This window comes from Pseudomonas sp. GW821-FHT09H03 (genome assembly GCF_059415945.1).
Genome location: NZ_JBWKOF010000006.1, coordinates 57,672 through 115,342 on the forward strand (window position 1 = coordinate 57,672; position 57,671 = coordinate 115,342).

Here is a 57,671-nt window from a genome sequence, read left to right on the forward strand (position 1 = left end):
TTGCTCACGGCCACCGCCGTAGCGGCGTCGAGGTTGGTGCCGCCCGCCGCGTTCAGCGAGGCCGCGCCCAGCGCAGCGTCCGACGCCAAAGTCAGTCCACCGGCATTCAACGCCACGTCTCCGAGGAAGGTATTGTTGCCGCCGAGGGTCAGGTTCGCCGCGCCGTTTTTGATCAAACCACCAGTGCCGCCAATTCCGCCATTGAGGGTCAGTGCATTGCTGCCGAGCACGGTGAGGTAACCGTTGAGCGTCGCGGCATTGCCAAGGGTCACCGCGCTGTTGCTGTCCAGTTGCGTACCGGCATTGGCCGTCAGCACACCGCTGCCCAGCGCCGTGTTGCTGCCGACGACAATCTTGCCGCCATCCAGTTGCGTACCGCCGGTGTAGGTGTTGGCACCGTTGAGCACCAGGGTACCGCTGTCGAGTTTGTGGAGAATGCCGCTGCCATCGATATTCACGCCGACCGTGCCGGTCACGCCAGGGTCGACCCGTACTGCCGTGGTGCCGCCAGTGCCGTTGATAGCCGTCAGTTGCCCCGCCGTGCCATTGACCAGGTTGTAGCCGTCGGTGATGAATTGCAGGCCGGTGAACACTTGCGTGCCGTTCACCGCTACCGTGCCAGCGCTGCCCTGGAACACCGCGAAGTCGCTGGCCCAGGTCTGGTTGAGTAGACCGTTGGCATTGGTCCAATTGGTGCCGCCCGCGCTCCAGGTACCGCTGCCGCCATCCACGGTACCGTTGGGAATGGTCTGGCTGCCGTCCCAGTAGCGGATGGTGACGTTCGGTGCCGAGACTTGCAGGTTGACCTGGTTGGCAATCGAGGTCTGCACCACCAGATCGCCGAGCCCGTAACCAACCGGCACGCTGGCGACATCGAGGCCCAGATTGGTCAGGGCACCGGTGTAGTTGAACATACGGTACACACCGACGCCAAAGCCGCCGGCATCGGTGACGTTGAGGTTACCGTTGAGAGTGAGGTTGCCACCGACGTTCATCAACGAAGTGGTGGAAGGTGAAGCGAGCGACATATCAACGTTGCTGCCAGCCCCCAGTACCAACTCGCCAGCGGACATAGTATTGCCCGATGACAGCGCCAGGTGCCCGCCGTTGTTGATATTCAATGTGCCGAGCGCCGCGCCGGTACCGGTGAAGGATGCGCCGGTATTGACGTTGATCTGCGCACTGCCCAACGACCCGCTGAGATCGAGGGTGCCACCGTTGATCGTGGTGTTCCCAGTGACGCCGTTGATCCCGGTCAGATACAGGGTGCCGGTGCCGACCTTGGTCACGCCACCGCTGCCGCCGAGATCGCCATCGAAGGTGCTGGTGCTGCTCACGCCGCCCACCGTCAGGGTGTTGCTGCCGGTAAGCTGCACACTGCCGCTGCCGGCCAACGCGGCCGCACTGGCATCGCTGCCAAGGTTGAGCCCGGCACCGGCACTGATGTTTACCCCGGCGGTGTTGCCCAATGCCTGGGTATTAAGCGTGGTGACGCTGCCGGAGACGATGTTCAGTGCGCCGGTGAAGCTATTGTTGCCGGCCAGGGTCAGGTCCGCCAGACCGTTCTTGGTCAGGCTGCCGGCACCATCGATCACGCCATTGAGGCTCAGGTCGTTGTTGCCCGCGACGGATAATCCGGCGTTGAGGGTGATCGCGTTGCCGTTACCGAACGCGGCGCCGTTGTCCAGCGTCGCGGCGCCCCCGACGATCAACGCACCACTGCCCATGCTGTTGGCATTGCCCAGGGTCAGGGTGCCAGCGTTGAGGGTGGTGCCGCCGCTGAAGGTGTTGTTGCCGTTGAGCGTCAGCTTGGCTGCGCCGTTCTTGATCAACGGCCCGGTGCCGCTGGTGGCCCCGGTGAGAGTCAGGTTCTGGGTGCCGCCGACAGTGAGCGCAGCGTTGAGGGCGATGGCGTTGTTCAGCGCGACCGACGGCGATTCGCTGTCCACGGTCGCGGCGCCGCCGACGGTCAATGCACCACTGCCCAATGCCAAACTGTTGACTACGGTCAGCGTACCCGCGTTCAGTGTGGTGCCGTCGAGGTAATTGTTGGCCCCGTTGAGAATCAGATTGGCGGCGCCGTTTTTCACCAGGCTGCCGGCACCGCTGACCAGGCCGGTCAAGATAAGGTCGGCAGTTCCGCCGACGTTCAACGCGCCGTTCAGGGCCACCGCGTTATTCAGGCTTACAGCCTTGTTGGCATCCAGCGTGGTGTTGTCCGCTGCGTTCAGCGTGCCGGAACCCAGCGCAGTGTTGCTGCCGACCGTTAATTTTCCGGTATTGAGCGTGGTGTTGCCCAGGTAAACGTTGGCACCATCGAGGGTCAGGTCGGCGGCGCCGTTCTTTATCAAGCCGCCGATGCCCGCAACCATGCCGTCGAGGGTCAGCGCGTTAGTGCCGCCCAGGGTCAGGTTGCCACCGAGGTTGACGTTGTTGGCCAGGTCAGCCGCCGTGTTGGCATCCAGCGTTGTGCCGTTCGACGCGTTCAACGAGCCGGTACCCAGCGCGGAATCGGAACCGACGATCAGCGTGCCGGCATTGAGCGCCGTGGTGCCTGTGAAGGTATTGGCGCCATTGAGGGTCAGGCTCGAAGCGCCGGTCTTGATCAAACCGTTGCCGCCGCTGAGCACACCGCCCAGGGTCAGTGCATTGGCGCCACCGGTGGTGAGGTTGGCGTTGAGGTTGATGGCGTTGTTCAAGGTGATGATGCCCGGCGCCGACAGAGTCGTCGCGCCGACAACGTAGAGGGTACCGGTGCTCAGCGCCTGGTTGTTGCCCAGCTGCACGGTGCCGCCGCTAAAGGTGGTATTGCCCAGATAGGTGTTGGCGGCGCTGAGGTTCAACTGGCCGGCGCCGATCTTGGTCAGGCCACCGCTGCCGGATATCACGCCGCTCAAGGTCGTAGCGTTGCTACCTTGCACGGTCACGCCACCGGCGCCGAGCGCAATCAGGTTGCTGACGTTCAACCCGGCGTTGCTCGCCTGAAGGATCCCGCCGTTGGAGGTCAGTACACCGGAACCGAAGGTGGCGTTGTTGTTGAATTGGGCGACACCGCCATTGAGCGTGGTCGCGCCGCTGACCAAGGGCCCCTGCAAGGTCCAGGTGCCGCTGTTGATGGTCAGGTTGCTGAAGTTGACGTAGGTGGCGCTCGATGCCGTGCCGGTACCTGTGGTGCCGCCGCCGACGCCGATAGGGTTTTGCAGGATCAGACTGTTGACGCCGCCAGCACCACCGTCGACAGTCCCGGTCGGGGCGAAGGTCAGGTTGAGGCCGATCAGGCCACCGAGGCCGACGCTGACCTGGACACCATCGCCGACGTTGACTGTGGAACCGGTCATGGCGGTGAAGGTGTTGGTGCTGCCCGCCCCCAATGACACGCCGCCGGTAATGGCCCCGGCGTTGGTAAAGGTGTTGCCTGCCGCTGACGTCTCGAAAGCAATCCGGCCATTGATGACGCCGGTGCTGCTGTTAGTCATGTTGACCTGCGAGCCGCCGTAGACGCCGACCACCGGAGTGTCGGCCAGGGTGATGCCACCTATCGACAGCCCGGTCGAGGTGATGGTGCCATTGTTGGTCAGGCTGGTGGTACCGGCAGCGGCGTTGTTCACCGCAATGCCCAGGCCATCGATGCTGGTCAGATTAAGCCCGAGCAGCATGCCGGTGCCGCGGATAATCCCGCTGGCATTGTTGAGCACGCTAACCGTACTGGTCGCCCCGGTGCCAATGAACGCGCCGCCACTCAACACCGACACCAGGCCAAGCAGCGCCGGGTCGATCGTGCCGGAGTTATTGAGGGAGATGTTGACCCCGGTCAGGTCCAGCACGTGGCCGCCGAGCGTCGCATTCATCTGCGCCCCGCTGTTGATGTTGACCGTCAGGCCGGTGGTGGCGCTGGAAAAGTTGTTGAGAAACAACGGCAACGACGGCACCCCGGTACAGGTCACGGTCGAGCCGGCGGTACTGCAGGTAGCCTGGGCGGTAGAGCTGAACAGCAAAGGTAACAACAGGGATGAAAGCGCCAGTTTGCGAACTCGGCGGGTGTTTTTACGACGGCGTTTACTGTGTTCATGGGTAACGTTCCAGCAACCCATTGCTGCATTCCACACCAACGTAAAAACGTGATTCATACAGTCCATCCCTTGGTGAATGAAGAAATTTTATTATTAGAGAGCCGGCTCAATGGGCTTCGGAGCAGTTTTGATACCTAGTCCTGACTGAGGCCCGCGCCTCAAATGATATCAAAACGATTCCATTCTTCCATTATCGGCCGCATTCAGGCACTTCTTTAAAGCGAGCGAGATTTACTCCACCGGGTCCCGTGTTACCCGCGCGGTTTGATTGCGCGTTTAAAACTGGCAAAAAAAAATTGTTTGCTACTATTAGTGAACGGCATCGAAGCCCAGGGCTGCTTTAACTTCCCTGGCACTGATCCACTCATTTCAAACGTGCCTGACCACATGGAGCTGCAATGCGCATTCCATTTAATTACGTGTTGTCAGCTGTCCTTTTTTTGAGCGGATCCAACTGCCTGGCACAGCCAGTGGTTGCGGCCGCAACCCCACCCGCAGTCACTCCCGGTACCACACCGGCCCCGGCCCCCCTACCCGCGTCGGCATCGGCACCTGTCCCGGCAAAAGATCCCGTATTTACCCAGGAACAGCTGGATCAGATGCTGGCTCCCATTGCACTTTACCCGGACCCGCTGCTGGCCCAGGTGCTGATGGCCAGCACTTATCCCGGGGAAGTCGCCGAGGCGGTGTTCTGGTCCAGGGGAAATCCCGACGCCAAGGGTGATGATGCCGTCAGGCAGGTAGCGACCAAACCCTGGGACCCCAGTGTGCAGGCGCTGGTCGCCTTCCCGCAGGTTCTGGCTACCCTGGGGCAGGATCCCGTCTGGGTACAACGGGTAGGTGATGCCTTCCTGGCCCAGCCCGACGATGTCATGGGCGCTGTGCAACGCTTGCGTCATCAGGCGCAGGCAGCAGGCAACCTGCAGAGCAACCAGTATCAGAACGTGACTATCCAGAACATCGCACCCCCGACACCGGAGCCAGCACCGGCGCAGGAATCCGCTCCCGCGGCGCCAGCACCGGCCAGCAGTTCCACCATCATCATTGAGCCCGCTGATCCGCAAGTCGTATACGTCCCTACTTATAATCCAACCACCACCTACGGCACCTGGCCTTATCCGGCGTCGCCGCCTGCGTACTATCCACCGCCGCCTGCGTACTACCCCGGTCAGGCATTGATGGCCGGACTGGCGTTTGGTACCGGCGTGGCAATCGTCGGTGCGTTGTGGGGTGAGTGTGACTGGGGCGACAACGACGTAGAAATCGACGTCGACCGCTACAACAACATCAACGGCAACAACCGCATCACCAACAATTCGAACAAGTGGCAGCACAACTCCACCCACCGCAACGGCGTACCCTATCGCGACAATCGCAGCCGCGAGCAGTACGGCCGGCAACTGGACGGGGCCAATCAGCGCCAGGCCTATAGAGGCGACAACGCTCAACGAGCCCAGGCGCGCGAGAGTGCTCAGCGCAACCAGGCCAGGGAAAATGCCCGCACCTCGATGGACAGGGCCGGCATCGAACGCCCTGCCACTAGCAACCAACAAGCCCGTGATCGGGCGCGCGAAGCCCAGACCAGAACGGCGGCAAACAATCGCCAGCAAGCAGGCACCAACAGACCGAACGCGACCGACAGAAGCCAGGGCACAGCCAGAAACACCCGGGAAGCTCAGCAACCCCGCCGGCAGACCGCTCAGACCAATCAACGCGCACAGGGCAAGGCACAGGCGCGCCAGACTACGCAAAAACGCCCAACTGCGACGGCCGCCAACAAGAGCGGTACGCGCAACAACGCATTCGCCGGGGCACGCAAACCTTCTCAAGTCAACGCACAAGCCAGTCGTGGCCGGGCCAGCCAGGCATCCGCTCAGCGCCCCAGCGCTTCGCGATCAGCTGGCCATCAGGTCAGTCGGCCATCCAATCCGCCAGCGCGTTCAGGTTCAAGAGGGGGCCGTCGTTGAATAACAATCCTCGAGTAAAGGCACGCATGGGCTTGCGCCTCAGTGCCCTGGCGATAACTGCCGGTCTGGCCTGGTCGTGCATCGCCATGGCGCAGCAGGAATTTCCAACACCAGAAAAGGCCGCTGAAGCCTTCGTCGAAGCACTGGGCACCGACCACGCCGATCACGAACGCCTGACTCAGTTGCTGGGCAAGGAATGGCGCAGTTTCATCCCTCGCGACGGCACCGAGCGCAAAGATGTGGAGGCGTTTCTCAAGCAATACCAGGAGCGACACCAAATTGAAAAAACCAGCGACGGCAAGGCCATGCTGGCGGTCGGCAACGACAATTGGACACTGCCCATACCCATGGTAAAAACCGCCACCGGTTGGCGCTTCGACATGAAGTCCGGCAGTGCCGAAGTCCGTGCTCGTCGAATCGGCCGCAACGAAATCGACGCCGTGCAATCGGCGCTGAGTTATCACGACGCGCAAATGGAATATGCATCCATGGATCGTGACGGTGACGGCGCACTGGAGTATGCGCAAAACATCTACAGCGCCCCCGGCAAGCACGACGGGCTGTATTGGCCGGACGACGATAGCGGTCAGATCAGCCCCCTGGGTCCCTTGTTCGGCGAAACCATCGCCGGCGAAGCCTGGCATGGCTACTACTTCCGCATCCTTGAAAGCCAGGGGCCTTCGGCACCTGGTGGCGCCTACAGCTACCTCGTTGGCGACAAGATGATCCGGGGCTTTGCCTTGATTGCCTGGCCAGCAAAGTACGACGATACGGGAGTGATGAGCTTCATGATCAGTCATGAAGGGCAGGTATTCGAGAAGGACCTGGGGCCCGAGAGTGAGAAGTTGGCGCTGTCGATGAAGAGCTTTGATCCCGATGACAGTTGGAAAGAGGTGACCGTGGATCAGGATGAGATCAAGTAATTCAGGCACAAGCCCCGCACAAGCGGGGCTCGATAAAAACCGCGGATAGCGACAGAGCACCTCGACAGGCAACCTGGCCTTGGCTATCAACTCGCGTTCGCGATAGGTGTGTCATAGGTGTAGCTATTAGACAGGTTGTCAATTCTACGGAGCAGATGCGCTTCACAGCGCAAGCCATACCCCACCCCGAATAATAGAACGCCCCGATAACCCCGAGGCCAACCCCAAATCCCAGCCACCACCCCCCTCCCCCTGTGGGAGCCAGCCTGCTGGCGATAGCGCCAGCCCAACCACCACAAATACTGAAACAGCCCCCCAAAACCCACTCCAATGCCTAAAGCGTGGAAACGTCCTACATTCAAATGCCGAAACAGAGTCAGAAGCATCTGATTCTGGTTTTTGGCGATAGCTGAATGAGCCATCGCTGATCCCGAACGGCGTAGATTTTCTGCTCCCGTAGAAAAACCAACTACTGACAAGGAGCGGTCTTATGCAACCCGTCGATTTTTAATCGTGCCCTCCCCTATTGTTGATGCCCACACCCACAATTGAGCGGGCGATCACAGCGTCAAACGCTCCAATGCATAAAGTCAGGTTTCCAGTTTCCCGTTCAATGGATGACATTATGCAATCGACACTCGGAGTACGAATCTGTGAGGCGATGGAACAACGAAACCTGTCAAAACTGTACGCCGTCGCCGTTGCACTGGACGTCACAGAAAGTGCCGTATGCCGTTGGAGAAAGAACGGCAGGATAACGGTGGAAAACATAATCGCGCTCTGCGAACTCCTGGACGTCTCCACCGATTGGCTGCTGCTGGGTCGCGGCACAATGGACATGCACCGCAATGTACAGCCCCCACTGCGTCAAAACGTGCGAAAACATCTGTCCACTCTCCCTGATGCGGCGCTCATACACCTGGAAAACTTCCTGGCCGCCATCGACTCTCCTGACACTTGAACGCTGCGCAAGCAGATTCCGGAAATTTTGCCTGCCGCGCAATTTGAATGCGTTGAGTCACGCGCCGTCGAGGCTCATGTTCTGGTTGTCGCCTTTTTCAATGCGCCAAGGAAACGGAAATAGTGATTGCGCACAAGAAAGGTCGATACCACCTAACACTTGGAGCCAGACATGGGACAGTCAAACACGATTGAAGAACAGCAAAAACAGAACGCCAAATTCCAGGCCTATGTTGATCAGATGCGTACGGATCTCGACAAGAGCCTGACCACGCAAACGGCTGCTTTGAACGACAAGATCAAGGCGCATTACAGTAAATACAACGACGACGCCTCAATGATTTCGAGCAGCTACCAGCACCTGACCACGGTGAGCGAATGGTCGCTGGCCTCGGTTAACGTGATGATCGACTCGTGCCGCAAGGCCATCTTCGGAGGGAAGTTGCCCGATGGCGCGAAAAAGGACACTCCGACGGCAGAAGTCACCGCTGCCATTCAGGCGATGACGAACCTGGACCTGCTGATCGCCAATGCAGCGTTTGACGCCATACAAGGACTGTTGACCAGTGTCGGCTCGAAAACCGAAACCAGCATTACGGTCAAGACCGATGAAAAACTGCTGGCGCCCGGCATGACCTTGTTCATTACCGTGATGGAGAACTCCTACCACCGCAAAGACTTCCTCAGCGACGAGTCGATTGTCCAGACGCTGTTCCTCTTCGACGTGCGCTTCTCCATCAAGGAAGGCAAAGCCGTGACCAAGTTGAACGATCTGCAGGCGTACGAGAACCAGAAGCAATCCATGCGCAACCAGCTACTGAAAGTCGACAAGGAGGTCGACAAGCTGGACCCCTCCACCGACAACTATCTGACCATGCTGGCCAAGTTCACGGGCATCAGCGACACGCTGAACACTCGTCTTGAAGCCATCGACAAAAAGCTCCAGGTCATCAGCCTGCTGGCAGGGCCAGCGGTGAATGAGGCCCAGCCGGCGCTTGCAGCGCTGCCGGAGACGCTCGACGGCGGTGCGATCGTGGCGCGTATCAAGGCACGCTTCGATACGGCACTGGCGGCCAGACTCTGAGCAGCCACGTGCAGTGACGGTTTTGCCAAATTCAAGTTTCGCTTGATGAGGAATGGATCATGACCATTGTCTTTGAAATGAGTACCGATGCAGACATCGTAAACACCACGCTCAACCCCGCCTGGCCTGCGGTAACCGCACGCCATGACTGGGCAGCAGTCAGGAACATGAACCTGAACATCCCGGGGGGTGCAGTCATCGTCGTACTGGCGCACGGTAACAACAACGTTATCGGGGATGCCGGCCCGGCGATTTCCCTCAACGCGGAAACCTTCCTGGCCTCCGTGCAAGGCAACATACAGGCCGGACAGGCACCAGGCGCCGTCTATATCTCCACCTGCGGCAAGGACATTGCCGGTTTCGCCGCCGGAGTACGTATCTGCGCCGAGAACAACAAAGTGTGGGCCAACACGGCGATCTTCGGCCACCATTCTCCGGTCGCAGGACCGGTCCCGCCGCCAACGCCCACTAATTTGAGCTGGGTGCAAATCTATCAAGGTCGTTGAAAACACGCTTGCGATGGAACTCCGGTTGCGTGCAGCCCTTGCTTCACGCGACTGGCCTTTCTCTGCGGTGCAGTAACACGCCGGGGCTCCATAGAGCCCCGGCAGCGCTTTATCAGGCAATAATGTCCGCGCTAACCAGTGTCGGCACACCGATCAGGGAAATCTCGAACTCCGCAGCCGTGTCGGCATCGGTGCTGCCAAACAGGATGCCGCCAGCGAAACGCACCTGCCCGGTCGCATTACTGCTGAAGGCGTTCGCCCCGATGAAGCTGAAAGCATCATTGACGGCAGTGGCGACATTGGCGTCCAGGGTCGACAGGTCGATCTTGTCACCCTCGCTGGTTTTGAAATCCCCCACCACATCGCGCAATGTGCCCAGGCCCATTTCGCTCAAGAAATCGAAGTCGAAGCGATCGGCTCCGACACCGCCGTTGAGCCGGTCAACACCCACCCCGCCGATCAGCAGGTCGTTACCGGCGCCACCGGAAAGCACATCGTTGCCGATGCCCCCTCTGAGGGTGTTGGCGGCCGCATTGCCGGTCAGGGTGTCGTTGAAGTTGCTACCGGTCAGGTTTTCGAAGGCCAGCAGCGTATCGCTGCCTGAGCCGCCGGTGGCCTGGATGGTGGTCAGCGCCAGGTTGGCCGTCACCGTACTGGTGGCAAAGGCATAGGACGCGGTATCGATGCCGTCGCCGCCATTGAGAATGTTGTTGCCGGCGCCGGCAAAGAGCGTGTTGCTCAATGCATTGCCAGTACCGTTGGCGGCAGTGGTTGCCATCAGGCGCAGGTTTTCCACGTTGGCGCCCAGGGTATAGCTGGCCAGGGTGGTATTGACCGTATCGGTGCCGCCGGTGATGGCGAGCGCATTGGTTTCACTGACCACATCAGCGACGTTTTCGACAACGTAAGTGTCCGAACCGTCGCCACCCACCAACCTGTCTGCACCGGCGCCACCATCGAGAATGTCATTGCCGGCACCGCCATTGAGGACATCAATGCCCACGCCCCCACTGAGGGTGTTGGCGGCGGCATTGCCGGTCAGGGTGTCGTTGAAGTTGCTGCCGGTCAGGTTTTCGAAAGCCAACAAAGTATCGCTGCCTGAGCCACCGGTGGCCTGGGCGGTGGTGACCGCCAGACTGGCCACCACCGCGCTGGCGGCAAAGGCGTAGGACGCGGTATCGATGCCATCGCCGCCGTTGAGGATGTTGTTACCGGCACCGGCATAGAGCGTGTTGTTCAATGCATTGCCGGTACCGTTGGCGGCAGTGGTTGCCAGCAGGCGCAGGTTTTCCACGTTGGCGCCCAGGGTATAGGCCGCCAGAGAACTACTGACCGTATCGGTTCCACCGCTGGTGACCACCGCATTGGTTTCGCTGACCACATCGCCGACGTTATCGATAACGTAACTGTCCGAGCCGTCGCCCCCCACCAACAAGTCTGCGCCAGCAGCACCATTGAGGACATCATTACCTGCGCCCCCGCTGAGGACGTTGGCGGCGGCATTGCCAGTCAGGGTGTCGTTGAAGTTACTGCCGGTCAGGTTTTCGAAGGCCAGCAGCGTATCGCTGCCCGAGCCGCCGGTAGCCTGGGCGGCGGTCAGGGCCAGGTTGGCCGTCACCGCACCCGAGGCAAAGGCATAGGACGCCGTATCGATGCCCGCGCCACCGTTGAGAACGTTGTTGCCGGCACCGGCAAAGATCGTGTTGTTCAACGCATTGCCGGTACCGTTGGCGGCAGTGGTGGCCAGCAGACGCAGGTTTTCCACATTGGCCCCGAGGACGTGGATCGTCAGGGTACTGTTGACCGTATCGATGCCACCAGTCGCGGCAACGGCATTGGTTTCAATCACGACATCGCGCAGGTTATCGACGAAGTAGGTATCAGAGCCGTCGCCGCCGGTCATCCTGTCGGCGCCTGCACCACCATTGAGTACGTCGTTGCCGGCATCGCCGTTGAGATGATCGTTTGCACTGCCGCCCGTGAGCGTGTCGTTACCAGCACCGGCATCGATGACTACGCTGCCAACACCCGCCCAGGTCAGCACGTTGGCCGCGGCATCGCCCGTCAGGCCGGTGAGTTTTTTGCCGCTGGCATCGTAGCGCTGGAAGTAGGTTCCGGCGGAACCGGCCGCGTCCTGGCCGATGGACTCCCACACCACCACATAACCGCCGTCAGCCAAGGTGGTCACCCGCGTGATGACCTGATCGCCTGCTGTGGTCGTGTTGACCAGGGTTTCCCCGCCGACCAGAGCACCACTGGCATTAAGACGCTGGGTGTAGACACCGTAGACATCACCTGGTCCGTTACCCACCCATGTGACCAGGTAGCCGCCATCGAACATGGCCGAGACGTGAGGCTCGCCCTGATCACCGGTGATCGTGGTGTTGAGCCGGGTCTGCGCACCGATCTCGGCGCCGGCGGAGTTATACAGCTGGGCAATTACGTCTTTAGTGCCCTGAACGCCACCACTAAAAGGGTAAGACTCCCAGATGACCAGGTAATTGCCATTGGCCTGGACAGCGACCATATGCTCGCTCTGGATATCCACTGACCCTGTGTTGATCAGCGTTTGCACACCGACTTTGGCGCCAGCGGAGTTAAAGCGCTGGGCGAAGATGCCATAGTCATCTCCCGGGCCCTCACCCTCCCATGTGACCAGGTAGCCACCATCGGGGAAGCCAAAAATCTGCGGAAAATCCTGAGGCCCTGCGATGGAGGTATTGATGAAGACTTCTCCACCCACCTTGGCCCCGCTGGCATTGAAGCGCTGCAGGTAGGAGTCGAAGCTGCCATCAGCCCCCTGGGCTTCCCATGCCACCACATAACCACCGTCAGCCAGCCCGGTAATTTCCGGGGAATCGCGCAGGCCGGCCGTGGTTGTATTGACAACAATTTCGCCGCCCACCTTGGCGCCGCTGGCGTTGTACTGCTGGGTAAAGATGCACTCCGCCCCCCCGGCATTGAGGCCGTTCCAGGTCACCACATAACCACCGCCAAGCAACCCAACCACCGAGGGTTGGCTCTGGTCACCCGCAACCGTGGTGTTGACCAGCGTCTCGCCCCCCACCTTGGCGCCGCTGGCGTCATAGCGCTGGGTGAAGACTCCGAACGTATCCCCAATACCATTGCCCCTCCAGGCGATGACATAACCGCCGTCGATCAAGCCGAAGACATTGGGATCTTCCTGATCGCCTGCAGTGGTGGTGTTGATTCGGGTTTCACCGAGATTTGGCATGGGGTACTCCAGCGGGCAGGATGACGGGCGGGTCGGGGAAAAATGATAGCGAGAGGATAGCCGGGTGCCATCATTATCGCGAGCTCGTCCGTCGGACAACTGGCCGCTTTATAGGCGTCAACTCAAGGTTGTGTGGTTCGCCATACGGCCCGTGACGACCTACTTCGGACCACCGATGAGGGGATTGGGCAGCATGCTTGGATTTGCCTTCTCCCACCTCCATTGCAAAAACCCGCATCCGGAAAGGTGGCATACAATCACTCCAGAATGAATCCACCAAATCTGGCCGGGGTGCTATGCACCTCATCTGGTACTTACTTCGAGCTACACCCAACATGCCCACCCAATATGGATGTCATTGCGCCCACTGCCCCTACCGTAACGCAGATCATCTTCCTACGCTTTTTCAGAAAATGCGCACGGCCCCCCTGTCCATGGAAGAAAACCATGCGCAAGTCCTGCTCATCTTCCAAGCGCCTGGTGTTGAAGAATGGGAGAAAGGGAAACCAGTGGTCAGCACTAAGATTGGTTCCGTCGGTGTGCGCCTAGAGGCTGCATTTCACAGAGCGAACCGAACAAGGCAAAACTACAACATCACGAACACTGTCCAGTGCTTCCCGGGAAAGAAGATCCAAGATGGCGTAAGTAAACCGCGAGATTTAGCCCCTCCTGCTGCGGTACGCGGCTATTGCGCTGAATGGTTGCGACTAGATATCGAGGCACGTAAATACAATCGCATCGTTGTGTTCGGTGCACACGCGCGCAAAGCTGTCCAGATGTTGGGTTTTGCGACTGACTCCAGATTTCATTTTCTCCGACACCCTGCAGGGGGACTGAAAAATATAGACCTAGACAGAGCTTTGGGCTCACTGACTACGCCTTTTTGATAATTTCATTGCTTCCTTCTGAAAATAAAAAAAAACAAAAAAAAGGAAAAAAAGGGGGACCGGAAAAAGGGGGACAGATCTATTAATTTCAACGTGGAAACGTGCACCCAAGCTGACCAGGCGCTACAGATCATTTTGCATCCCGCCGCCGCCAATCGACAGTCGCATTCTATCTACGCCATTACGAACACCGTGTCGCCATGCAACCCCGTAGAATGCGGCGTTTGAAAAACCCCAACCGCACCATCCCCCATTGCAATGGAGTGTGAATGATTATGGAAAAAGAGCAGTTGCTGCTGGGCCAGGCTGGCGGCATCGTCCGGGAGGCCAAAGCGAAACTCGCAGCGAGCGGCGAGCTTTTCAATCTCTTTGCCATCACCAGAATCGAGCGGGTCGAAGTCAACACCCACTCGGCGATGATCGCTGAACTACTGAACCCTGAAGGCCGACACGGTAAAGGTGGGCATTTCCTCAAACTCTTCTTGTCGACGATGGGTTTCGAGCACGAATGCTCTCTTTCCGAAGCTCGGGTACACAAAGAGCAGACGTTCTCTGGGTATGGCCGTGTTGATATCGTGATTCACCTGCGGGATCACCTCATCTTGATTGAAAACAAGATTGATGCCCTGGACGGGGACCAGCAGCTGAAGCGCTATGACGATATCGGCAAGGCCTCAGGCAAGAAATGGCAACTGTGGTACCTGACAAAGAAAGGTACGGAGGCTCACGCAAGTAGTCATTGCGACGTCAGTTACCATCGATTGTCGTACCAGGAGCACATCCTCGACTGGCTTGAGCAGTGCATCACCACTTCAAAAGAGTCGCCAGCACTTCAGCACGCGGTTATTCAGTACAAGAATTTGGTCCAGAAAATCACGGGGCGGGCTATGACACAAACCACACGAAATGCGGTGATTGATCTTCTTACCACTTCGGACAATCTGGCGGTGGCCGAAGCCATTGCCCAAGCACTACCACATGCCAAGGGGGTTATCTTGTTCGGCTTCTTTCAGGCCGTGCAACGTGCATTGTCCGAGTTTTATGCCCCCGTATCTTCGCCTAGTGGTTTTAGTGGGCATGACAGTAGCGAGGCGAATTGCAGACATTGGTTTATGCCCACGCAGCTGAGGTTGAAGAACGTCGGACAGTTTTTTGACATTGGTGTCGAGGGCATGCTGCTACGAATAGAGGTTGCAACGGATGCGCTCCATTACGGCGTGGTGCCGGTCGTTGACGGGAAGATGGCAAGCGCTGATAAGCTGAGCACGCCAACTCCACAACTACCACCGCACCTACTGCGCCGGGATTGGAAAGCATTCAACTGGTACTCCTACCTTTACCGGGACAACGTTTCAAGCAAAATGGATTGCTTGTCTGACCCGGTCGCTCTGGTCACGGAGGTGTTGCGCACCATTAAGCTGATCAAATCAGGGAACGCTGGCCAGAGCTCAGCTGAAGTGGACGGAGCGTGCGAGATCGCCGACACCGTTGGCTAAGTGGCGGAGTCGGTCACCAGGTGTCGATTTGAGCTTAATGGACACCGTTAAAAGCCAGATAACAAATAATCTTCACGGATTACCGGGAAAGACGCTCTTGATCTTCTTGAAAAAGAATTCGCTGTCCCGGTAACCGCACGCCATTCACTTGATGACCTATGTTCGATTGCTTATTCCTTGCCGACTGACCGGCGTGCATCGGCCTGCTCGCCTGGAGCTCTCACCCCAAACAACCGGTCAGCAAGCTGCCGACCTCGCTCCAGACCTTCCTCCGTCAACCAAATCGATTTGTTCTTGTTCACTGGATTAGTAATGAATCCATGCTCATGCAATCGGCTCATGGTCTCGAAGTCGAACCCTTTCCAGGCATGACCGCTGTCGAAACTGAAGGTTGCCAATAGGGCAAGCACGGTGTCTTCAATCAATTTTTCGTCGTATTCCATGATCATTGCTCCGATCATATTCAACAGGACAAAAGGGGGGCAGAACTCTTGGCTACTGGATTGCGCTGGTACCTGAGTGGGATCCAGAACCGTCCACCGCTCAGTTTGCTCCCCTTACCCTTTCATATACCAGCAGGCGGATCAACACTATCCAACGCCCGATTCACCAACAACTCCCCCACCACCGCCATCTGCTGAATCGCCAACGCCAGACTACGCGGCGACCCTTCCAGCTTACAGGCCAGATCGGTAGTCAGGACGTTCAACGACGCGAGCGTTTCGCAGGCGTGACAGAGCAGGGTTTCAATGTCGACATTGGGGACGATGGTAAAGACATGGCAGACAGGATCAGCATGATTAGGGTTGCGAAGTCGTTTGCTGACAGCACGCTGACTGGTTTCGGAAAGCTGTTCGAGATTTAGCGATTCACAATCGCTAGAGGCTATCGGAGGATCGGGAGTGATTTTTTTCATTGTGTTGGTTCCTGGAATTGACCAAGGAACTGCCAGCATCACTTCCACATGATGGGGTGGCAGCTGTGCGCAGGTGTGGAAGACCGGGGATCCAGGAACCCGGCGCACCCGAAAGTGCCCCGCGCACAGCCGCCATAATTTAACAGCAGACATGAAAAAAGCGCCTGCCTAAATTCAGGTGGCGCCTGCGCGCCTAGATCTTGTGAAGGGCTTCCACACCCTTGTCGCTGAATTTGCAGCGACGGCAAGAGGCTATCGGGATGACGGATGGGGAACAATATGGGCGATGGGGACGTGAGTTGAGTGAAAGCTCCTACACTTTCCCGCTGATTTAAACAGCCCCCGCTACCGATCAATCGTATCGGGGCTCGCGCCCCCACCCTCTCAATCCTGATAAACTCCCCCACCTCCCAGCCTCACCGATTCCAGATCCCCCATGTCCGTAACCACCGCTACACCTGCCCCGCTTTCCCGTCGCTTCTCCGTCGCCCCGATGATGGATTGGACCGACCGCCACTGCCGCTTCTTCCTGCGCCTGCTGTCGAAGAACGCCCTGCTCTACACCGAAATGGTCACCACCGGTGCCTTGCTCAACGGCGATCACGATCGTTTCCTGCGTCACAACGAGGCTGAGCATCCGCTGGCGTTGCAGCTCGGTGGCAGTGTTCCGCTGGACCTGGCCGCGTGCGCGCGCATGGCCCAGGAGCACGGTTACGACGAGGTGAACCTGAATGTCGGCTGCCCGAGTGATCGGGTGCAGAACAATATGATCGGCGCGTGCCTGATGGGGCATCCGCAGTTGGTGGCCGATTGTGTGAAGGCCATGCGTGATGCGGTATCGATTCCGGTGACGGTCAAGCACCGTATCGGTATCAACGGCCGGGACAGTTACGAGGAACTGTGCGATTTCGTCGGCACGGTGCGTGATGCCGGCTGCACCAGTTTTACCGTGCATGCGCGGATTGCGATTCTGGAAGGGTTGTCGCCGAAGGAAAACCGTGACATTCCACCCCTGCGCTATGACGTGGCGGCGCGGTTGAAGGCGGATTTTCCGGAGCTGGAGATCATTCTCAACGGCGGAATCAAGACGCTGGAGGCTTGCCACGAACATCTGCAGACCTTCGACGGTGTGATGCTCGGTCGCGAGGCGTATCACAACCCGTATGTGATGGCCGAGGTCGATCAGCAACTGTTTGGCAGCACGGCGCCGGTGATCAGCCGCGCCGAGGCGCTGGCGCAACTGCGACCCTATATCGCCGCGCATATCGATGCGGGCGGTTCGATGCACCATATCACTCGCCATGTACTGGGGCTGGGCACCGGGTTTCCGGGGGCGCGCAAGTTTCGCCAGTTATTGTCGGTGGATATTCACAAGGCCAAAGAGCCTTTGGTTTTGCTGGATCAGGCGGCGCAGTTGCTCGAGGGGCGGTAAATATTGACTGAACACCAGGCCGTCGCCGTGCAGCCTGGCGCTGGTTTTTCCCTGCCAGGCCGCGTCATCCCGCTCTACCCGATCAATCTAAAGAACAACCCACCGCTATTGGCCGATCCCGAACGCAATGCGCCCGGGATCATCGCCTGACATTGCGCGAATTCTGCAGTTTTATTGAAATCAGCCACGCAAACGAGAAATTAAAACTCATTGAACCGCGCATTAAAACAGCCTGTTATCAAATGTCGCCCACTATGCCTTAACGCTTGCGAGTTATATATCAGTTAATAACGGAAGAACATTCAGGCGCAGGGGCCAGTTTCTAGCAGTAACATTCAGAATTACATGACGCCGGATCAGAAATTTATCGAAGCCGGCACCTTAGTCTCATACACGGCGAATTGCTCCGGAAAATCGGGACATGGCGACAAGAGATAGCACAACGCCATGGCCGATTTGCGCGCGATATTGAACTGGATTACTCAGCACATCTGCCGCAGGAGAGCAAACGATCACATCCGACGTATCGGTAATGTTAAAAAACTTGCCCGGGACTTAAAATCTCAACGAAATGTTACCAATTGTCAGTCACAAACGAGAATTGGTGCTTTAAAATCCAAACGTCAGCACCCAGCCGAGTCAAAGCATGATGCTTACAGGGAATTACACTTCACGCCACCACCACGCACAGGAGCAGACAGGGATTCTCACCATTGGGCCGACCCATTTGTCAGCCGAGAATTTCAGGGAGTTAGTTACCAGCCACCTGGGCAATGACTTGCCCATAGATACCACCTGCTACAGCAATTCGATCAATGAAGACAAGCCTCACGGATTGTACCGTGCGGTGTTTATTGTCATTGACAGACCCCAGGCGCTTGATCAAAGCATTGCCTTGATTGAGGGTATTCGCAGCGACGATCTGGCGCTGGAAATATTTGCCGTCTTCACCGGCCCAGGCACCTACAACAAGATGAAGTACTATCTCGCGGGGGCCGATCACTGCATCAAACTCAACGCTACCCCTGGCGAAAATGCCGAGGTGTTGGCCGAGCTTTTCAACAGCCCGGAATGGCTAAAAGAAAACAATCTGCTGCTAGACCCCACTCGCATGTGCCTTGTCGGGGGCTATAAAAAACTGGATATATCGTTTGCAGAAATGAGCATTCTCGAGGCTTTTGCTCTAACAAAAAACCATATACTGAGCCATGACGAAATCGCCAGAGTCATGGGTCTCAATGTAAATTTTTATGACCCAAGAGCCTTGGAAAAGTCAATCAGCCGTCTTCGCGGCAAAATAAAAGGCACGTATGGCACCAACGCCATTCAGAGCATTCGTGGACATGGATATCGCTTAATCAGGGGCCTGATCTTTACCGCCTGATGATTTACGTGCAAGGGAGTTATTGCATTTTGAACGCAACCGGGCGCGCGCCCCAATACGAGCGCGCGAATTATTATCTGTCTCGGCAGCTGATTCTCACACGCGACGACCGCCCTTTTGGCAGCGAAATCAGGATTAAATTCGACGACAATCAGGTCCTCTCGGCGCTTGCATCTTTCGCCCCGCAAACACCTCAGCTGCGCGGCATCTACAGCCAGGCACTGATGCAGACCCGGCGGGTGGCCCTCTCGCTGAAAAACAGCCGCACCATCAGTGAAAACCAGTATCCGAGCCGTCGGTTTGTTTGTCTGGAACAGTCAGCCCTGATCGACTGCGCACTGTCAAAAGAGTTGATCCAGTGCAACGAAACCTTGCAGGCCTTCGGGCAGACTCTGGTTATCGCACTAAACGAACTGCCATTGCCGGCAGTCAGTTTCACGGATAAAAAGAAAATCCTGTGCAATCTGTATCAATTGAAGGATCACGGCATCGAAATCGCTTTCGACGGCTTCAATATCTACGATGAAAGTAGCGAGATCCTGACCACTCTGAATCTCTTCGACTACATAAAGATCTCCATTTCAACGCTGGATTTGAGCCTTAAACTCACCGACAACCCCGAACTTTTCAATCGACTCTACGAACGCATGACCCAGCAGGCTCACACCACCAAAGTATCGTTTATCGCGGATCGCGTCGAAAAGGCTGCCAGCCATGTACTGGCGCGAGCGCTGCCCTTTGATTACTTCCAGGGGAGCCACTACTCCCCAATCGATAACCTTTAAACCCACAACCCAGGTGCACAATTCAGGAGAGAGACATGGATAGCAGCACGAACCTCCCCAGAAAATATTTTGTCGTAGTAACTCATTGCCCCGCACTACAACTGGAGCTGGAGACATTACTGTCCAGCAAACGCTACAACTCGCTGGGCACTTCACAGGCGAAAATGTTTGTCGAGAACTCCGCCCCTCCCGCCCCACCCCAGAAACTAATGGAGTTTATTTTCCCCCATGGGGACAGAGTTGCCCCACCCGCTGTCAAGCATGACACACAGCGCATAGTGTCGACGTTCAAGACCGAGTGGCAATCCGCACAGTTTAACGCCAGGCCTAATAACACTGCCGCTATCACAGATAAAGCCAAGGAGAGCATCAGGGATGACGTCTCCTATTCGGCCGCACCGCCTGCGCCATTGACCGAAACCTGGCGGCTGAGCAAAAGCAGCGGCGCGCTGATCAAGCATGACATCAAGGTCGAGTTGACCGGCCTGGAGTCGACACTGCTGCAGACCATGCTGCATCACGATGATCGCGTGGTCAGCAAAGATGATCTGATCCGCAGCATCGGCCGGGAACCTGAACATTATCGGGGTCTCGAGATGTGCCTGAGCCGACTACAGGAGAAGTTCAAGAGCGCCAGCAATGGCGAACGCTTGTTCCGCGCCGTCAGGAATCGCGGCTACTGCCTGATACAGAAGATCACACGCGGAAAAAGCTTGAACTGAGCAAGTAATTAGCCTCACTGGTAGTGCACTACAACAATAATTATAACGCACCCCGGCCTATAGCCCCCGCCCCTCCTCTTATACAACCACACCAACAAAGTTACATTTACCGACCATTTCTAACACCCACCACCTTATATATCACCAAACCAAACTCCTCCTCGTTATAAGTCGTCAGACAGCCCGCACATCAATAACTTAATCTATTGACTGACAATAGCGCCGTCCCTTGGCGTTTCGATCGTCAATGCATTGCCATCCTACAAAAACAATAACGTTGAATATCAACCTGGCTCTAGCGTGGGCGGCACGTGAATGGACGTACTTTGGGGATAACGCATGGATAACAATCTTCGTATCAATCGAAATACCTCGTTCAAAGGATTGACCTTCTGGGGCCAGTGGGTACTGGGTCAAGGCGTTGCTGTCGCCTTGTTACTTCTATTGGTTTACAACCAGACGGGCACTGTAGAGTTCTATTACCGAGTGTGTGCAACACTGACTGTACTTGCATCGGTGCCCGCCTATACCTGGTGTGGCGTCTATGCAAAGAAAGACAATTATCTGGAAGGTTTGCTCAGGCTACTGATGGGCTGGTCAATGACCCTGGCAGCGCTGGCCATCGTTGCCTTCCTCTGCAAGGCCAATGAACTGTTTTCTCGCCAGATCATTCTGGTATGGGCAATCTGCGGCTACATCGGCCAGGCGCTGTTGTATGTCCCGTTGCATGGTTTTTCCAGGTACTACCAACGTTCACTGCAAAGTGAGCGCAGAACCCTGATTGTGGGGACTGGCGAGTTGGCGTTGGGATTGGCCGGCAAGCTGCGTACCCTCGAGCACTTTCCATTGGTAGGCCTGGTGAGTTCCGACGCCACACCTTTGCTGGAAGCGAGCGCGCCACCTGTCGTCGGCTCGCAGGATGAGCTCCTGGAGCTGATCAAGACCCATGAAATCCGCCGCCTGTACATCACGCTTCCGCTCAATGAAGCGAGCAGGATCGAAGCGATGTACGTCGATCTGCTGGATGCCAATGTGGACGTGGTCTGGGTTCCTGACCTGAACAGCCTGACGCTGCTCAATCATTCGGTCCGGGACGTGAATGGCCTGCCGGCGATCTATCTGAACGAAAGCCCGTTGACCAGCCAACCCACCGCCGCATTGAGCAAAAGCCTGCTCGATAAAAGCGTGGCGCTCATGGCCATTGTCGTACTGAGCCCGCTGCTGTTGCTGATTGGCCTGGCCGTCAAGCTGACTTCCCATGGGCCGGTATTCTTTAAGCAGGACCGACATGGCTGGAACGGCAAGGTCATTCAGGTCTGGAAGTTCCGCTCGATGCGTGTGCACGACGACCTCGAGGTGAAGCAGGCCAGCCGCAACGATTCGCGAATCACGCCGGTCGGGCGTTTTATCCGCCGCACCTCGATCGATGAGTTGCCGCAGTTGTTCAACGTATTGCAAGGCCACATGGCACTGGTGGGACCACGTCCCCATGCCGTTGCCCACAATGACTACTACTCCGGGAAGATTCTTGCCTATATGGCTCGCCATCGAATCAAACCGGGCATTACCGGCCTGGCTCAAATCAATGGTTGCCGTGGCGAGACCGACACCATTGACAAGATGCAGAAGCGTGTCGAGATCGACCTTAAGTACATCAACAACTGGTCACTGTGGCTGGATCTGAAGATCCTCGTGAAAACCCCGTTTACCTTGCTGTCAAAAGACATCTATTAACGGTTTTCCACGCAACACCGGCAACACGACAAGGGGACGCAAGTCCCCTTTTTCGTGGGTGATCATTAATTTCCGAGAGCCACCAACGCCCCACCATCCGTCATGTCAGCAGAGGGATGGCACGTTTTTTTTGGTGGGGGCGCGCGATGCTGTAGGAGCCAGCCTGCTGGCGATGGTCGTTAACGATAACGCGTGCAAGCTGGTTAAACGCGGCGCGCTTGAGTCCATCGCCAGCAAGCCGGCTCCCACAGAGACCGGCTCCATCACACGACACCGAATTTGTAGGAGCTGGCTTGCCAGCGATGACGTCCGAACGTCCAACGCAAACCTCAAGAACGCATCGCCTGCAAGCCGGCGCCAAGGATTTACTCAGTAATCTTGTCGAAGTTACGGTAGAACAGATCACTGTCGCGGCTATCGGTCATGGCGTGCAGCGAGTAACTGCGACCAAGTCGTGCACCACCGTCGCGGGTCAATGGCGACCAGACGATGTTGGCGCGACGCATGGTCGACACACTCATCATCTCGTCGAACGGAATGGACACGTAGATACCCTTGTCGAAACTGCCCTCGCCGTATTCCTCGCTGGTGGCGCTGGTCATCGTGGCCCAGGCACCGAAGCGCACGCCGTTGGCGAATTCCCGAGACAGGTCGACCGTGGCGCCCCAGTCCTTCGCCAGGTAGCGTCCGACGCTGACGGCGGCCTGGGCGTCGAAAGGCAAGTCGGTGTAACCGGTGATGTGACCGGTGACAGTCGAGTAATCGCGCAGGCCAAAGCCCTGGTCGAAGTCACGCTGGCGAACGTAGTTCAGGTCCGCGCCGACGGACCAGCGCTGCCCCTGCGGACGGAATAGCGCTTCACCGCCGACACCGGCGAACATCGACTCCAGGTAACCACCGTAGACCATGCCATACCAGTCTTGGTCCAGTTGCCTGGCGTGGTTGAACTGGAACGTCGGCATGGTGACGTCAGAGGTGGTCATATACTGGCGCAGATCCGTTCGAACCCGCGGCAACCCACTCGGTGCGTCGTAGGTAAAATTATCGTAGTTGTTCAGCAGATTGACGCTGAGCAAACCGCTCCACCAGGTGTTGCGCGTGAAGCGATACTCGGCATCCGCATCGGCGCTTATCTGATAGAGCAGACCATCCGGGCCGCCGACGTTCTGTTTGTAGCCCAGGCCGACACCATATTTGAGTGGATCCCTTGTCTGGGTATAGAGCGTTGTTTCCCTGTGCGGCATCGCCGCGTTGACCTCGGTGGTGCGATGCAGACTTTTCAGCGGTTCCTCATTGTTGACCACTTCGCGGAAGGTCTCACGAGGCACGCTGATTTCTTCCAGGGGCATGTCGTAACGCTTGTTGACCAGGGTAAACCAGTCGATGTCGTCATTGACGCTGTTATCCAGGATTCGGCTGGCGCGACCGACCGCTTTTGCCGAATGGAAGTAATTGGTCTGCTCGCCGTACACCAGTAGCTCGGAACCGCGTTGGGCCACACGCTCGACGTCGTAGCCCGCATTTTTCTGCAAGCGTCGGGATACGTCGGCCCAATTGACCTGGTCCGGTGCGGTGACCGGCGCGTACGCGGGCAGGCGCTCCGCCGGCGGGTCGAAGGTTTTGGCCGGTGCCTTGCGGCTGACGAAGTTGGTGTGCAAGGTAATGCCGAACATGGCGGTGTTGCCGCGTTCCCAGGCAGCGCTGAGATCCACCGAGTCGGTCAGCTTGAACACCGCACCGAGATTGATCGGCGAGTCTTGCTTGATGTGGTTGTCCTTGGGCTCGTCCTTGTAATCGTTGCCTTCGTATTCGAGTTTCAGGCTGAGGGGCTCCCAAGGTGTCTGGTAGCTCACACCACCAAACAACGAGGGGCGTCCACGAAAATACGCATTGGTATTGACGTCACCGGTGCCATCGCCCTCAGGCCGGGTATCGAAGCGGTCATCGATCCCGCCTAACGGGTTATCGAAATCGCCGCGGTTGCCCAGGTAGCCCCAGGCAACGCCGGCGCTGAAATCGAAGTCGTTGTATCGCTTGTTGGCAACCAGGTATTCACTGGAGAACAGACCGGTACCACCAACGTCGCGAAAGCCCAGGGCCAGCTCGGGTGCCCAGTGGCTTTCCTGCCACAGCCGCAACTTGACGTCCACGGCCTTGTCTTTATAACTCTGATCGCCACTCAACGACTCGGGGCCATATCTGCGGTTGGTGATCGCGGTGTAGCGGAATGAACCTTCAAGCCACTCAAAGGGCTGTAACGAAACGCTGTAGCGGCTATATGGACTGGTGCGGTTGGCATTCACACTCAACTCGCCGGCGGGTGCCATGCGGGCCGTCGGAGTCTGCAACAGGCCTACACCGCCGAAATCATTTTGGGTTATGCGTGGCTCTGCATACGCCAGGCCACAGGGTATTAACAACACAGCTGCAAAACGTAAACTCAAGGAACCACCTCAGCCAGTTGCGTGGCAAAAAATTCAGCCAGCTGCTGATTCAGTTCAGGTAGGGGCGGATTCAGATCATCGGTTCTGACCGGCACCAGAATTTTGCTGCCGGCGGCAGGCACCTGCCCGCCCTCGCGATTCCACGGCGCAATGCCGACCCGGCGAGTGACACCGTCGGGTTGAATGAGCCAGAGGTAATCGGTTTCGGCATCGGCAAGCGGTGCACACCCTTGCAGGTAGTCACTGGCCTGCTGCATGGCGCGGTGCTCGAGCCGGCACGGCACGGCCACAGCGCCCAGCACTTCAACCACCGTGGGGCGTTGCGGATAGACCAGGCTGTCGCGGTCATCGAGACGGAAGTTGCGGGCGAACCCGACCTCGACCGCGACCGGGTCGAGGACGGCAACCTGCCGGCCAGTGACCGGCAAACGGCTGACTTGCTCGTACAGGCGCGACGCCAATGCCGCCCGCCCGGTCTGCTCGAAGAGCAAGGCGGTACGTTGCAGCACCTTCAAATCGAACAAGACCCCGGCTTTCAGCCGGGTCTGCTCCTCGAGCAGCGACTGGCGCAACCAGGCGGCCGCCAGCCAGTAACCTTCAGGGTTGGGTTGCGCGGAACGAATCACGTCCAGTACGCGGGCGCCGGGTTGCAAGTCGACCTGCCCCGGGTGGCGAACATCGCCAGTGACGGACACCGCCGCCACACTCACGCTGCCCGCCGTCAGCAGTACGCACGTCGATAAAATCCTGGCGAGCTTCAACGAACAACCCCACGCTCAGACGTCAACTGAACGATCTTCACCCGCAGTTGCTTCGTCAGCTGCTGCTCACTCTGCAGAATCCAACCGTTATCCGGATCGACCCAATAATGATTGGTCGCATGCAGCCCAATAGCCGGTGCATCAATATGCTCGTCGACACGCAGCACGGCGTATTCCTTGTCCAGAATCCTGATGGTTTCCATGGGCTGGCGATTGAAGCGACTGCTCAACTCGACACCCACTTCGTAGCCTTGATAAAGATCGATCCAGCGTCGACTGCTGTACCCGTCGGGCAGCCGATGCAGTCCTTGGCGGAACGGCGAGACGGCGTCAAAGCGCGTCCCGTCGAGGTCGCCATCGACACCGAGTCCGACACTGCGTACCGCAAGCCCGTCGCGCAGCAACAGCACCTGCTTGCCGGACGCGACCCAGTACTGCAGGTCGCCGCGCTGGCGCACCATCGCCAGCACCCCCTCGCCGGAGGGCGTGCTGAGCTTGAGTTGGGGAAACTGCACCGCCGCCACCTGGGCCGGCGTCACCTGCAGCTCATCGGGCCCGCTGAACGCCGCTTTCAGGTTGGTCAACGAGGCGGTCATCAGGGGATTACAGCCACACAACAGCGACGCCGCCATCAAGCAGACGCTAACTTTCAACGTTCTCACAGTCGGCACGGGCCTTATCGGTTGTTGGCTTCACTGAGGTTGTTTTGCGCGGCAGCGCCTATGCCCAGAATCGAAGCCGATGGCACCAATTGGCTGATGAAGCGGTTCCAGCGAGTGACGTTGGCAGGGCCGACGTAAACGATGTCCTTGGGGTGCACATCGAAGTGCGTGGCCAGGGCCATGGCGGAAGGCGATTCGGCTTGCAGCTGATAGATCCTGGCCGGTTCGACATCGAGGTTTTCAACGCCCCTGATGACGTACACCGCGTTACCGTTGGAAGTGTTCTGGTTTAACCCGCCGACCGAACCGATGACGTCGGACAGGTTCATGGTGCGGGTCTTGAACGTCAACGCACGTGGCTGATTGACCTCCCCCATCACATAAATCTTTTTGTTGTCGTTGTAGGGCAGGTACAGCTGATCACCGCCGCGCAGGTAGACCTTCTGCAACGCCGAATCCTGTTGATTGAGCGCATCGAGGTTCAGCGGATAAACCCGCCCGTTTCGCGTCAACAGCAGCCCGGACAGATCGGCATTGAGCGGATCGATGCCGGCCGACCCCAGGGCCTCGACGACGCTGAGCGGGTTGGTGGATATCGGCTGCGGACCAGCCTTCAACACGGCACCCGAGACCACGATTTTCTGGCTGGCAAAACGCAGGACCGCGACATCCACTTGCGGGTCCGAAATGAACGTCGACAACTTCTCGGCGATATCGGAGCGCAGTTGCTGGATGGTCTTTCCGGCGGCCTGGATTTCTTTGATGTAGGGGTAGTAAAGCGTGCCATCGGAGCGAACCAGGCGGCCGTTGGCATCGATTTGTTGCTGCGCCCCCGACGGGGCCGTGAGTTCGGGGTGGTCCCATACCGTGATGTACAAGACATCGTTATTCCCGATCAGGTATTCGGCGGGCTCCACCAATAGCTCCGGTGGCAGAGAATCACGTACGGGGGTGGCTCTTTCCATGGCGATGAGCTTGGGGGTAATCGGGATAAGCTCGACCCGACTGCTTTCGCTGGTACCTTCGCGAGTGATATCACTGCTGCTCAGATGTTGACCTGGAGAAAACATGCAACCTTGCAAAGCAATACTTGCCAGCATTAAAAAAGGAAAACTACGATTCATAACAGCACGCTAGTCAGGGGCAAAGCAAAACAAGATCACCCGGCATTAACCGGGCAATCTTGTATTACAGCTGCAGGTTTTCTCAGTTACTTGTACCGGTGGTCCCGGTAGTGCCAGTGGTTCCGGTAGTGCCAGTGGTTCCGCCGTTGGAACTGCCACCACTGTTGGACGCTGCAACCGCCGTCGCAACCAATGCAGTAGTCGCCATTGCGGCTTGTGCAGCGGTCACGTCACCCAGGACTTTCGTATCCAGGGTCAGCGGTGCTTCTACGGCGATTGCCCAACTGCTTGTCATGGACAAAAGGGCTATTACCAGCATTCTTTTCATATCAAATTCCTCCCTGGTGCTCGACGTTTCGGATTGATACCAGGCGTTCAGTTAATTGCAGAACATGATCAAGCCGCAAGGTGTTCGAATTCGTCGCCAACACCGCATGACTGCCACATGTCGAACCGCAATGTTCATATCTACGGGGTTGCCGGACACATGAACAGTCAATTTTCCCGACGTTCTTTAACATCGTCGCCAGAGATAACAGTTGAGTGGTAATCGATGATCCCCGGCTCGCCAGGAAACCTTACTCGAGGTAGCCCTTGGGATGACTGGATTGCCAGCGCCAGGTGTCGGCCATCATCTCCTGCAGATTTCGAGTGGCCGTCCAGCCCAGTTCCTGCGCAGCCTTGGAGGGATCGGCCCAACACTCGGCAATGTCGCCCGCGCGTCGCGGCTCCACTCGATAAGGCACCGGGCGACCGGATGCCTGCTCGAACGCGTGCACGACTTGCCGAACGCTGTAGCCGTCACCCGTACCCAGGTTCCAGACATTGATTCCGCTGCCGCCAGAGATCGTCTGCAGTGCTTTGAGATGCCCGTCCGCCAGGTCCACGACGTGAATGTAATCGCGCACGCCGGTGCCATCGACCGTGGGGTAATCGTCACCAAAAATCGACAGCTCATTCAGGCTGCCTACGGCTACCTGACTGATGTAGGGCACCAGGTTATTCGGAATGCCCCGGGGATCCTCACCCATGAGCCCACTGGCGTGAGCGCCGACCGGATTGAAATAACGCAACAGCGCAACGCTCCAGCGCGGCTGAGCAGCGCACAAATCATGCAATACGTTTTCGATGATCAGCTTGGATTGCCCATAAGGGTTGGTGGGAGTGCCCGTAGGAAAATCCTCGCGGATCGGCATGTGTTCCGGCGCGCCGTAAACCGTGGCCGAGGAACTGAATACCAGACGGAACACACCGGCCGCGGCCATCGCCTGACACAGGGTGATGCTGCCGCAAACGTTGGCCTGGTAGTATTCAAGGGGCTTGCGCACGCTCTCGCCCACCGCCTTGAGCCCGGCAAAATGCAGGACCGCATCAATGGCATGTTCCTGGAATATCCGGTCGAGCAATGCCCGGTCGCACACATCTCCACGAATCAATAATGCGGACTTTGCGCAGATGGCTTCCACTGCATGCAACGCGGCTTCAGAGCTGTTGCACAGGTTGTCCAGCACAACCACTTCATAGCCCGCCTCAAGCAGTGCAAGTGTTGTGTGCGAACCGATATAACCGGTTCCACCTGTTACCAGAATTTTCATAGAGCGGTCCATAGTCGGGTATTGGAAGTGCCAAATATCGCGTGACTGCAGATAAAACACGCGCAAACGCAGGCCGCAGATGCAATTGCGTCCAGCCGTTTAATCACATCCCATGCAGCCCGATATTCTTTTCCGGGCACGAGTCAGCGCTACTTACTTAGTAACACTTTAAAAACCCCAACTCCACGACAACACCCCGACTAAAACTAACTAAATACCATCCCACCAGACAACTAATAACATTGAGCCTGTTTTACACAGCCTTATAATTGCTATTAACAACACACCTCATGTATTAAGACATATTGTTCAGCAACACATCGAAACTCACAGCCAACGTTGATAGCGTCTGCGGCTGACTGTGGAAAACGACTTACCAGGATATAACCATGATTCGTAAATGCTTGTTCCCCGCCGCTGGCTACGGCACGCGTTTCCTGCCTGCTACCAAAGCAATGCCCAAGGAAATGCTGCCGATCGTCAACAAGCCATTGATTCAATACGCCGTTGAAGAGGCTCGGGACGCAGGTCTGCAGCACATGGCGATTGTCACCGGTCGGGGCAAACGTGCATTGGAAGACCACTTCGATATCAGTTATGAACTCGAACACCAGATTCGCGGTACCGAGAAAGAAAAGTTTCTGGCCAGCACCCGGGAGCTGATAGAAACCTGCACATTCGCCTACACCCGTCAGGTCGAAATGAAAGGCCTGGGCCACGCCATCCTCAGCGGTCGCCCCTTGATCGGTGACGAACCCTTTGCCGTGGTACTGGCCGATGACTTGTGCCTGAACCTGCAAGGCGACGGCGTGCTGGCGCAAATGATCGAGCTCTACAAAAAATTCCGCTGCTCGATCGTGGCCATCCAGGAAGTGCCCCGCGACCAGACTCACAAATACGGGGTGATCGCCGGCGAACAGATTTCCGACGGCATCTACCGGGTCAACAGCATGGTTGAAAAACCTGCCCCCGAAGACGCGCCATCCAATATGGCGATCATTGGCCGGTACATTCTGACCCCCGACATCTTTGATCTGATCGCCGATACCCAGCCTGGCAAGGGCGGCGAAATCCAGATCACCGACGCGCTCATGAAGCAGGCGCAAAATGGCTGCGTACTGGCCTACAAATTCGATGGCCTGCGCTTTGATTGCGGCAGCGCAGAAGGCTACATCGACGCGACCAACTTCTGTTATGAGCAGCTGTATCTCAAGGGCCACTAACCAAAGGGCCTGGCGCACTCAACGCTCCCGCTCCGGAGCCGTCGTCAACTTCCATCATTCCGGCAAAACACTATGAACACAGTACAAAGCTCGGTTGAGATCGAACTGAATGCGGGCAACTCCGGAGTGGTGGCGTGGCAGTCGAAAAACCCGTCGTTGCCCTCCTCTACCCTTCCCGGCGCGGGCACATCCCTGCTGGTAGAGCGCATTGGCGTGTTCCCTTCTTCGGGCGACATCCATCGCCACATCGAAGACCCGCGTCCGCTTCTGGCCCACTTGAAAAGCCTCTACGCCCACAAGGCGCTGGATGTCGACGAGCGCGACGGCCTCAAAGTGATCTTCAACGATTGGCGTTTCCGGGTGCGCTCCCTGCGTGGCGTCCCGGCTATCGTCCTCAACATTGAATCGCGCCGGGATCCCGAGCTGATGCCGCTGAAAACCGCAGAACTACTGAACCATCTGCAACACTTCGAGAACGCCCGCCTTGAGCGGTGAATGACTACTTCAGCGCGGCACCGCATTCACCCCGGGGCCCGGGAGCCCCATCAACGATCAAGCGATAGAAAAAATCCGCGATCAGCCGACCGCCGGAAGCCGGTATCGGGTGAATGTTATCGGGGCCGATCATCGGAGTCGGCCCGTTGCTGGCGTAGCGCTTGAAGTCCGGGCCGAACGTGCATTGCAGGCTCGCATAGGCAATGTTCTGCGAGCGCGCCCACGGCTCCAGGACCTGCGCATAATCCGACATCGGATAGGCACTCGAACGCGTGGTGTCCTGCCGCATGATCACATTGATGCTCGCCATCGGATGAACCTCGCGAATCATCCGCGCCAAGCCTTTCATGCGCTCCAGATAGTCCTTGGGCTTTACCCCGAACCCCTGATCATTGCCGCCCAGCATAATCAGGTAAGCGTCTGCCGGTATCTTCGCAACGACTGCTTTCCACTGGGCCTGCCACTGACCGTCGCTTTTATAAAAATCGGCGGACGCAGCACCGGAGGCGGCGAGCTTGGAGACCCTGATCCCGCCACGGTCATTGCTCATCCACAGCCCGAACAGCGTTGGCGCCCCCTCGACCACTTCCAGCCTGAGCGCCCAGGCAGCACCGGCCGGCACGTCGGCCAGCTGCACTGCCTGAACACCCTGGCCGGCAAGCGTCAACGAGTGCCACGGATCCGAAGAGCCCCAGCGATAACGCAGTTCATTGGCTTTGCCGTTTCCAAGGTAGAGCAACCGGGCCTGGGAAATGGAAGTATCGATGGCCGCTGTTTCGTTGGAATCGACCTCGAGATAGGCACCCGCGTGCCCGGTGATGGTGCGACTGTCCGGACTCGCCTGGCCAAGCGAGGAAACATCCCAGTCACCGCCGAAGTATTTTTCACTGCTGCGGGTGTACTTGATGTTGGTACCGCCGAGGGCGGCGCCGTGATTGAACCCGACATAACCAGGCCCGGCGAAACCGAATTCTCTGGCCAATCGTTGAGTGAGCTGATTGAGATAAAAATCCTGCCCGGCGCTGTAGCTGTCGCCGATCACCGAGATCGCCAGGACCTTGTCCTTGTGCCCACCCCATTGCGCCAGCCGCTGGTGCGCGGCTTGCACTTCGAGCGCCGGCACCGCTACCTCACGCATCTCATCGATATAGGCCATGTTTCAGCCAGCCTCAGGCATGTGTTTCAGGCCTGGTTCCCGGGGCTTTTTGCTGACCGCGCGCTCGCCCAGGAAGAGGACAGAGGTCACGCTGAATCGACTGAACACATTCGCCAACAGCACCGGCCCCAACAGGCCGCTGAACAACCCGGCAAAGACCAGAGCGCTTTGATCCGTGACACCCAATCGACCCAGGGCGAACCGTGACGTGGCAGCAAACAACACGTGAAACAGGAATATCGCGTAGGAGTACCCCCCAAGCCAGATCAGAAATCTTGAGCGCATGTCACTCGACAGCAAGGCAACACAGGAAATACACCCCACCAGCAGGCCGACAAGGCTTCGGCGATCGACGATCAGCTCGCGGTCCACAGTGGCAATGTAGAGCAAGGCTATCGAAATCAGGACGAATACAACCGGGCCAATACCTTTGAGCGAACGCTTCAAGGCACTGACGTTTTCCTGGCAAATCATCCCGGTCACAAAAAACGGCAGCAGATAGATGGCACCGTTGATGCCGAACGCATCGACCGCAAAAGGAGGCAACAAAAACACGACCGCCGAAAATGCAAACAACAGGTAAAGGTGCAAAGGCGTGCGCAGTAAACCGCGCCACTGCAGGAACCCGACAAACATGAAAATGATGAATACAGCCTGCAAGAACCAGAAATGGTTGACCGGCACGTAGAACGACAACAAGGCGTCGACCACACTGAGATCCTTGTTGACCCCCGGCCCGACCGCCTGCAGCAGCGAAAACGGAATCCCGACAAAAAACAGCGGCAGGATCAGCCGTCTCACTTTGCCAGTGAAGTAGGCGGAAAAATCATTACCCCTGATTTTGTAGATGGAATAGATGTAGCCCGAGATAAACGTGAACAACGGCATCCGCACGTAGACCATAGAGTCGGCGATAACCCGATAAGGCGATCCCAGGTCGATTTTCAGCCCGCCGCCAAATGGCCCGATGACGTGATAAAGCACCAGCAGAAGACACGCCAGGCCTCGTAACGTTTCTATTTCCAGCGACTTCTTCTTGCTTTGCATGGAACACAAACCTCAGTTCAAAATTCTGTTTTCAACCAACTCAGGTTTTCTTGAGCGCAGCTGCAATCCCAGCCCCACAAACAGAACGGGTACCACCATGGAAAAATGACGGGCAAAGGAGCCGAAGTCGGGTTCGAACAGGCCCTGCACCAACAAAAACGAAAGGGGTATTGCGATCAGCTCTTTGACTTTCGGTTCTATGACTGAGCCGTTGTAGTGACTCGATGTGATCATTTTGAACATCAGCACCGAGGTCATCATCATCAGCACGACAAAGATTATCTGCCCCAGGCCGGACAGAAGGATCAGCTCTACAGGGAACGACAGCCGGAAAAAGATGCTCATTGAGTCAATCGCTTGTGAAACGAAGTCGCCGCCGTTTATCCACGACACAATCAATGACTTCGACCCCTCCTCGCCCAAGGTGCGTTGTTCATTGTTGCTGGCTCGGATGGACGAAACCGAATAACCGACGAGCAACTGAATCGCTGTGGCAATGGCCAGGTAAAACATGAACAGCATCAGGAAAAAGCTCCAGCGCGAAACATGCTTCTTCATGATGGTCACGCCCACCCAGACCAGCGAGAACAAGATCCAGTAAGGTCGAATCAGCACGCCATAGAACAGCGCGGAGAGAAAAAATCCGGCCCTGTAGCGCTTCGAAAATGAAAAAAACAGAATGGCGATCACTGCCACCGAGACAATGATTTCCTTGGTCAGGTTATCGAGAAAAAAAGACCTGACCACACCCCAGAGACACAGGGTAAGAAAAATCGTTATCGGTATTCTTCTGAAAATGAAGATCGGGATAGCGGTCAGGAACAGGTTGCACAGCATCCCGTAGGCCCATGCATTGGTCAGGTTAATGCCCGTGGGACGCAGCAGGTAGGCGGAGCACTCATAAGAAGAGCGGTCTGGCGAAAACGGATTCCAGAAATTGCAATTGTCGGCACGGGCGTAGGATGACCACAGTGTCATTGCATCCGGACCCGGGTCGCGATGCATCAGCAGCGGCATTGCAATGGACAGGAAAAGGCCACAGAACAAAATCAGGAATGACAGCGACGAGTCCAGCTTGCTTGCGCGAAACTCAATGGAAGGTAAAGATAAAGCCATTACACGCGCCCCTTCGCCCGGATAAATCTGCTCAACAACGCAATAACGGCCAACTGCACGGCAATCGAGAAGACATTGCCCCAGGCTGCGCCGTAAATTGAATAGTGTTTAATCAGCACGTAACTGACCGGCAGTGAAACCGCCAGGCAAACCGCCGCACTGATTAACGACACCCGACTGTTCTTCGAGGCAATCAGCCCGCCCCAGACGATGTCGCCGATGGCGCGCAGGGCGAAGGAGAAAATCAGAACGCTCAAGATCTTGTTATCCGGGCGCGGAACGTCCACCGCCACGTAGTCGAGCAAGATATTGAAGAAGGCGTAAATCAACACGGCAACGACGCAGGAAACCACCAGAGAGCGCAGCACCCACTGATTGAGGAAGAGTTGCCGGACCGTCAGCGCCTGTTGATTATCCTTGTAACGCTTGGCCAGGACAGGAATGCCAACCACCGCAACGACAGCGTATGACAGCGCCTGCAAAGTGTTCGCGGCCGACCAGGAGTACACATACTTGCCAAGGCTCGCGTAGGGCTCCAGGTCCAGAATCAGAAAACGTTCCGCGTACTGACTTAATGCAATCAGTCCTGCGCCCAGATAAAACGGCAGCCCGGCTTTCCATACGGAAGCCGTGGTGACCGTACTGACCGGGCGCCCCTTGTGCACGTTAATGACGATCAGGTACCCGGCGACGATCACCAGGATGTTCGTGGCTACCCACAACCACAGAACACTGGCGATGTCGGCGACCACGCCCAGCATGAGTCCGGCTACGGCAACCAGCGCCCATAGACCGGTCTTGAAGAAGAACAGCATCGCGCCCCAGTTGGCTTTCTGCGCCGAGAACACGAACGAGTTGATTTCGAAGGACAGATGCTCGGTCAGCAGTAACAGCGTGACGCATGCGATCAACGCAGTTCCCGCCTCGACATGGCTGACCAGCGAGTACAGCGCGACCGTCAGCGTCGACAGCAGCACACCGACCGCCAGGTACAAGAGCAGTACTTTATCGACGACAAGCCGCGAACTGCCGCCGACACTGATCAGTCGATTGATTTCAGAACTGAAGCCGACGCTGTAGAACTTCGAGGCGATCAGCGAGGCAGCCACGACGACACCGTAAAAACCCAATGCGTCATAACCCAGATAATGGGTGATGGCCAACACCAGCAAAAACTTTGCGCCTAATGCACCGCCCCGAAGCAACAGGCGAAATATCATCGAACAATACCTTTGATGATATTGTCCATCTGCATGGTTTTGCCTTCGATTTCCTTACAGGTGTCCGTGAGTTTCTTACCGAAACGGGATAACGCATTCGGGGCGAAGACCGTATCGATGATGGCGTCGACATTGATATCGCCACCATTGATGACCCAGTCTTCCACGCCCATATCCTGATAAGCACCGAAGCCTTTACGCTCGTAACTGATATGGAAAGCAGGCACGCCGGACAGCAATGACTCGATGGCTCCATGCAACCTTACGGAAATGACCAGGTCAGGCTGATACTTGGCAAGTGTCGCCTTCAAAGGCAGCAGGTCTTCGGTAATACCGAGTTCCCGGTAAAACGCCCCATCATCGTTGCCACGCACTGCGCTTTGTACCGCGCAGACCACCTTGCACTTGTCCCGCAGTCTTCTCAACAACAGCTGCAAATTGGCCACGTAGCTGGCTTTCTTCTCTTTGCTCCACTGCGGCGGCTTGCGTAAAACAACGCAGACCACGGCGGGCGATGACGCACAACGAGTGAACTTGGGCTGGGCCAGTATTTTGCTCGCCAGCGCCTGGACGGCGAGGTCCGGCGCGCGATAAACGTTTTCGTTGGACTCGAAAATGGCCGAGGACCTGTTGTCGCGGACAAACACCGCATCGGCGCTGGCGTAGTGCTTGACGATGTCACTGCTCTCACCGTGGAAAGGGCCGATGCTTTGGGGAAGATAAACTGACGGCACCTTGCTCAGGATCGCCGTTTCCAGTTGCTTGGCGTGTCCGAGCTTCAACTTGATGTGCTCGAACGCGCTTTTGGAACGCATATAGCCACCGCCCACTCCCACAATCAGATCACTCTTGCTCAAGAGCTGCGCGAGACCTGCATAGGACTGATTGAGGAAAACCGCTTGTTTTACCCTGCCCAATCCCTTCGCTGCCATAACCGGCGCGTCATAGCGTTCATAGGGAAGATAACTGAATGATTCAGGGTCTGACGCAACGACGTTGATCGTGGTTTCCGGGCCAAAGTTACGATGCACCAGGGCGATCGCCAAATCCACAAGAAGGCCATCACCCGAATTGGACGCACTGTAGCCGTGCAAAATAGTTACGTTCATCGTCTTGATTTCACTTAAAGAGTTTTAGCGGAATACACGTCATAGGTTTGCTGGATCATCAGCATTGCGCTGAAGCGCTCGCGCACCATCTTGCGACCTTCGATACCGAGATCCAGCAACCTCTGTTTCTTGATGCCGTTCAATATCCCGGCCAACGCCTGGTGATCACCAGTGCCGAATATGTAGCCTGTGGTGTCGTGCTTGACCAGTTCAGGGAGTGATGTGCAGTCGCTGGCAATCACCGGCAACCCCATGGCCATGCCTTCCAGGGGAACCATGGCAAAGCCTTCCCAGCGACTCGGAACAATCAAGGCATCGGCCTTTTTATAGAGATCGTTCACTTCACTCGGAGTCACCCAGGGCAAGTACTCCACGGAATCGATGGCCGGGCATTCAACCGGGTCCGAATTGACCGCACTGCCCACCACCGTGAGCCGCAGGTCATTTCGCTCGACTGTTGAAAAAGCCTTGAGCAAGACGTCAAAGCCCTTCTGATAATCCAGTCGCCCTACGAACAAAAGACGTATGTCCGAATCGGTGTCAGGCTTGAGCTCATCTTTTTTGTAATGAATGCCGTTGTAAATCAGCTTCATGCGGTGACGATCAATACCAAAAGCCGCGGCTTGATCCAGTTCGTACTGGCTGACGCAAATAATGACGTCGGTGACTTTCTGCAAAAGCCGCTCAATCAGCGAATAGGCTTTTTGCTTGGCTGGAGAGCTCTCCATCAGAAACGAGAAGGCATGGGGGCAGTAAACGATTTTGGGTGTTCGCCAAGGTCGCATCAGCACACAGACGCATCGGCCTATCACTCCGGAGAAAGTGCTGTGCAAGTGCACGACATCAGGCTTTTCCTTGAAGATGACGCGGATGAGTTGCCAGGCAAATCGCAAGAGCGACAGCACCCCCCGGTTGTTCCTTGAAAAGGTACGGATGTTGCGTTCATCGATTCCGTGCAACTCTTGCTTCTGATCGAACGGCACCAAATAAACCAGTTCATATTGCCGGTCTTGACCCTCTGGAGGTGTCGATATCGAACGAATGACTGTCGCAACACCACCCTTTATCGTTTCCGCCACGTGTAGAATTTTCTTCACAACCCACCCTTCTCCATGTTTAGCGGTAAGCAAGACGAAGCCGAGAGCGGCCGGCTTGCGCCAACCCGCTCTCGGCCACACTTTCATCAGGACTTGTCAGAGGCGTATTCGTAGTTGTAATAGGCGTAACTGCCATTACCGTAATAACTGGACGCGCGCTTCTCGACGCCGTTGAAAATGGCGCCCTTCAACTCGATTCCGTTCTGCGCAAAGCGGCGAATAGTCAATTCGATCTCCTTGGCAGGGTTCACACCAAAGCGAGTCACGATCAAGTTAATGGCTGCTTCACGCCCAACGATCGCGGCGTCAGTGACAGCGAGTAGCGGCGGTGTATCGATGATTACCACGTCGTACATCTGACTCAACTGCGTCATGAGTTCTCTGAAATTGGCATGCATCAACAGCTCTGACGGGTTGGGCGGCACCTGCCCACGACTGATGAAGTGCAGATTTTCGACTTCGAGTTTATGGATCGCCTGCTCGACACTGCAGCGCTTGGCCAGCAGGTCCGACAAGCCATTGCTGACCGGCGTTGCCAGGGTTTTGTGCAGATGACCTTTACGCATATCGGCGTCGACCAGCACGACTTTCTGCCCGCCTTGCGCAATGACGGCGGCAAGGTTCGAGGAAACGAAAGTTTTGCCGACCTCCGGGCTCGGGCCGGAAATCATGATGCGGTTGTTGGTTGCATCCAGTCCGGCAAAATGCAGACAGGTTCGCAGGCTGCGTATCGACTCGATGGACAAATCCGTCGGGTTGCTCTGCGCCAACAGAAACGCCTGGCGATTCTTGTCATCGTTCGCCCGGGGCTTCTTGTTGTCTTCTTCCTGTTGCAGCGAGCTGTACGGAATGGACGCATAGACCGGCAGGCCGAGCTGTTCAATGGCTTCGGGGCCCTCAATGCCTCTACTGAGCGATTTGCGCAGCAGTACTAAAGCGACACCGACGAATGCACCGAGAAAAGTCGCAATCAGGACAATCAAGGCTTTGCGTGGCTTGACCGGGTTTGTCCTGTCGACATCTGCGGTATCGATCAACCGTGCATTACCCACCGCACCGGCCCGGACAATGTCCAGTTCCTGGGATTTATTCAGCAGTTGGGTATAGATCTGCGTGGCGACCTCCACATCCCGAGTCAGGTTCAAAAGCTCTTGTTGGGTAGCCGGAAGACCCTGGACCTTTTTCTCCAGACCGCGTCGCTGACTGTTCAAATCCGCCATTTGCGCCATCAAGGCACGATAGGTCGGGTGCTCCCTGGTGAACTTGCGATCCATCTCCGCCTGCTGCAGTTTCAAATCGGAGATACGGGTATCCAGGACCACAATCTGTTCCAGCACCGACTTGGTCTCGAGGGAGATATTTACCGTGTTGCCGCCGGTTTGATAGCTGTTCAGCGCATTGCTGGCCTTGGCCAGGTCTTGCTTGACTTGCGGCAGTTGCGCCTGCAGGAAATCAAGACTCTGGGCTGCTTCGGCAGAGGTGCGTTGCACGTTCTGCTGCACATAGAGCGCTGACACCTTGTTCAGAATCTTGACCGCCAGGGCGGAGTCGGTGCTGGCCAGGGCCAGGTTGATGATGCCCGACTCCTTGCCCTGCTCGGAGACTTCAATGACGTCCTGGTAATTCTGGATAGTGACGATTCGAGGATTGCGAACGACCTCGAATTCAGTACCCGGATTCGCCGTCAGGGTCGCGACGCAAACAGTCACCCCGTTTTGTGCGATTTCTTCTCCCGCGGCGCCATCCACCAGCAAGACACCGTCGTCATTGAACAGTTTGAATCGTTGCTGTTCTGCGGCAACCAGCTTGAGTTTTTTACCCAGCAGTTCGTCAGGCAGGTTGAGCTTTACGATTTCAAGACGCTCGCCGCCCCATGCATAGCTGTCCATGCCGAAACGCGCAGGCGCCACACTGTCAGCGGTAGCTCCCTTGTAGCGCCTGGCCAGGAAACCACCGACCACAGGGAATGTATTGGGTGTTATCTGAATATCCAGGTGCAGATCATCGACTGTTTTGCCGATGATCGCCCGGGACTTGATAATGCCGATCTCGGTAGCTGCCGGGGATTGCCCACCGAGCATGCTGCTGATATCGGAGAAGCCCAGCATGTCGTTCTTTTTCGGTTCGACCTGCACTAACGCATTAGCCAGATACACCGGAGGGGCTAATACCGAATACGCGACACCGCTCACCATGAACGCTCCGGTGATGGCGCCTATCAACCATTTATGATCAATCAACGTGCCTAGCAGACCGAGAAGATCAATCTCGTCTCTATCTTTTGCCCGGGTACTGAGTACTGACGGTAACTGCATAATGTCTATTCTTTTACCATTATCACTAATCTGGAATTCATCCATCATCCGAGGCGCTGTGCCCATGAGCACACGGCATCTTTAATCAATGCATGGGCATGGACAAAAGCAGCTTTTCCTTGACGATACGGATCCTTGATTTCTCGCTCACTCTGCCACTTGCCCAGAAGAAACACTTTGCCCCGCGCGTGCGGTGCAACTTTCAGTACATCCGCTACATGGCCCTTTTCCATGACAAGGATAAGATCGGATTCATCGACAATGGCTGAAGTAATCTGGCGCGCCCGAAACGCTTGAGCGCAGAGCCCTTGCTCTTCCAGCAACTGGCGGGCGTTGCTTTCCATAGACTCGCCTGCCCGCGCGTGCAAGCCCGCGGAGGTCACGACGATAGGTGAAGGTTCCAGTGCGTTGCGCAGCAACAGTTCGGCAGTGGGGCTTCGACAAATATTGCCAACGCAAACGATAAGAATATTTCTGAACAAGGCTACTTTCCCCGTAGTGTGTCGATTTGGCCAATCTATCGCGGGGATATGAGTGAACCGACAGGTCGGTCCCGCATTCAGAGATGGATCAATGTTGTTGATGCAAGTGTATTAGATACCACGACTCACAAATAACGCCCAAGCAGAATAGCCGGACTAAAAATAACGACGGCGCCGCTACTGATAATTACCAGACAAAAAATAACATTTCACTTCACTCACCCTCACCTACAGGCAAATCGGTCTTATGGATTGAATGAACTCCGCCTTGCCCCTCCAGTCTGATTCATTGCAGGACTACAGTATTACCTCAGGAACGTCCAACAAGACAATGACAAATTTCAAACTGTTTACCGCCTCGTTTGTTTTCGTATCCGGCATACTCAATCAGGCTTATGCCAGTGACACTTTTCCGGCGCTGAAAGAAGAAAACAGCACAATAGGTATTCAAGTAAAGATTCAAAACTTCACCGCCACCGACGCCCGGCAGATCAAAGAGGCCGGTTTCGGTTTCGTGCGTTTTGGCGTATGGACCAACAGCCTGGCAAACCCTGCGTATCAAACCCGGATCAAGGAAGCCTTTGCTGCCGCCGGGTCGGCTGACCTGCCGGTGTTGATGACCGTTCGCTCTACGGTGGCTCTAACCAACAGCACCAACAGCGGCAGCCGGGATCTGGCCAGCGCTGGAGAGTCGTTCGCCCATTCCGTCATCAATCTGGAAAACACCTACCACAGTCAACTTGTGGCCATTGAAATCTGGAATGAACCCGATTTGTCGAAATATTGGCCCACAGGCGATTTTGAGCAGACGTTTGTCCCTTTCATGAGTGCCGTATGCAACTCGTTGAGCAAGCGCGATTACTCGACGCCAATGATCGGTTTTGGATTTGCAAAGGCGCCGACCGCAATCTCCAAGTCGAGCGTCGCGCTGACCAGGATTGTCAACGATCATCCACAGTGCCTGACTGCGGTCTCGTATCACCCCTATGGGATGTCGCACAGTGAAATCAGCCGGACCCAGGCGTACATCCTGGATACTTTCCATGTACCCGGTGTCATTTCCGAATGGGGCGTGCCGTCGCTCACACGCATCGGCGGAACTACTGGCCAGGCATCAAGGATCACAGGATTTATTGCAGGCATCAAAAAGCTGGACGTACCGCTGACCTCGATTTACGAATGGAAAAACACCGATTCAGGAAGCAACGACCGCGAGAAGAACTTTGGTTTGATGACATCGGATGGCAAGCCCAAGCCAGCGGCAACTGCCGCACAAGCGCTGTTGAAATAACCGGCGTTTCAGACGGATATGAACTCTGCGCCTGGGCAGACAGGCGCAAGGCGGGAGGGGCTGCCCAAGCGTCAACGGTCAGTTGCTTTGAACCTGCCGGGCGATTCGGCATCTTATTGATCAATACCAGGCCCCTCCTTTCCAGCAGCCGTTTTCAAGTTGTTGCCGCAGGGGCTATCGATACACGTACGCGCCCTTGAGTGGCTGTCAGCGCTCGGGTAATGTCACCAGACCCATAGGACAGAGCACGCCCATGACTTCCAAGCTGGAACAACTTAAACAAATGACGACCGTGGTTGCCGACACCGGCGACTTCGAAGCTATCGCTCGCGTCAAACCCGTGGACGCCACCACCAACCCGTCGCTGCTGCTCAAGGCTGCGGCCATTCCCGCTTATGCCGAGCTGTTGAACGCTTGCGTCAGTGACTGCAAGGGCGATGTCGGCCTGGCCAGCGACCGTTTCGGCGTGGCGGTGGGCCAAGAGATCCTCAAGGTGATTCCGGGGCGTATTTCCACCGAAGTGGATGCACGCCTGTCATTCGACACTGATGCCGTGTTAACCCGTGCGCATCGACTGATCGAGCTGTACGAACAGGCCGGCATTGGCCGTGACCGCGTACTGATCAAGATCGCTTCGACCTGGGAAGGCATCCGCGCTGCCGAGATCCTCGAAAAGGAAGGCATCCAGACCAACCTGACCCTGCTGTTCTCCTTCGCCCAGGCCGCCGCCTGTGCCGATGCCGGGGTGTTCCTGATTTCGCCGTTCGTGGGGCGCATCTACGACTGGTACAAGAAAGCCAATGGAAACGACTACACCGGCGCGGATGACCCGGGCGTGCAGTCGGTGACCCGTATCTACAACTACTACAAGGCCAATGACTACAAGACCGTGGTCATGGGCGCGAGCTTCCGCAACCTCGGCCAGATCGAGCAACTGGCCGGCTGCGACCGCCTGACCATCAGCCCGGACCTGATCGACAAGCTCGCGGCGGATACGGGCAAGCTGGAGCGCAAGCTCGCTCCTGGACATGCTGGTGAAGCTCGCCTGAGCCTCAATGAAGCGCAGTTCCGCTGGTTGTCCAACGAGGATGCGATGGCGACCGAAAAGCTGGCCGAGGGGATTCGTCAGTTTGCCCGGGATCAGGAAAAGCTCGAGGCTTTGCTGCAAGCCAAGCTGTGACCTGAGCTGGTGTAATGCAAAAAGGGCGAACCCTGGTGGGTTCGCCCTTTTTTGTGTCTGGAAGGACAGGTTGATCTCGCGAAAATGAGCGGTGACTGTGCTGCCGCCTTCGCGGGCAAGCCCGCTCCCACAGTGTCCGTGTCGAACTCACATTTTGTAGGGCACGCCAAACCTGTGGGAGCGGGCTTGCCCGCGAAGGCGTCCGGACAGGCACCCATTTTCTCAGAGGATCAGTGACGCTCCAGCGCATTCACCAGGTCATGAAACGCTTCACGATTGTGGTCGTTCAGGCCCATGAGGATCTTGTGCGCTTCGAGCACCTTGATCCGCACCACTTCTTCCGACTGATCCTGGTCTGGAAGGTCGTCCAGGCACTCAGGGCACGGCACGGGCTGGTCAACGATGTTGAACACTTGCTCGAAGCCCATGGACTGCAGCAGACGGGTGATGTCTTCGTGGGTGGTGACGACGGTCGGCAACAGGCCGACCTTCTGCCGCGACAGGATCGACAACTTGGCCAGCAAGCCAAGGGTGGTGCTGTCGATGCTGCGGGTTTCGGTCAGGTCGATCACGATCGCGTTGAAATTCAACGCGGTGAAGATCCGCTCAATAGTCGCATCCAACGCCGAACACAGGGTCAGGCGAACTTCACCGACGAACTTCAGGACGAAGGTGCCGTCCTGCTCGGCGAACTGGATTCTACCGGTACTCATTGAAGATTCCTGCTCAACACCAACAGGGCGATATCATCCGGCATCTCCCCTAGCGTGGCCAATCCAAAAACCTGCCGCAGCCCATCCAGGGTGCCGCCCGCAGCCTTGACCCGTTGGGGCAACGCCGCCTCTTTCTCTTTGAGTGTCGGTTCTGGCAAAAGGTCCAGAATGCCATCAGACATCAGCGTCAGGCTGAACGTCGGTGGCAGCTCCAGCACGTGATCTTCGTAGGTGGCTTCGTTGAAGAGTCCCACTGGCAGACCGCGCCCTTCCAGATAACGAACACTGTCTGGCGTGTACAACACTGGCAACGGCAGATGACCGCCGATGCTATAGGTCAACAAACCTGTCTCCTCGTCGATGACTCCACCGACCATTGTGACGTGTTTACCCAGCTTACAGCTGATCAGGCCCCGGTTGATATGACCCAGAACCTCTGAAGGCTTGAATTCCGGCAGGGTGCCGCTGCGCCTGGATTCGAACAGCAAGCGCGTGGTCATGAACTTCAGCAGCACGGTGACGAAGGCTGAAGAGGCGCCATGCCCGGAAACATCCGCCAGGTAGAACGCAACCCGGCGCTCGTCGACCCGAAAATAGTCGACGAAATCACCCGACAGGTACAGCGACGGGATGATCTGGTGAGCAAACTTGAACTCGTCGATGGTCCAGGGGCTGACCGGCAGCATGTTCATCTGCACCTGGCGACCGGCGTTCTGGTCTTCCTGGAGCAGATTGAGGCTGGCTTCGAGCTCGCGGTTGGCCTTTTCCAGCTTCTCGCGGTAGCGCTGGTTCTCCAGCAGCAGGCGCGCACGATCCAGGGCCCGGCGCACCGAGTGCTCAAGCACGGCCAGATCTTCGAGTGGCTTGATCAGGTAGTCGGCCGCGCCCAGGCGCAGGGCCTCGACCGCGTCGTTCATCACTCCGGCACCCGATACCACGATCACCGGCGTTTGCGACGAGCGTTCGGTGACCTGACGGATGAGTTCGAGTCCGCCCATCTGCGGCATGCGCAGATCGCAGATGACCAAGTCGGGCTTGTCTTGCTCGAATACCTGAAGTCCCTGCTGGCCATTGCTGGCCTGCAAGACGCTGAAACCACTGTCTTCCAAATAGGCGGCGAGGCTCGCGCGCACTACTTCGTCATCATCGATTATCAGCAGCGTGGCACTGGTTTTTGGCATGTGGGCAAACGGCGCCAGAATTAGGTTGGCGTAGCAGGAGGGGCATTTTACCCGGCTCGAACTACTGGATTCGCTTTCTAGCCTCTCTGCTGCACCGCTTTCGAGCATTTGCCCTATTCACATGTACACCAGAGGTGCCCTTCTAAGGCGCAGACGGTACTCCCATCCGCGAAGCGTTTCAAGCTCACGCCGATGGTCGCTTGACGTCAACACTTGTCAAATCACCGGGAGTTATAAGAACCATCAAAACCGTAACCCAATGGAAGGATCAAACCCATGGGTAAAACCCGTCGGGACTACGGTGAAAAGCGCGATTTCATTCGCCCCGGCAAAACAAAAAGGCGGCCATATGGCCGCCTTTCCTGTATTACAGGCCGAAATCAGAAATCGTCTTCAACCTGTCCGTCCTTGACCTTGAACTCACGGTTCTGCAAGTACGCATTGCGGATGAAGGTGTACTTGTCGCCGCTGATCAGCTTCTCGCTCGACAACAGGCTGGCACGGGTGTCGACAACGTTCAGACCGAAAACCGAATTTCGCACCGGCACGTCGTTGATATAACGATACGGGCCGGTATAACCATCGACGTATTTCGATGGCGCGTCACGCAAGGTGCTAGGACCGAGCAACGGCAGCATCACGTAGGGACCACTGCCTAGCCCCCAATAACCAAGGGTCTGGCCGAAATCTTCGTCATTTCGTTGCAGGCCCATCTTCGTGCCGACATCAAAGAAGCCCAGCAGGCCGAACGTGGTGTTGAAGAGCAGGCGCGCGGTATCGACACCGGCAGCAGCCGGTTTGACCTGCAGCAGGTTGTTGGCAAGGTTGGTGACATCACCGACGTTGCGGAACATGTTGTGAATGCCGTCTTCGAGGAACTGCGGGGTGACAAACTCATAGCCTTGCGCCAACGGCTTCAGGCCGTAGGTATCGACGAAGTCATTGAACTCGAAGATCGGGCGGTTGACGCTTTCCCAAGGATCTTCTTCCGTTGCTGCCTGGGCAGTGAACGGAACCAGCAACACGCTGGCACACACACATATCTTGGCTAGATGATTGCTCCAGCGCATAGAAAAAACTCCTTGGACTGTACTGGCCCGGGCGCCTGGCCCGGACAACAAGCTGGCAAGTATAAGACGGAAACAGCGTTTCGGGCATATGAACGGACCACACTGGCACAAATTGGCACCAAATGTGACCGATTAGCATCTTTGTAACTCAACTGTCACTGTGCCCCGCTAGCGTTGAGGCTATTTCAGGGACGCTGACATGCCACAAGCCCAAGCCTTGCCCCAGACCGCACCCAGCCTGACCGCCGTATTGTTTGGCCTCAGTGGCTGCCTGGTGGATTTCGGCGCACGCGCACAGCGCCACGACAGCCCTCTGGCCGAATACGCGCAAGTCACACCGGGAGCACTGGACAGCCTGAGCAGCCTGCAGCGCCAGCAAGTTCCCTGCGCATGGCTCGATGAACTCCCCCTCGCCGTCAGCCATGCCTTGGCCTGCGCTCTGCCGCAATGGGTGAAACCTGCGCAACATCCAGCATCACTCAATCCATGGCCCGCACCGAACGCCTGCTGGCAAGCGTTGATGTCGTTGAATGTCGAACGGCTGGACGGCTGCGTGCTGGTCAGTGGCGAGCCGCGATTGCTGCAATCGGCGCTCAATGCCGGTCTATGGACCATCGGCCTGGCATCCTGCGGCTCACTGTGCGGCCTGCCCCCCGAGCAATGGCAGGCGTTGAGCCCCCAGGAGCGCGACAGCAAACGCGCCAGGGCGACCATGCAACTGTTTGGCCTGGGCGTGCACTCGGTGATCGATCACCTTGGTGAACTCGACACCTGCCTGGCCGATATCAACCTGCGTCGACTCAAGGGCGAAAAGCCCTGACCGAGATCATGCAGTTTGTACGCGAGTGGATTAATCTAAAGGTCAGCCATAGACCTTTGTCGTAACGTTACGGTCTATGCCAGTGCCTATCGATAAAAGGAAGACCGTCATGCCTGCCCGCGAACTGCAAGAACAGCTCAATGCCCTGCGCGAGCAATTGGAACAGAACCCTCCGCTGTCCGAATCAGAGCGCGAGAACCTGCACGAACTGATGCAACAGATCGAACTCAAGCTTGAGCTCGAAACCAAGACTCAGGACTCCAGCCTCGCCGACGGCGTCAACCTGGCCGTGGAGCGCTTTGAGCTCGAACACCCGACCCTCGCCGGCACCCTGCGCAACATCGGGCAGGCCTTGGCCAACATGGGGATCTGAATCAGGTAGAAGCACTGTAGGAGCGAGCCTGCTCGCTCCTACACCTACAGGGGGGGGTTACTGGCGGGCCAGACGATGGTTCGGCAGTTGCGCTTCTTCCGTGCTGCGATACGGATTGATATCCAGCCCGCCCCGGCGCACATAACGCGCATACACCGTCAATTTCTCGGGTTTGAGCAACCGCTGCAGGTCGAGAAAGATCCGCTCCACACACTGCTCATGGAAATCCGAGTGCTGGCGGAAGCTGACGATGTACTCCAGCAGACTCGCGTGATCGAGCGCCGCGCCGCGATACTCCACCGCCACGCTGCCCCAGTCCGGCTGGCTGGTCACCGGGCAATTGGATTTGAGCAAGTGGCTGTGCACGCTCTCTTCGACAATGCGCGATTCATCACAACGCAGCAGCTCAGGGCGCGGATGCTCGTAGTTGCTGACGCTGATATCCTGCTCATCGATGCACACCCCCGGCAACGCCACCACACCTTCAGCCTCGACATCCTTGAGGCTGCGAATGCGCACGCCCACCGGCTTGCCGGCAGCAGCCGACAAGTCCTTGACCAGCGTCGCTTCCAGGCTCGCCGTATCGGCAAAGGGGGTCTGGTTCAGCGAGTTGAGGTACAGCTTGAACGACTTCGACTCGATGATGTTCGGCGAATCCGCCGGGATGCTGAACTCGCCGATCGCCACCACCGGCTTGCCCGACGGCAACAGCCAGGACAGTTCAAAGCAGTTCCAGAAGTCCACGCCCTTGTAAGGCAGGGTTTGCGCCGTCAGGCCCAGTTCGGCCCATTTCGCGGTGCGCGGGATCGGGAACAGCAGGGACGGCGTGTAAGTGGCGATGTATTCGCTGGATTTGCCCAGCGGCGAGTGTTCGGCTGCGGGATGCATGGCGGAAACCTGTCTGAAGAATCAGCCGATTCTACCAGCCTTTGAGTGCTTACTGACTGACAGACACTTTGCCGACCATGCCAGCCTGGTAATGCCCGGGAATGTTGCAGGCAAATTCCAGGCTGCCGGCGCGGCTGAAGGTCCAGGTCAGCTCAGCGGTCTTGCCCGGTTCGACCAACACGCTATTGGGGTCGTCATGCTTCATGGCATGCCCTTGCGAGGCGTGCTCCATCGCGGCCATGGTGTTGTGGTCCATTTCCTTCATGCCGGTAGGTGTCAGCATGCCGCTTTGCTGCATCTGCAACATTTCCTGCTGGTGGCGGGCATGCATCGCCGCGTCCCCCAAGTTGAACTCGTGCAGTAACTGGCCTTTATTCACCAGCACGAAGCGCACGGTTTCCCCGGCTTTGATGTCAATGGACTGCAGATTGAAGGACATGTCTCTCATCACCACCTCAACGCTGCGGGTCGCCTTGTTCGCCGGCGCGGGTTGACCGAAATCGTAGGCAGGTGCCGGACCGGCCCATACCGGCGAGCTCAACGCCAGCAAACAAGCGACTTGCATCAGGGATTTGCGAAAAAACATCGTCGTACTCCAACAAGGTAAGGCTCGGCTTGGGGAAAACTCTAAACTGCTGGCACTGCCTGTAACCTGACAGCCAGATTACAACTTTGTAAGGTTGAGCTGCATCAAGGCCACCCACGGTATAAAGCGTTCGTACCATCTTGATAGAGTCGCCCATGAAACTGCTGATCGTCGAAGACCAACACAAAACCGGCCTATACCTGCGCCAGGGCCTGACCGAGGCCGGGTTCAATACGGAACTGGTAGCCGACGGCAGCACCGGCCAGCAATTGGCCCTCAGCGGCGATTACGCCCTGCTGATCCTCGACGTGATGCTGCCCGGTCGCGATGGCTGGCAGATTCTGCAGGCGGTGCGCAGCGCCGGCCTCGACACCCCGGTACTTTTTCTGACGGCGCGGGACGCGGTGGATGACAGGGTTCATGGCCTGGAACTGGGTGCCGACGACTATCTGGTCAAGCCGTTTGCCTTCTCCGAACTGCTGGCCCGGGTTCGCAGCCTGTTGCGTCGTGGCAGCGTTGCCCCACAGGAGACCAGCCTGCATCTGGCCGACTTGCGCCTGGACCTGATCCGCCGCCGGGTTGAACGCAGCGGCCAGCGTATCGACCTGACCGCCAAGGAATTCGCTCTGCTGGAAATGCTCCTGCGCCGCCAGGGTGAAGTCCTGCCCAAGTCACTGATCGCGTCCCAGGTGTGGGACATGAATTTCGACAGTGACACCAACGTCATCGAAGTGGCGATCCGCCGTTTGCGCCTGAAGATCGACGATGAATTCCCCAACAAGTTGATCCACACCGTGCGCGGCATGGGTTATGTCCTTGAAGAGCGCCCAACCTGATGCGCCGACTGTCCTTGAGCAGCCGCCTGGCGCTGCTGTTTGCCGCGTGCACCGCCGTGGTGTCGTTGTTCGCCGGGGTGTTGTTCAGTCGCGCCAGCGAGGCGCACTTTGTTGAGTTGGACCAGCAGTTGCTGGACGGCAAATTGATCGGTGTGCGCCGCGCCCTTCAGGACCTGCACTCGAGCACCAGCGAAACAAGATTAGCCGACGAGCTCAGCCGCCAGGCCGATCTGTCCCTGCGCATCACCGGCAGTGATGGCCAGCGCCGGTATGAGAGTTCGACGCAGCTGCCGCAAGCGTTACCGCGCCAGCCGGGATTGTTCACGGTGAGCCACGAGGGCACCGCGTATCGCGTCCTCAATGCACCGCTCTACCCGGAACAGGCCAACTCGCCACAACTGACGCTGTTGCTGGATATCACCCATCACCAGCACTTTCTGCAACGCATGCAGCACTTGATCTGGCTGACCGTCGGCTTGTCGGCCCTGGCCACCGCGCTGCTCGGTGCCTGGGCGGCGCGCAGGGGGTTGCGGCCATTGCGACGGATGAGCACGATCGCCGGTGGCGTATCCGCGCAATCGCTGAGCTCACGTCTGCCGGAAGAAAACATGCCGCCGGAACTGGCGGAAATGGCCCACAGCTTCAACGCCATGCTCGGACGTCTCGACGACTCTTTTCAGCGGCTCTCAGCCTTCTCTGCCGACATCGCCCATGAGCTGCGCACACCACTGTCGAACTTGCTGACCCACACCCAGGTTACCCTCACCCGCCCTCGCCCCATCGAGGACTACCGTGAAGCATTGCACAGTAACCTGGAAGAACTGCAATGGATGGCGCAACTGGTCAACGACATGCTGTACCTGGCCAAGGCGGACCACGGGTTGTTGGTGCCCACACACCAATCGCTGGAGCTGGCGGAAGAAGCGGACCTGCTGCTGGAGTTTTTCGCGCCGCTGGCGGAAGACACCAGGGTTACGCTTGGCCGCGAGGGCCATGGGCGAATAGAAGGCGACCGCAGCATGTTGCGTCGGGCACTGTCGAATCTGCTGGACAATGCCCTGCGGTTTACCCCGGTCGACGGCCAGGTACGCTTGCGTATCGCCGAGCAACCGAAGCAGTTGAGCATCATTGTGGAAAACAGCGGCGAAGGAGTTTCAGCGCAGCTGCTGCCACGGTTGTTCGACCGTTTCTACCGAGCCGATCCGGCGCGTCATGAAGGCAGCAGCGAGCATGCGGGGTTGGGGCTGGCGATTACCCAGTCGATCGTGCGGGCCCATGGCGGGCAGATTCGTTGCGAATCGGAGAATGGATGGACGCGGTTTGTGATTGAGTTGCCAAAGGGGGAATGAGGCCGGTAGGGCCGGCCTCATCGCTGGCAAGTCGGATCGCCGCTCCGCAGCTCCCCAATGGAATCACACATTTGTGCACAACACCGGCCCCTGTGGGAGCCGGCCTGCCGGCGATCGCGGTATCAGCGCTTACGAATAGCGCAACGCATGAGCCGGTTCGATCTTCGCCGCGCGCCAGGCCGGGTACACCGTCGCCAGGAAGCTGAGGATGAAACCCGCCGAGCAGATCAGCGCCACGTCCGCCCCTTGCAACTCAGACGGCAGGTTGCTGACGAAGTACACATCGGAACTGAAGATGTGCTGCCCGCTGACCCGTTCGATCCAGCCCACCAGCGCGCTGACGTTCAGCGCCGCAATCACACCGAGCACGCCACCGATCAAGGTGCCGACAATGCCGATCACCGTGCCCTGCACCATGAAGATAGCCATGATCTGCCGTGGCGTGGCGCCGATGGTGCGCAGGATCGCGATGTCCGCGCCCTTGTCGTTCACGACCATGATCAGGGTGGCGATGATATTGAACGCCGCCACCGCGACAATCATCAGCAACAACAGGCCGATCATGGTCTTTTCCATCTTCATCGCACTGAACAGGCTGCCCTGGGTGTGGGTCCAGTCGTCAGCCTTGTAGGCGGCGCCCAGGCCCGTGGCGATATCGCTCGACACTTGCGGCGCAGCGTACAGATCCTTCACCGCCAGACGCACGCTTTGCACCTGATTCGGTTCCCAGCGCTGCATCTGCGCGGCATCGGCCATGTGGATCAAGGCCATCGAGCCATCAAGCTCGGCACCGACCTTGAACACACCGACCACGTTCAAACGCTGCATGCGCGGGGTAATGCCCCCCGGTGCAGTGCTGACTTCCGGCACGATCAGGGTGATTTTGTCACCAACATTCAAGCGGAAGCGACGCGCCGTGATCTCACCGATCACCACGCCGAACTCGCCCGGTTTCAGGGCATCGAGACGCCCCTGGACAATGTGTTGGGCGACGATCGACACCTGGCCTTCCAGCGCCGGATCGATGCCGCTGACCTGGATCGGCTGCATCGTGCCCTTGTAGGACAACATGCCTTCCATTTCGGTGAACGGCACGGCCGCTGTCACTTGCGGATTTTTCATCGCGGCCGCCGCAACGGGCTGCCAGTCACTGATCGGGTTGACGCCGACGATGGTCGCGTGCGGCACCATGCCGAGGATGCGCGAGCTCATTTCGCGCTGGAAGCCGTTCATCACCGACAACACCACGATCATCGCCAGCACGCCGAGGGCGAGGCCGATCATCGAGGTCATCGAGATGAAGGAAACAAAGCGATTGCGGCGCTTGGCGCGGGTATAGCGCGTGCCGATAAAGATCGATAACGGTCTGAACATTCGCTGGGGCACCGTATAAAAATAAAAGACCCGGCGCACATTCCAGCACGCCGGGTTACAGCCAATCAGATGGGCGTGAGGCAACCTTCCTGCAAGTGCAGGACGCGATCCATCTGGCGGGCCAGGTTCATGTCGTGGGTCACCACCAGAAACGCCGTACGCATCGAGGTGCTGAGCTCCAGCATCAAGTCCTGAATGCCCTGGGCGGTGTGGGAGTCGAGGTTGCCGGTCGGCTCGTCGAGCATCACCAGGCCAGGTTTGTTCACCAGGGCACGGGCAATGGCCACGCGCTGACGTTCACCACCGGACAATTCGGCCGGCTTGTGCTCCAGGCGATGGCCCAGCCCTACCCGCTCCAGCAATGCCGTGGCCCGTTGACGCGCCTCCGGGATCGCGGTCTTGCCGATCAGCAGCGGCATGCAGACGTTTTCCAGGGCGGTGAATTCCGGCAGCAAGTGGTGGAACTGGTAGACGAAACCGAGTGAGCGGTTGCGCAACAGGCCGCGATTTTTCTCGCTGAGGGCGGAAAGTTCTTCACCATCGAGCCAGACGCTGCCCTGGGTCGGCGTATCGAGACCGCCCAACAGGTTGAGCAAGGTACTTTTGCCCGAACCCGAGGTGCCGACGATCGCCACGCGCTCCCCCGGGTGCAACTCCAGTTGCAGGCCGGCCAACACTTGCACCGACTCCGGGCCCTCCTCGTAGGATTTGCCCAGGTTGCGGCAGCTCAAGATTGCTTTTTCACTCATGCGTGACTCACTCATAACGTAGCGCCTGCGCAGGCTGGGTGCGCGCGGCACGCCAGGCTGGATACAGGGTGGCGAGGAAACTCAGGACCAGCGCGGCGCCGCAGACCATCAAGACGTCCTGGCTCTGCACCTGCGACGGCAGGTAATCGATGAAGTACACGTCGGCGTTGAGGAATTTATGCCCGATCAGGCCTTCCAGCGCCGAGATCGCGGCGCTGACGTTCAGCGCGGCGAAGATTCCGACCACGGCACCAATGGCCGTACCGACCACGCCGATGACCGTGCCCTGGACCATGAACGTGCGCATGATCGTGCCCGGCGTGGCGCCCAGGGTGCGCAGGATCGCGATGTCGCCTTTCTTGTCGTTCACCACCATCACCAGCGTGGAAATGATGTTGAACGCAGCGACGGCGACGATCAGCAGCAACAGCAGGCCTATCATGGCTTTTTCCATGCGGATCGCCTGATACAGGTTGCCGTGGGTGCGGGTCCAGTCACGGGCGTAGTAGCGATCTTCACCCAGTTCCCGGGCGATGCTCCACGCGGTACGCGGGGCCTGGAACAGGTCATCGAACTTCAGGCGCAGGCCTTGCACCTGGTCCGGCTTCCAGCGATGCAGCCGCGCCAGGTCCTGAAGGTTGGTAACGCCCAGGTAGCCGTCGATCTCGCCGGCGCCGACATGGAAGATGCCGACCACGGTAAAGCGCTTCATGCGCGGGAACATCCCGGCCGGGGTCACGGTGACTTCCGGGGCGACAAAGGTCAGCTTGTCGCCGATGGCCGCACCGAGCTTGGCGGCGGCCTTGTCGCCGATGACGATGCCGAATTCGCCCGGGACCAGGTCGTCGAGTTTGCCCTGCAGCATGAAGCGGTCGATGATCGACACCTGGCGCTCCAGCGCCGGATCGATGGCGTTGAGCAGGACTTTCGAGACCTTGCCGTTGTTGGTCAGCAAGCCCTGCATCTGGGTGAACGGCGCAACGGCCGTCACCTGCGGGTTCTGCTTGACCTTGGCGGCCAGGCTTTGCCAGTCATTGACCGGCTCGCCGGACTCGATGGTCGCGTGGGGCACCATGCCCAGCACACGGGTGCGCATCTCATGATCGAAGCCGTTCATGACCGACAAGACCACGATCATCACGACCACGCCTAGGGCGAGCCCGATCATCGAAGTCAGGGAAATGAACGACACGAAGTGATTGCGACGCTTTGCACGGGTGTAACGCGTGCCTATAAATACGAAGAGAGGTCTGAACATGTCGGGGCTTGTTCGGAGGGAAAAGGAACGTCCTTGTGGCGGGGGTCGAAAACCAGCTTTACACTCAGACCACCGCCGCTACCATGGGTTCGCCATGTCGACATTAGATGAAGAAGATCGCCGCGAATACTACCGTATCGAGGACACGATCGCACTGGAAATTCGGCCCCTGTCCGCTCTCGAAGCCGCAGGACAGGAAGTGTTGCAGGATGCTTCCCCGCTCTTCAACCTGCTCAGCGAACTGCACCTGAGCGAATTCGAGTCGCAACACCTGTTGCGCCAGATCAGCGAACGCGACCGCAACACCGCAGCGTTCCTCAAATCCCAGAATAAACGCATCGACTTGCTCAGCCAAGTGATCGCCATCACCTTGCTCGGCCAGATCGGCGAACCGCAGCCTGTCGTCATCTCCGAGGGCGGTATCGAATTTCAACATCCAACACCTATCGACACCGGCGCTCACCTGTCGGTCAAACTGGTATTGATGCCCCAAGCCCTGGGTTTGTTGCTGCGGGCTCGCGTTACCCATTGCGACCGCAAGGGCGATGGTTATGACGTCGGCACCGAGTTCGAACACCTGACCGATGCCCAGCGCCAACTGCTGGCACGCCACATCTTGCACAAGCAGGCCCAGGAACGACGCCTGGCCCGCGAACACAACGAATCAGGCATTTAACTTAAGGAACAACCGTGACCCTCATCTACGGCCATCGCGGCGCCAAGGGCGAAGCACCGGAAAACACCCTGACCAGTTTTCAGGAGTGCCTCAAGCACGGCGTGCGCCGTTGCGAACTGGACCTGCACCTGTCCAGGGACGGCGAACTGATGGTCATCCATGACCCGACCCTCAAGCGCACCACCGACCGACGCGGCAAGGTCGCCGAGCACCCGGCGGCTGACCTGGTCACTTACGACGCGCGCAAGGGCGGCCCGGGCTGGATCAAACCCTGCCCGATTCCGACCCTGGAAGAACTGTTCGAGAAGTGCGACTTCGACCACTGGCAACTGGAAGTCAAAAGCGCGTCACGCACCCGCGCGGCGACCACCGTGCTGGCGATTCGCGAAATGGCGCAACGCCATGGCGTGATGGACAAGGTGACCATCACCTCAAGTTCGCGGGAAGTGTTGAAAGCGGCGCTGGACCTGGTGCCGGACGTTTCACGAGGGCTGGTTGCCGAATACGCCTGGCTCGACCCGCTGAAGGTCGCGCAAAGCTACGGCTGTGAAATTCTGGCGTTGAACTGGACCCTGTGCACGCCGGAACGCCTGCAGAAGGCGCAGCGTCAGGGGCTGCATGTGTCGGTATGGACCGTCAACGAGCCTGCGCTGATGCGCAGACTCGCCGACTTCGGCGTTGACAGCCTGATTACAGACTTTCCCGGTTTGGCCAGCGCCACGCTCGAGAATTGCTGAAATCGGTCTCCCCGGCCGGCTCAGGCCACCGGCCGGAGCCCGTCAAAAAAGCCGGTTGAGGCCGTCGTACGCGGCGACCCGATAGGCTTCGGCCATGGTCGGGTAGTTGAACGTGGTGTTGACGAAGTACTTCAACGTGTTCAGTTCGCCCGGCTGGTTCATGATCGCCTGACCGATGTGCACGATTTCCGACGCCTGATAACCGAAGCAGTGAACGCCCAGCACTTCAAGGGTTTCCCGGTGGAACAGGATCTTCAGCATGCCCTGAGGCTCGCCGGCGATCTGCGCACGCGCCATGCTCTTGAAGAACGCCTTGCCCACTTCATACGGCACTTTGGCCTGGGTCAGTTCCTGCTCGTTCTTGCCGATCGAGCTGATCTCCGGAATGGTGTAGATCCCGGTCGGCACATCGTTGACGAAACGCCAGCTGCCGTTGTCGACGATGCTGCCAGCGGCCGAACGACCCTGGTCATGGGCGGCACTGGCCAGGCTCGGCCAGCCGATCACATCGCCGGCACCGTAGATGTTCGGCACGCAGGTGCGGTAGGCCTCATCGACTTCGATCTGACCACGACTGTTGACCTTGACGCCGATGTTCTCCAGTCCCAACTGATCGGTGTTGCCGGTACGACCGTTGCACCAGAGCAAGGCATCGGCCTTGATCTTCTTGCCGGACTTCAGGTGCAGGATCACACCGTTGTCCACGCCTTCGACGCGGTCGTACTCTTCGTTGTGGCGGACGGTGATGTTGTTGTTGCTGAAGTGGTAGCTCAGGGCCTGGGAAATTTCCGAGTCGAGGAAGCTCAGCAACTGACCACGGTTGTCCACCAACTCGACCAGCACACCCAGGCCGCTGAAGATCGAGGCATATTCACAACCGATCACGCCGGCGCCGTAAACGATGAGTTTGCGCGGGGTGTGACCGAGGCTGAGAATGGTGTCGCTATCGTAGATACGCGGATGGTGGAAATCGATGTCGGCCGGGCGATACGGGCGCGAACCGGTGGCAATGATGATGTGCTTGGCCACCAGCTTCTCTACCACGCCATTGGCGCAGACCACTTCGATGGTTTGCTCGTCGGCGAAGCTGCCGGTGCCGAAGAACACGTCGACCCGGTTGCGGGCGTAATAGCCGGTGCGCGAAGCAACTTGCTTGGAGATGACTTTCTCGGCGCTTTTCAGAACGTCCGGAAACGAGAACCAGCGCGGCTCACCAATGGCCCGGAACATCGGATTGGTGTTGAACTGCATGATCTGCCGCACCGAGTGACGCAGTGCCTTGGACGGGATGGTGCCCAAGTGAGTGCAGTTGCCGCCGACCTGCCGACGGCTGTCGACCATCGCGACCTTGCGTCCCGCCTTGGCGGCATTCATTGCCGCGCCTTCCCCCGCCGGGCCGGAACCCAACACCACCACGTCGTAGTTGTAGACAGCCATGCGTACTCCTCAGAACAGGCCGCGGCGCCCTCGGCACCTGCGGCTAAATCACGCCGATCTGCGGCGTGAAGGAACAATTTGGGGTCAGTGCAGAACCCGGACACAGTCTATAGAAGCGTCAACGCCGGGCACATTAACCCTTGGTCGCGTCGTAGGCTAGTTTTGCCTGCACTACAACGCCAGATTTCAATGCCCTAATCGCCGCGATTACTCGGTTTTTTCGCCACTCATGCGGGCAAAAGCGTGACTGCTGCGCGTGACGAAACCTGTATCGGCACGAATGACAAAGAATGCACCGATATCATGTTTTTCAGCGTAGTCCCAGCCTCGCTCCGGGCCGAGGATCAGCAACAGCGTCGATAAGCCATCGGCCATCAGGGCTGAAGGATGAATCACCGTGACCGAGGCAAGGGTATGTGAGACCGGCGCCCCGGTGCGCGCATCGAAGGTGTGGGAAAAACGCCGGCCGTCCTGTTCGAAATAATTACGGTAGTCGCCAGATGTTGACAGTCCGAAACCGTCGACAGCAATGATGCGCTCCACCACTTGCCGGTCATCCCGTGGTTCTTCCAGGGCGATGCGCCACGGCGCTCCATCGGGCTTGCGGCCGGACGCCTTGAGCTCTCCGGTGACTTCAACGAGGTAATCGTGGATGCCGGACTGATCAAGCTTTGCGGCAATGGTGTCGACGGCGTAACCGGCAGCGACGCTGTTGAAGTCGACTTCGACGGCAGCGTCCTTGCACAACTGGTCACCCTCGATACGCAGATGGGCATGACCGACCCGCTGCCGCACCTCGGCCAGCGCTTGCGCACCTGGGACTTTTTCCTCGCGAGCTTGCGGGCCGAACCCCCAGAGGTTGAGCAGCGGTTCCACGGTCAAATCGAAGGAACCTTCGCTTTGCCGGGACAACTGCTCGCCGACGCGGACCAGTTCGAGAATCGGTGCGGGCATGGCCTGACAGTGGTTCGCGGGCAAGGCGTTGAAGCGTTCGATGTCGGAGTCACTGCGGTAAGTCGACATTTGGCGGTCGACCTCAGAAAGGATCTTCTCGACTTCGGCGCGAACGTTTTCCGGGGCAGGAAGACCAGCGTGACGGACGTACTTGATCGAATACGTACTGCCCATGGTCGGGCCGCTGATACTCTCCATGGAGTCGCCGCTGCCGCAGCCAGACAAGGCAACGCACAACACCAGCAACGAACC

Annotated in this window: 51 protein-coding genes (1 of these 51 only partly in view); 23 read left to right on the forward strand and 28 right to left on the reverse strand. The window is 57.8% G+C overall.

What is annotated here, in order from left to right:
• Positions 1-4,127 carry the 5' end (the start) of an autotransporter-associated beta strand repeat-containing protein gene (locus tag AC07OG_RS10145; protein ID WP_495066943.1) on the reverse strand. 6,928 nt of this gene lie to the left of the window's left edge, so 4,127 of the gene's 11,055 nt are visible here — the first part of the coding sequence; its start codon is at positions 4,125-4,127; its stop codon lies beyond the left edge, outside the window.
• Positions 4,128-4,468: 341 nt separating this feature from the next.
• On the opposite strand from AC07OG_RS10145, the gene AC07OG_RS10150 reads away from it, so the two are divergent.
• The 5 genes from AC07OG_RS10150 to AC07OG_RS10170 all read left to right on the forward strand — a co-directional run bounded on the left by AC07OG_RS10150 (position 4,469) and on the right by AC07OG_RS10170 (position 9,510).
• Positions 4,469-6,037, forward strand: coding sequence for a DUF3300 domain-containing protein (locus AC07OG_RS10150; protein WP_495066944.1), 1,569 nt, complete (start codon positions 4,469-4,471; stop codon positions 6,035-6,037).
• 26 nt (positions 6,038-6,063) lie between these two features.
• Positions 6,064-6,960 (forward strand): DUF2950 domain-containing protein, encoded by an 897-nt coding sequence (locus AC07OG_RS10155; RefSeq protein WP_495067064.1) that lies wholly within the window; start codon positions 6,064-6,066, stop codon positions 6,958-6,960.
• A 625-nt stretch (positions 6,961-7,585) separates the two neighbouring features.
• Positions 7,586-7,921, forward strand: a complete 336-nt coding sequence (locus AC07OG_RS10160; protein WP_162237378.1) for a helix-turn-helix domain-containing protein — start codon at positions 7,586-7,588, stop codon at positions 7,919-7,921.
• A gap of 171 nt (positions 7,922-8,092) precedes the next feature.
• Positions 8,093-9,004, forward strand: coding sequence for a hypothetical protein (locus AC07OG_RS10165; protein ID WP_218424455.1), 912 nt, complete (start codon positions 8,093-8,095; stop codon positions 9,002-9,004).
• A gap of 59 nt (positions 9,005-9,063) precedes the next feature.
• The gene (locus AC07OG_RS10170; protein ID WP_495066945.1) at positions 9,064-9,510 is read left to right on the forward strand and encodes a hypothetical protein; all 447 of its coding nucleotides are present in this window, start codon (positions 9,064-9,066) and stop codon (positions 9,508-9,510) included.
• Between the two features lie 112 nt (positions 9,511-9,622).
• On the opposite strand, the gene AC07OG_RS10175 is transcribed toward AC07OG_RS10170, so the two are convergent.
• The gene (locus AC07OG_RS10175) at positions 9,623-12,745 is read right to left on the reverse strand and encodes a beta strand repeat-containing protein (RefSeq protein ID WP_495066946.1); all 3,123 of its coding nucleotides are present in this window, start codon (positions 12,743-12,745) and stop codon (positions 9,623-9,625) included.
• Positions 12,746-13,179: 434 nt separating this feature from the next.
• Between AC07OG_RS10175 and AC07OG_RS10180 the strand changes: the two genes are divergently transcribed.
• Both AC07OG_RS10180 and AC07OG_RS10185 read left to right on the forward strand, forming a co-directional pair.
• Positions 13,180-13,632: a uracil-DNA glycosylase family protein gene (locus AC07OG_RS10180; RefSeq protein WP_495066947.1), complete on the forward strand. Its 453-nt coding sequence runs from the start codon at positions 13,180-13,182 to the stop codon at positions 13,630-13,632.
• 269 nt (positions 13,633-13,901) lie between these two features.
• A complete protein-coding gene (locus tag AC07OG_RS10185) occupies positions 13,902-15,128 on the forward strand; it encodes a PDDEXK-like family protein (protein ID WP_495066948.1) in 1,227 nt (408 codons plus the stop codon).
• Positions 15,129-15,298: 170 nt separating this feature from the next.
• Here the strand turns inward: AC07OG_RS10185 and AC07OG_RS10190 are convergent, their stop codons facing one another.
• Both AC07OG_RS10190 and AC07OG_RS10195 read right to left on the reverse strand, forming a co-directional pair.
• Positions 15,299-15,571 carry a DUF6429 family protein gene (locus tag AC07OG_RS10190; RefSeq protein ID WP_495066949.1) on the reverse strand — a complete coding sequence of 91 codons (273 nt, stop codon included), beginning with the start codon at positions 15,569-15,571 and terminating at the stop codon, positions 15,299-15,301.
• Between the two features lie 122 nt (positions 15,572-15,693).
• Positions 15,694-16,044, reverse strand: a complete 351-nt coding sequence (locus AC07OG_RS10195; RefSeq protein WP_495067065.1) for a DUF6124 family protein — start codon at positions 16,042-16,044, stop codon at positions 15,694-15,696.
• A gap of 436 nt (positions 16,045-16,480) precedes the next feature.
• Here AC07OG_RS10195 and dusA point away from each other — a divergent pair, with 436 nt between their 5' ends.
• The 6 genes from dusA (at position 16,481) to AC07OG_RS10225 (ending at position 22,101) form a co-directional block, all read left to right on the forward strand.
• Positions 16,481-17,476, forward strand: a complete 996-nt coding sequence (gene dusA / locus AC07OG_RS10200; protein ID WP_495066950.1) for a tRNA dihydrouridine(20/20a) synthase DusA — start codon at positions 16,481-16,483, stop codon at positions 17,474-17,476.
• 3 nt (positions 17,477-17,479) lie between these two features.
• Positions 17,480-17,626 carry a hypothetical protein gene (locus AC07OG_RS10205; protein ID WP_495066951.1) on the forward strand — a complete coding sequence of 49 codons (147 nt, stop codon included), beginning with the start codon at positions 17,480-17,482 and terminating at the stop codon, positions 17,624-17,626.
• 496 nt (positions 17,627-18,122) lie between these two features.
• Positions 18,123-18,860: a winged helix-turn-helix domain-containing protein gene (locus AC07OG_RS10210; protein ID WP_060540107.1), complete on the forward strand. Its 738-nt coding sequence runs from the start codon at positions 18,123-18,125 to the stop codon at positions 18,858-18,860.
• Positions 18,861-18,889: 29 nt separating this feature from the next.
• Positions 18,890-19,645: an EAL domain-containing protein gene (locus tag AC07OG_RS10215; protein ID WP_060540171.1), complete on the forward strand. Its 756-nt coding sequence runs from the start codon at positions 18,890-18,892 to the stop codon at positions 19,643-19,645.
• 35 nt (positions 19,646-19,680) lie between these two features.
• Positions 19,681-20,367 (forward strand): winged helix-turn-helix domain-containing protein, encoded by a 687-nt coding sequence (locus AC07OG_RS10220; protein ID WP_495066952.1) that lies wholly within the window; start codon positions 19,681-19,683, stop codon positions 20,365-20,367.
• Positions 20,368-20,706: 339 nt separating this feature from the next.
• A complete protein-coding gene (locus AC07OG_RS10225; protein ID WP_495066953.1) occupies positions 20,707-22,101 on the forward strand; it encodes an undecaprenyl-phosphate glucose phosphotransferase in 1,395 nt (464 codons plus the stop codon).
• Between the two features lie 365 nt (positions 22,102-22,466).
• Here AC07OG_RS10225 and AC07OG_RS10230 read toward each other — a convergent pair whose 3' ends face one another.
• From AC07OG_RS10230 to galE, 6 genes are all read right to left on the reverse strand, one after another.
• A complete protein-coding gene (locus tag AC07OG_RS10230; RefSeq protein ID WP_495066954.1) occupies positions 22,467-24,545 on the reverse strand; it encodes a YjbH domain-containing protein in 2,079 nt (692 codons plus the stop codon).
• Positions 24,542-25,306, reverse strand: coding sequence for a capsule biosynthesis GfcC family protein (locus AC07OG_RS10235; RefSeq protein ID WP_495066955.1), 765 nt, complete (start codon positions 25,304-25,306; stop codon positions 24,542-24,544). The genes AC07OG_RS10230 and AC07OG_RS10235 overlap by 4 nt, the downstream gene beginning before the upstream one ends.
• Complete coding sequence (locus AC07OG_RS10240) at positions 25,303-25,968, reverse strand: YjbF family lipoprotein (protein ID WP_495067066.1); 666 nt, start codon at positions 25,966-25,968, stop codon at positions 25,303-25,305. The genes AC07OG_RS10235 and AC07OG_RS10240 overlap by 4 nt, the downstream gene beginning before the upstream one ends.
• Before the next feature lie 14 nt (positions 25,969-25,982).
• Positions 25,983-27,092 (reverse strand): polysaccharide biosynthesis/export family protein, encoded by a 1,110-nt coding sequence (locus AC07OG_RS10245; RefSeq protein WP_495066956.1) that lies wholly within the window; start codon positions 27,090-27,092, stop codon positions 25,983-25,985.
• An 82-nt stretch (positions 27,093-27,174) separates the two neighbouring features.
• Positions 27,175-27,420, reverse strand: a complete 246-nt coding sequence (locus AC07OG_RS10250; protein WP_495066957.1) for a hypothetical protein — start codon at positions 27,418-27,420, stop codon at positions 27,175-27,177.
• A gap of 250 nt (positions 27,421-27,670) precedes the next feature.
• Positions 27,671-28,687, reverse strand: a complete 1,017-nt coding sequence (gene galE / locus AC07OG_RS10255; RefSeq protein WP_060540113.1) for a UDP-glucose 4-epimerase GalE — start codon at positions 28,685-28,687, stop codon at positions 27,671-27,673.
• Positions 28,688-29,076: 389 nt separating this feature from the next.
• Here galE and galU point away from each other — a divergent pair, with 389 nt between their 5' ends.
• Positions 29,077-29,910: a UTP--glucose-1-phosphate uridylyltransferase GalU gene (gene galU / locus AC07OG_RS10260; RefSeq protein WP_060540114.1), complete on the forward strand. Its 834-nt coding sequence runs from the start codon at positions 29,077-29,079 to the stop codon at positions 29,908-29,910.
• Between the two features lie 72 nt (positions 29,911-29,982).
• Positions 29,983-30,405 carry a hypothetical protein gene (locus AC07OG_RS10265; protein ID WP_060540115.1) on the forward strand — a complete coding sequence of 141 codons (423 nt, stop codon included), beginning with the start codon at positions 29,983-29,985 and terminating at the stop codon, positions 30,403-30,405.
• A 4-nt stretch (positions 30,406-30,409) separates the two neighbouring features.
• On the opposite strand, the gene AC07OG_RS10270 is transcribed toward AC07OG_RS10265, so the two are convergent.
• The 8 genes from AC07OG_RS10270 to AC07OG_RS10305 all read right to left on the reverse strand — a co-directional run bounded on the left by AC07OG_RS10270 (position 30,410) and on the right by AC07OG_RS10305 (position 39,947).
• The gene (locus tag AC07OG_RS10270; protein ID WP_495066958.1) at positions 30,410-31,561 is read right to left on the reverse strand and encodes an SGNH/GDSL hydrolase family protein; all 1,152 of its coding nucleotides are present in this window, start codon (positions 31,559-31,561) and stop codon (positions 30,410-30,412) included.
• A 3-nt stretch (positions 31,562-31,564) separates the two neighbouring features.
• Positions 31,565-32,608 (reverse strand): acyltransferase family protein, encoded by a 1,044-nt coding sequence (locus tag AC07OG_RS10275; protein ID WP_495066959.1) that lies wholly within the window; start codon positions 32,606-32,608, stop codon positions 31,565-31,567.
• Positions 32,609-32,620: 12 nt separating this feature from the next.
• Positions 32,621-33,724, reverse strand: a complete 1,104-nt coding sequence (locus AC07OG_RS10280) for a hypothetical protein (RefSeq protein ID WP_495066960.1) — start codon at positions 33,722-33,724, stop codon at positions 32,621-32,623.
• Complete coding sequence (locus AC07OG_RS10285) at positions 33,724-34,944, reverse strand: MATE family efflux transporter (protein ID WP_495066961.1); 1,221 nt, start codon at positions 34,942-34,944, stop codon at positions 33,724-33,726. Before AC07OG_RS10285 ends, AC07OG_RS10280 begins: the two co-directional genes overlap by 1 nt.
• Positions 34,941-36,053, reverse strand: coding sequence for a polysaccharide pyruvyl transferase family protein (locus AC07OG_RS10290; protein WP_495066962.1), 1,113 nt, complete (start codon positions 36,051-36,053; stop codon positions 34,941-34,943). The genes AC07OG_RS10285 and AC07OG_RS10290 overlap by 4 nt, the downstream gene beginning before the upstream one ends.
• 14 nt (positions 36,054-36,067) lie before the next feature.
• Complete coding sequence (locus AC07OG_RS10295) at positions 36,068-37,150, reverse strand: glycosyltransferase (RefSeq protein ID WP_495066963.1); 1,083 nt, start codon at positions 37,148-37,150, stop codon at positions 36,068-36,070.
• A gap of 86 nt (positions 37,151-37,236) precedes the next feature.
• Positions 37,237-39,465 (reverse strand): polysaccharide biosynthesis tyrosine autokinase, encoded by a 2,229-nt coding sequence (locus tag AC07OG_RS10300; RefSeq protein WP_218424474.1) that lies wholly within the window; start codon positions 39,463-39,465, stop codon positions 37,237-37,239.
• A gap of 44 nt (positions 39,466-39,509) precedes the next feature.
• Positions 39,510-39,947 (reverse strand): low molecular weight protein-tyrosine-phosphatase, encoded by a 438-nt coding sequence (locus AC07OG_RS10305; RefSeq protein ID WP_218424475.1) that lies wholly within the window; start codon positions 39,945-39,947, stop codon positions 39,510-39,512.
• A 331-nt stretch (positions 39,948-40,278) separates the two neighbouring features.
• Between AC07OG_RS10305 and AC07OG_RS10310 the strand changes: the two genes are divergently transcribed.
• Complete coding sequence (locus AC07OG_RS10310) at positions 40,279-41,238, forward strand: cellulase family glycosylhydrolase (protein WP_495067067.1); 960 nt, start codon at positions 40,279-40,281, stop codon at positions 41,236-41,238.
• 253 nt (positions 41,239-41,491) lie between these two features.
• Positions 41,492-42,418 carry a transaldolase gene (tal, locus tag AC07OG_RS10315; RefSeq protein ID WP_060540123.1) on the forward strand — a complete coding sequence of 309 codons (927 nt, stop codon included), beginning with the start codon at positions 41,492-41,494 and terminating at the stop codon, positions 42,416-42,418.
• A gap of 230 nt (positions 42,419-42,648) precedes the next feature.
• Here tal and rssC read toward each other — a convergent pair whose 3' ends face one another.
• From rssC to AC07OG_RS10330, 3 genes are all read right to left on the reverse strand, one after another.
• Positions 42,649-43,131, reverse strand: coding sequence for an anti-sigma factor antagonist RssC (rssC, locus tag AC07OG_RS10320; RefSeq protein WP_060540124.1), 483 nt, complete (start codon positions 43,129-43,131; stop codon positions 42,649-42,651).
• On the reverse strand, positions 43,128-44,312 hold the full coding sequence (gene rssB, locus AC07OG_RS10325) for a two-component system response regulator RssB (RefSeq protein WP_060540125.1): 1,185 nt from the start codon (positions 44,310-44,312) through the stop codon (positions 43,128-43,130). Before rssB ends, rssC begins: the two co-directional genes overlap by 4 nt.
• Positions 44,313-44,692: 380 nt before the next feature.
• Entirely contained in the window at positions 44,693-45,382 is a 690-nt protein-coding gene (locus tag AC07OG_RS10330; RefSeq protein ID WP_060540126.1) for an MlaA family lipoprotein, read from the reverse strand.
• 199 nt (positions 45,383-45,581) lie between these two features.
• Here AC07OG_RS10330 and pcrP point away from each other — a divergent pair, with 199 nt between their 5' ends.
• The gene (pcrP, locus tag AC07OG_RS10335; RefSeq protein WP_495066964.1) at positions 45,582-46,202 is read left to right on the forward strand and encodes an HAD superfamily inactivated hydrolase PcrP; all 621 of its coding nucleotides are present in this window, start codon (positions 45,582-45,584) and stop codon (positions 46,200-46,202) included.
• Positions 46,203-46,311: 109 nt separating this feature from the next.
• On the forward strand, positions 46,312-46,575 hold the full coding sequence (locus AC07OG_RS10340) for a DUF4404 family protein (protein ID WP_060540128.1): 264 nt from the start codon (positions 46,312-46,314) through the stop codon (positions 46,573-46,575).
• A gap of 57 nt (positions 46,576-46,632) precedes the next feature.
• On the opposite strand, the gene queF is transcribed toward AC07OG_RS10340, so the two are convergent.
• Entirely contained in the window at positions 46,633-47,463 is an 831-nt protein-coding gene (queF, locus tag AC07OG_RS10345; RefSeq protein ID WP_495066965.1) for an NADPH-dependent 7-cyano-7-deazaguanine reductase QueF, read from the reverse strand.
• Positions 47,464-47,512: 49 nt separating this feature from the next.
• A complete protein-coding gene (gene copI, locus AC07OG_RS10350) occupies positions 47,513-48,049 on the reverse strand; it encodes a copper-resistant cuproprotein CopI (protein WP_495066966.1) in 537 nt (178 codons plus the stop codon).
• 155 nt (positions 48,050-48,204) lie between these two features.
• Here copI and AC07OG_RS10355 point away from each other — a divergent pair, with 155 nt between their 5' ends.
• Both AC07OG_RS10355 and AC07OG_RS10360 read left to right on the forward strand, forming a co-directional pair.
• Positions 48,205-48,885 (forward strand): heavy metal response regulator transcription factor, encoded by a 681-nt coding sequence (locus AC07OG_RS10355; RefSeq protein WP_060540131.1) that lies wholly within the window; start codon positions 48,205-48,207, stop codon positions 48,883-48,885.
• On the forward strand, positions 48,885-50,234 hold the full coding sequence (locus tag AC07OG_RS10360) for a heavy metal sensor histidine kinase (protein ID WP_495066967.1): 1,350 nt from the start codon (positions 48,885-48,887) through the stop codon (positions 50,232-50,234). The genes AC07OG_RS10355 and AC07OG_RS10360 overlap by 1 nt, the downstream gene beginning before the upstream one ends.
• A gap of 129 nt (positions 50,235-50,363) precedes the next feature.
• On the opposite strand, the gene AC07OG_RS10365 is transcribed toward AC07OG_RS10360, so the two are convergent.
• The 3 genes from AC07OG_RS10365 to AC07OG_RS10375 all read right to left on the reverse strand — a co-directional run bounded on the left by AC07OG_RS10365 (position 50,364) and on the right by AC07OG_RS10375 (position 53,615).
• On the reverse strand, positions 50,364-51,608 hold the full coding sequence (locus AC07OG_RS10365; protein WP_495066968.1) for a lipoprotein-releasing ABC transporter permease subunit: 1,245 nt from the start codon (positions 51,606-51,608) through the stop codon (positions 50,364-50,366).
• Between the two features lie 65 nt (positions 51,609-51,673).
• Positions 51,674-52,357, reverse strand: coding sequence for a lipoprotein-releasing ABC transporter ATP-binding protein LolD (gene lolD / locus AC07OG_RS10370; protein WP_177336945.1), 684 nt, complete (start codon positions 52,355-52,357; stop codon positions 51,674-51,676).
• Positions 52,358-52,364: 7 nt separating this feature from the next.
• Entirely contained in the window at positions 52,365-53,615 is a 1,251-nt protein-coding gene (locus AC07OG_RS10375; protein WP_060540135.1) for a lipoprotein-releasing ABC transporter permease subunit, read from the reverse strand.
• Positions 53,616-53,709: 94 nt separating this feature from the next.
• Here AC07OG_RS10375 and AC07OG_RS10380 point away from each other — a divergent pair, with 94 nt between their 5' ends.
• Positions 53,710-54,291, forward strand: a complete 582-nt coding sequence (locus AC07OG_RS10380; RefSeq protein ID WP_495066969.1) for a PilZ domain-containing protein — start codon at positions 53,710-53,712, stop codon at positions 54,289-54,291.
• A gap of 14 nt (positions 54,292-54,305) precedes the next feature.
• On the forward strand, positions 54,306-55,028 hold the full coding sequence (locus AC07OG_RS10385; protein ID WP_060540137.1) for a glycerophosphodiester phosphodiesterase: 723 nt from the start codon (positions 54,306-54,308) through the stop codon (positions 55,026-55,028).
• A gap of 42 nt (positions 55,029-55,070) precedes the next feature.
• Here the strand turns inward: AC07OG_RS10385 and sthA are convergent, their stop codons facing one another.
• Both sthA and AC07OG_RS10395 read right to left on the reverse strand, forming a co-directional pair.
• Positions 55,071-56,465: a Si-specific NAD(P)(+) transhydrogenase gene (sthA, locus tag AC07OG_RS10390; RefSeq protein ID WP_060540138.1), complete on the reverse strand. Its 1,395-nt coding sequence runs from the start codon at positions 56,463-56,465 to the stop codon at positions 55,071-55,073.
• A gap of 207 nt (positions 56,466-56,672) precedes the next feature.
• Positions 56,673-57,617 carry an FAD:protein FMN transferase gene (locus AC07OG_RS10395; protein WP_495067068.1) on the reverse strand — a complete coding sequence of 315 codons (945 nt, stop codon included), beginning with the start codon at positions 57,615-57,617 and terminating at the stop codon, positions 56,673-56,675.
• Between the last annotated feature and the right edge of the window lie 54 nt (positions 57,618-57,671).

Coding starts and splice junctions, on each gene's coding strand:
- AC07OG_RS10310 (WP_495067067.1), top strand. CDS start 40,279: ATGACAAATTTCAAACTGTTTACCGCCTCGTTTGTTTTCGTATCCGGC.
- AC07OG_RS10175 (WP_495066946.1), bottom strand. CDS start 12,745: ATGCCAAATCTCGGTGAAACCCGAATCAACACCACCACTGCAGGCGAT.
- AC07OG_RS10300 (WP_218424474.1), bottom strand. CDS start 39,465: ATGCAGTTACCGTCAGTACTCAGTACCCGGGCAAAAGATAGAGACGAG.
- rssC (WP_060540124.1), bottom strand. CDS start 43,131: ATGAGTACCGGTAGAATCCAGTTCGCCGAGCAGGACGGCACCTTCGTC.
- AC07OG_RS10365 (WP_495066968.1), bottom strand. CDS start 51,608: ATGTTCAGACCGTTATCGATCTTTATCGGCACGCGCTATACCCGCGCC.
- AC07OG_RS10265 (WP_060540115.1), top strand. CDS start 29,983: ATGAACACAGTACAAAGCTCGGTTGAGATCGAACTGAATGCGGGCAAC.
- AC07OG_RS10250 (WP_495066957.1), bottom strand. CDS start 27,420: ATGAAAAGAATGCTGGTAATAGCCCTTTTGTCCATGACAAGCAGTTGG.
- AC07OG_RS10275 (WP_495066959.1), bottom strand. CDS start 32,608: ATGCAAAGCAAGAAGAAGTCGCTGGAAATAGAAACGTTACGAGGCCTG.
- AC07OG_RS10360 (WP_495066967.1), top strand. CDS start 48,885: ATGCGCCGACTGTCCTTGAGCAGCCGCCTGGCGCTGCTGTTTGCCGCG.
- AC07OG_RS10155 (WP_495067064.1), top strand. CDS start 6,064: ATGGGCTTGCGCCTCAGTGCCCTGGCGATAACTGCCGGTCTGGCCTGG.
- AC07OG_RS10160 (WP_162237378.1), top strand. CDS start 7,586: ATGCAATCGACACTCGGAGTACGAATCTGTGAGGCGATGGAACAACGA.
- AC07OG_RS10150 (WP_495066944.1), top strand. CDS start 4,469: ATGCGCATTCCATTTAATTACGTGTTGTCAGCTGTCCTTTTTTTGAGC.
- AC07OG_RS10185 (WP_495066948.1), top strand. CDS start 13,902: ATGATTATGGAAAAAGAGCAGTTGCTGCTGGGCCAGGCTGGCGGCATC.
- galU (WP_060540114.1), top strand. CDS start 29,077: ATGATTCGTAAATGCTTGTTCCCCGCCGCTGGCTACGGCACGCGTTTC.
- sthA (WP_060540138.1), bottom strand. CDS start 56,465: ATGGCTGTCTACAACTACGACGTGGTGGTGTTGGGTTCCGGCCCGGCG.
- AC07OG_RS10190 (WP_495066949.1), bottom strand. CDS start 15,571: ATGGAATACGACGAAAAATTGATTGAAGACACCGTGCTTGCCCTATTG.
- AC07OG_RS10355 (WP_060540131.1), top strand. CDS start 48,205: ATGAAACTGCTGATCGTCGAAGACCAACACAAAACCGGCCTATACCTG.
- tal (WP_060540123.1), top strand. CDS start 41,492: ATGACTTCCAAGCTGGAACAACTTAAACAAATGACGACCGTGGTTGCC.
- AC07OG_RS10210 (WP_060540107.1), top strand. CDS start 18,123: ATGATGCTTACAGGGAATTACACTTCACGCCACCACCACGCACAGGAG.
- AC07OG_RS10340 (WP_060540128.1), top strand. CDS start 46,312: ATGCCTGCCCGCGAACTGCAAGAACAGCTCAATGCCCTGCGCGAGCAA.
- AC07OG_RS10170 (WP_495066945.1), top strand. CDS start 9,064: ATGACCATTGTCTTTGAAATGAGTACCGATGCAGACATCGTAAACACC.
- AC07OG_RS10285 (WP_495066961.1), bottom strand. CDS start 34,944: ATGATATTTCGCCTGTTGCTTCGGGGCGGTGCATTAGGCGCAAAGTTT.
- AC07OG_RS10380 (WP_495066969.1), top strand. CDS start 53,710: ATGTCGACATTAGATGAAGAAGATCGCCGCGAATACTACCGTATCGAG.
- galE (WP_060540113.1), bottom strand. CDS start 28,687: ATGAAAATTCTGGTAACAGGTGGAACCGGTTATATCGGTTCGCACACA.
- AC07OG_RS10375 (WP_060540135.1), bottom strand. CDS start 53,615: ATGTTCAGACCTCTCTTCGTATTTATAGGCACGCGTTACACCCGTGCA.
- queF (WP_495066965.1), bottom strand. CDS start 47,463: ATGCATCCCGCAGCCGAACACTCGCCGCTGGGCAAATCCAGCGAATAC.
- copI (WP_495066966.1), bottom strand. CDS start 48,049: ATGTTTTTTCGCAAATCCCTGATGCAAGTCGCTTGTTTGCTGGCGTTG.
- AC07OG_RS10280 (WP_495066960.1), bottom strand. CDS start 33,724: ATGGCTTTATCTTTACCTTCCATTGAGTTTCGCGCAAGCAAGCTGGAC.
- AC07OG_RS10330 (WP_060540126.1), bottom strand. CDS start 45,382: ATGCGCTGGAGCAATCATCTAGCCAAGATATGTGTGTGTGCCAGCGTG.
- AC07OG_RS10180 (WP_495066947.1), top strand. CDS start 13,180: ATGGAAGAAAACCATGCGCAAGTCCTGCTCATCTTCCAAGCGCCTGGT.
- dusA (WP_495066950.1), top strand. CDS start 16,481: ATGTCCGTAACCACCGCTACACCTGCCCCGCTTTCCCGTCGCTTCTCC.
- AC07OG_RS10245 (WP_495066956.1), bottom strand. CDS start 27,092: ATGAATCGTAGTTTTCCTTTTTTAATGCTGGCAAGTATTGCTTTGCAA.
- AC07OG_RS10270 (WP_495066958.1), bottom strand. CDS start 31,561: ATGGCCTATATCGATGAGATGCGTGAGGTAGCGGTGCCGGCGCTCGAA.
- lolD (WP_177336945.1), bottom strand. CDS start 52,357: ATGAGTGAAAAAGCAATCTTGAGCTGCCGCAACCTGGGCAAATCCTAC.
- rssB (WP_060540125.1), bottom strand. CDS start 44,312: ATGCCAAAAACCAGTGCCACGCTGCTGATAATCGATGATGACGAAGTA.
- AC07OG_RS10165 (WP_218424455.1), top strand. CDS start 8,093: ATGGGACAGTCAAACACGATTGAAGAACAGCAAAAACAGAACGCCAAA.
- AC07OG_RS10395 (WP_495067068.1), bottom strand. CDS start 57,617: ATGGAGAGTATCAGCGGCCCGACCATGGGCAGTACGTATTCGATCAAG.
- AC07OG_RS10195 (WP_495067065.1), bottom strand. CDS start 16,044: ATGAAAAAAATCACTCCCGATCCTCCGATAGCCTCTAGCGATTGTGAA.
- pcrP (WP_495066964.1), top strand. CDS start 45,582: ATGCCACAAGCCCAAGCCTTGCCCCAGACCGCACCCAGCCTGACCGCC.
- AC07OG_RS10290 (WP_495066962.1), bottom strand. CDS start 36,053: ATGAACGTAACTATTTTGCACGGCTACAGTGCGTCCAATTCGGGTGAT.
- AC07OG_RS10220 (WP_495066952.1), top strand. CDS start 19,681: ATGGATAGCAGCACGAACCTCCCCAGAAAATATTTTGTCGTAGTAACT.
- AC07OG_RS10225 (WP_495066953.1), top strand. CDS start 20,707: ATGGATAACAATCTTCGTATCAATCGAAATACCTCGTTCAAAGGATTG.